General features: G+C 71.7%; 56 protein-coding genes and 1 pseudogene (1 of these 57 only partly in view). 21 read left to right on the forward strand and 36 right to left on the reverse strand.

Annotated features, from left to right (window positions below; translation table 11 throughout):
* The 4 genes from JIAGA_RS35080 to JIAGA_RS0122030 all read right to left on the reverse strand — a co-directional run.
* Positions 1–229, reverse strand: a 229-nt coding sequence (locus JIAGA_RS35080) for a hypothetical protein (protein ID WP_035812848.1), incomplete at its 3' end; no start/stop codon positions are given.
* Positions 230–771: 542 nt separating this feature from the next.
* Entirely contained in the window at positions 772–1359 is a 588-nt protein-coding gene (locus JIAGA_RS31680) for a hypothetical protein (protein ID WP_051426385.1), read from the reverse strand.
* A 28-nt stretch (positions 1360–1387) separates the two neighbouring features.
* Positions 1388–1732, reverse strand: a complete 345-nt coding sequence (locus JIAGA_RS31685) for a hypothetical protein (RefSeq protein ID WP_051426386.1) — start codon at positions 1730–1732, stop codon at positions 1388–1390.
* 63 nt (positions 1733–1795) lie between these two features.
* The gene (locus JIAGA_RS0122030; RefSeq protein WP_026877313.1) at positions 1796–2272 is read right to left on the reverse strand and encodes a winged helix-turn-helix transcriptional regulator; all 477 of its coding nucleotides are present in this window, start codon (positions 2270–2272) and stop codon (positions 1796–1798) included.
* 82 nt (positions 2273–2354) lie between these two features.
* On the opposite strand from JIAGA_RS0122030, the gene JIAGA_RS31690 reads away from it, so the two are divergent.
* The gene (locus tag JIAGA_RS31690) at positions 2355–3596 is read left to right on the forward strand and encodes an MFS transporter (protein ID WP_051426387.1); all 1242 of its coding nucleotides are present in this window, start codon (positions 2355–2357) and stop codon (positions 3594–3596) included.
* On the opposite strand, the gene JIAGA_RS31695 is transcribed toward JIAGA_RS31690, so the two are convergent.
* From JIAGA_RS31695 to JIAGA_RS0122075, 8 genes are read right to left on the reverse strand one after another with little or no spacing between them, the layout of a single operon-like run.
* Positions 3593–4873 (reverse strand): sulfatase family protein, encoded by a 1281-nt coding sequence (locus JIAGA_RS31695; RefSeq protein WP_084469954.1) that lies wholly within the window; start codon positions 4871–4873, stop codon positions 3593–3595. The two genes, JIAGA_RS31690 and JIAGA_RS31695, sit on opposite strands and share 4 nt — an antisense overlap.
* 52 nt (positions 4874–4925) lie before the next feature.
* Positions 4926–5723 carry a sulfite exporter TauE/SafE family protein gene (locus tag JIAGA_RS0122045; protein ID WP_026877314.1) on the reverse strand — a complete coding sequence of 266 codons (798 nt, stop codon included), beginning with the start codon at positions 5721–5723 and terminating at the stop codon, positions 4926–4928.
* Between the two features lie 55 nt (positions 5724–5778).
* Positions 5779–6486, reverse strand: a complete 708-nt coding sequence (locus JIAGA_RS0122050; RefSeq protein WP_051426389.1) for a GntR family transcriptional regulator — start codon at positions 6484–6486, stop codon at positions 5779–5781.
* A gap of 3 nt (positions 6487–6489) precedes the next feature.
* Positions 6490–6975, reverse strand: a complete 486-nt coding sequence (locus JIAGA_RS0122055) for a PTS sugar transporter subunit IIB (protein WP_026877316.1) — start codon at positions 6973–6975, stop codon at positions 6490–6492.
* 11 nt (positions 6976–6986) lie between these two features.
* Positions 6987–8153 (reverse strand): N-acetylglucosamine-6-phosphate deacetylase, encoded by a 1167-nt coding sequence (gene nagA, locus JIAGA_RS0122060; RefSeq protein ID WP_026877317.1) that lies wholly within the window; start codon positions 8151–8153, stop codon positions 6987–6989.
* A 6-nt stretch (positions 8154–8159) separates the two neighbouring features.
* Positions 8160–9005: a PTS system mannose/fructose/sorbose family transporter subunit IID gene (locus tag JIAGA_RS0122065; protein ID WP_026877318.1), complete on the reverse strand. Its 846-nt coding sequence runs from the start codon at positions 9003–9005 to the stop codon at positions 8160–8162.
* A 19-nt stretch (positions 9006–9024) separates the two neighbouring features.
* A complete protein-coding gene (locus JIAGA_RS31700; protein WP_051426390.1) occupies positions 9025–9789 on the reverse strand; it encodes a PTS mannose/fructose/sorbose/N-acetylgalactosamine transporter subunit IIC in 765 nt (254 codons plus the stop codon).
* On the reverse strand, positions 9786–10220 hold the full coding sequence (locus JIAGA_RS0122075) for a PTS sugar transporter subunit IIA (protein ID WP_084469957.1): 435 nt from the start codon (positions 10218–10220) through the stop codon (positions 9786–9788). Before JIAGA_RS0122075 ends, JIAGA_RS31700 begins: the two co-directional genes overlap by 4 nt.
* Positions 10221–10277: 57 nt before the next feature.
* Here JIAGA_RS0122075 and JIAGA_RS0122080 point away from each other — a divergent pair, with 57 nt between their 5' ends.
* Positions 10278–11948, forward strand: a complete 1671-nt coding sequence (locus tag JIAGA_RS0122080) for a phosphoenolpyruvate--protein phosphotransferase (RefSeq protein WP_026877320.1) — start codon at positions 10278–10280, stop codon at positions 11946–11948.
* Between the two features lie 400 nt (positions 11949–12348).
* On the opposite strand, the gene JIAGA_RS34780 is transcribed toward JIAGA_RS0122080, so the two are convergent.
* Positions 12349–12489 carry a hypothetical protein gene (locus tag JIAGA_RS34780; protein WP_157553420.1) on the reverse strand — a complete coding sequence of 47 codons (141 nt, stop codon included), beginning with the start codon at positions 12487–12489 and terminating at the stop codon, positions 12349–12351.
* Positions 12490–12701: 212 nt separating this feature from the next.
* Here JIAGA_RS34780 and JIAGA_RS0122095 point away from each other — a divergent pair, with 212 nt between their 5' ends.
* On the forward strand, positions 12702–13790 hold the full coding sequence (locus JIAGA_RS0122095; protein ID WP_035812850.1) for a PLP-dependent cysteine synthase family protein: 1089 nt from the start codon (positions 12702–12704) through the stop codon (positions 13788–13790).
* Here JIAGA_RS0122095 and JIAGA_RS0122100 read toward each other — a convergent pair.
* On the reverse strand, positions 13754–15115 hold the full coding sequence (locus JIAGA_RS0122100) for an FAD-dependent oxidoreductase (RefSeq protein WP_026877322.1): 1362 nt from the start codon (positions 15113–15115) through the stop codon (positions 13754–13756). The genes JIAGA_RS0122095 and JIAGA_RS0122100 overlap by 37 nt on opposite strands.
* A gap of 191 nt (positions 15116–15306) precedes the next feature.
* Between JIAGA_RS0122100 and JIAGA_RS0122105 the strand changes: the two genes are divergently transcribed.
* The 3 genes from JIAGA_RS0122105 (at position 15307) to JIAGA_RS0122115 (ending at position 17422) form a co-directional block, all read left to right on the forward strand.
* A complete protein-coding gene (locus JIAGA_RS0122105) occupies positions 15307–15564 on the forward strand; it encodes a GlsB/YeaQ/YmgE family stress response membrane protein (protein WP_026877323.1) in 258 nt (85 codons plus the stop codon).
* 134 nt (positions 15565–15698) lie between these two features.
* Positions 15699–16541 carry a hydroxypyruvate isomerase family protein gene (locus tag JIAGA_RS31705; RefSeq protein WP_051426391.1) on the forward strand — a complete coding sequence of 281 codons (843 nt, stop codon included), beginning with the start codon at positions 15699–15701 and terminating at the stop codon, positions 16539–16541.
* Complete coding sequence (locus tag JIAGA_RS0122115; RefSeq protein WP_026877324.1) at positions 16538–17422, forward strand: 2-hydroxy-3-oxopropionate reductase; 885 nt, start codon at positions 16538–16540, stop codon at positions 17420–17422. Before JIAGA_RS31705 ends, JIAGA_RS0122115 begins: the two co-directional genes overlap by 4 nt.
* Here the strand turns inward: JIAGA_RS0122115 and JIAGA_RS0122120 are convergent.
* From JIAGA_RS0122120 to JIAGA_RS0122145, 6 genes are all read right to left on the reverse strand, one after another.
* Complete coding sequence (locus JIAGA_RS0122120; RefSeq protein ID WP_084470418.1) at positions 17415–18332, reverse strand: UbiA prenyltransferase family protein; 918 nt, start codon at positions 18330–18332, stop codon at positions 17415–17417. The genes JIAGA_RS0122115 and JIAGA_RS0122120 overlap by 8 nt on opposite strands.
* A 90-nt stretch (positions 18333–18422) precedes the next feature.
* On the reverse strand, positions 18423–19913 hold the full coding sequence (locus JIAGA_RS0122125; RefSeq protein ID WP_026877326.1) for a glycoside hydrolase family 3 protein: 1491 nt from the start codon (positions 19911–19913) through the stop codon (positions 18423–18425).
* A gap of 1 nt (position 19914) precedes the next feature.
* Positions 19915–20826, reverse strand: a complete 912-nt coding sequence (locus JIAGA_RS0122130) for a carbohydrate ABC transporter permease (RefSeq protein ID WP_026877327.1) — start codon at positions 20824–20826, stop codon at positions 19915–19917.
* Entirely contained in the window at positions 20823–21797 is a 975-nt protein-coding gene (locus tag JIAGA_RS0122135) for a carbohydrate ABC transporter permease (RefSeq protein ID WP_026877328.1), read from the reverse strand. Before JIAGA_RS0122135 ends, JIAGA_RS0122130 begins: the two co-directional genes overlap by 4 nt.
* Positions 21769–23064, reverse strand: coding sequence for an extracellular solute-binding protein (locus JIAGA_RS0122140; protein ID WP_035812853.1), 1296 nt, complete (start codon positions 23062–23064; stop codon positions 21769–21771). Before JIAGA_RS0122140 ends, JIAGA_RS0122135 begins: the two co-directional genes overlap by 29 nt.
* 452 nt (positions 23065–23516) lie before the next feature.
* Positions 23517–24683 (reverse strand): ROK family transcriptional regulator, encoded by a 1167-nt coding sequence (locus tag JIAGA_RS0122145; protein WP_026877330.1) that lies wholly within the window; start codon positions 24681–24683, stop codon positions 23517–23519.
* 159 nt (positions 24684–24842) lie between these two features.
* Between JIAGA_RS0122145 and JIAGA_RS0122150 the strand changes: the two genes are divergently transcribed.
* The 5 genes from JIAGA_RS0122150 to JIAGA_RS0122170 are packed head-to-tail and all read left to right on the forward strand — an operon-like array spanning position 24843 to position 30855.
* Positions 24843–26063 (forward strand): hypothetical protein, encoded by a 1221-nt coding sequence (locus JIAGA_RS0122150; protein ID WP_035814935.1) that lies wholly within the window; start codon positions 24843–24845, stop codon positions 26061–26063.
* 1 nt (position 26064) lies between these two features.
* The gene (locus JIAGA_RS31710; RefSeq protein ID WP_051426392.1) at positions 26065–26628 is read left to right on the forward strand and encodes a hypothetical protein; all 564 of its coding nucleotides are present in this window, start codon (positions 26065–26067) and stop codon (positions 26626–26628) included.
* On the forward strand, positions 26625–27299 hold the full coding sequence (locus JIAGA_RS31715; protein WP_035812855.1) for a hypothetical protein: 675 nt from the start codon (positions 26625–26627) through the stop codon (positions 27297–27299). The genes JIAGA_RS31710 and JIAGA_RS31715 overlap by 4 nt, the downstream gene beginning before the upstream one ends.
* A complete protein-coding gene (locus JIAGA_RS31720) occupies positions 27296–30400 on the forward strand; it encodes a coiled-coil domain-containing protein (protein WP_051426393.1) in 3105 nt (1034 codons plus the stop codon). The genes JIAGA_RS31715 and JIAGA_RS31720 overlap by 4 nt, the downstream gene beginning before the upstream one ends.
* A gap of 23 nt (positions 30401–30423) precedes the next feature.
* Positions 30424–30855, forward strand: coding sequence for a CoA-binding protein (locus tag JIAGA_RS0122170; RefSeq protein ID WP_026877332.1), 432 nt, complete (start codon positions 30424–30426; stop codon positions 30853–30855).
* Between the two features lie 3 nt (positions 30856–30858).
* Here JIAGA_RS0122170 and JIAGA_RS31725 read toward each other — a convergent pair whose 3' ends face one another.
* The 5 genes and pseudogenes from JIAGA_RS31725 to JIAGA_RS0122195 all read right to left on the reverse strand — a co-directional run bounded on the left by JIAGA_RS31725 (position 30859) and on the right by JIAGA_RS0122195 (position 35056).
* Positions 30859–31812: a serine protein kinase RIO gene (locus JIAGA_RS31725; protein WP_211239790.1), complete on the reverse strand. Its 954-nt coding sequence runs from the start codon at positions 31810–31812 to the stop codon at positions 30859–30861.
* 297 nt (positions 31813–32109) lie between these two features.
* On the reverse strand, positions 32110–32748 hold the full coding sequence (locus tag JIAGA_RS35800; protein ID WP_245597221.1) for a hypothetical protein: 639 nt from the start codon (positions 32746–32748) through the stop codon (positions 32110–32112).
* A gap of 270 nt (positions 32749–33018) precedes the next feature.
* Positions 33019–33177, reverse strand: a pseudogene (locus JIAGA_RS36415) (type IV toxin-antitoxin system AbiEi family antitoxin domain-containing protein); the annotation flags it as partial.
* Positions 33178–33372: 195 nt separating this feature from the next.
* Entirely contained in the window at positions 33373–33906 is a 534-nt protein-coding gene (purE, locus tag JIAGA_RS0122190; RefSeq protein ID WP_051426394.1) for a 5-(carboxyamino)imidazole ribonucleotide mutase, read from the reverse strand.
* Positions 33899–35056, reverse strand: coding sequence for a 5-(carboxyamino)imidazole ribonucleotide synthase (locus tag JIAGA_RS0122195; RefSeq protein WP_245597222.1), 1158 nt, complete (start codon positions 35054–35056; stop codon positions 33899–33901). The genes purE and JIAGA_RS0122195 overlap by 8 nt, the downstream gene beginning before the upstream one ends.
* A gap of 110 nt (positions 35057–35166) precedes the next feature.
* On the opposite strand from JIAGA_RS0122195, the gene JIAGA_RS0122200 reads away from it, so the two are divergent.
* Positions 35167–35691: a GtrA family protein gene (locus JIAGA_RS0122200; protein WP_211239791.1), complete on the forward strand. Its 525-nt coding sequence runs from the start codon at positions 35167–35169 to the stop codon at positions 35689–35691.
* 12 nt (positions 35692–35703) lie between these two features.
* Here the strand turns inward: JIAGA_RS0122200 and JIAGA_RS0122205 are convergent, their stop codons facing one another.
* The 7 genes from JIAGA_RS0122205 to JIAGA_RS0122235 form a co-directional block, all read right to left on the reverse strand.
* Positions 35704–36603, reverse strand: coding sequence for a hydroxymethylglutaryl-CoA lyase (locus JIAGA_RS0122205; RefSeq protein ID WP_035812856.1), 900 nt, complete (start codon positions 36601–36603; stop codon positions 35704–35706).
* A 1-nt stretch (position 36604) separates the two neighbouring features.
* A complete protein-coding gene (locus JIAGA_RS0122210) occupies positions 36605–37390 on the reverse strand; it encodes an enoyl-CoA hydratase/isomerase family protein (protein WP_051426395.1) in 786 nt (261 codons plus the stop codon).
* 30 nt (positions 37391–37420) lie between these two features.
* Positions 37421–38143, reverse strand: a complete 723-nt coding sequence (locus JIAGA_RS0122215; protein WP_026877340.1) for a nucleotidyltransferase family protein — start codon at positions 38141–38143, stop codon at positions 37421–37423.
* A 63-nt stretch (positions 38144–38206) separates the two neighbouring features.
* Entirely contained in the window at positions 38207–39223 is a 1017-nt protein-coding gene (locus JIAGA_RS0122220) for an adenylate/guanylate cyclase domain-containing protein (protein WP_026877341.1), read from the reverse strand.
* On the reverse strand, positions 39220–39729 hold the full coding sequence (locus JIAGA_RS31735) for a PH domain-containing protein (protein ID WP_035812857.1): 510 nt from the start codon (positions 39727–39729) through the stop codon (positions 39220–39222). Before JIAGA_RS31735 ends, JIAGA_RS0122220 begins: the two co-directional genes overlap by 4 nt.
* Positions 39730–39775: 46 nt before the next feature.
* Positions 39776–40564, reverse strand: coding sequence for a biotin--[acetyl-CoA-carboxylase] ligase (locus tag JIAGA_RS31740; protein WP_051426396.1), 789 nt, complete (start codon positions 40562–40564; stop codon positions 39776–39778).
* A 141-nt stretch (positions 40565–40705) separates the two neighbouring features.
* Positions 40706–43378, reverse strand: coding sequence for a phosphoenolpyruvate carboxylase (locus tag JIAGA_RS0122235; RefSeq protein ID WP_026877342.1), 2673 nt, complete (start codon positions 43376–43378; stop codon positions 40706–40708).
* A 116-nt stretch (positions 43379–43494) separates the two neighbouring features.
* Here JIAGA_RS0122235 and JIAGA_RS0122240 point away from each other — a divergent pair, with 116 nt between their 5' ends.
* The 6 genes from JIAGA_RS0122240 to JIAGA_RS31745 all read left to right on the forward strand — a co-directional run bounded on the left by JIAGA_RS0122240 (position 43495) and on the right by JIAGA_RS31745 (position 49676).
* The gene (locus tag JIAGA_RS0122240) at positions 43495–45096 is read left to right on the forward strand and encodes an acyl-CoA carboxylase subunit beta (RefSeq protein WP_026877343.1); all 1602 of its coding nucleotides are present in this window, start codon (positions 43495–43497) and stop codon (positions 45094–45096) included.
* Between the two features lie 23 nt (positions 45097–45119).
* Positions 45120–45344, forward strand: a complete 225-nt coding sequence (locus tag JIAGA_RS0122245) for an acyl-CoA carboxylase subunit epsilon (protein ID WP_026877344.1) — start codon at positions 45120–45122, stop codon at positions 45342–45344.
* 56 nt (positions 45345–45400) lie between these two features.
* On the forward strand, positions 45401–47068 hold the full coding sequence (locus JIAGA_RS0122250; protein ID WP_211239792.1) for a DUF885 domain-containing protein: 1668 nt from the start codon (positions 45401–45403) through the stop codon (positions 47066–47068).
* Between the two features lie 128 nt (positions 47069–47196).
* Positions 47197–47274, forward strand: a complete 78-nt coding sequence (locus JIAGA_RS36420; protein ID WP_425402791.1) for a putative leader peptide — start codon at positions 47197–47199, stop codon at positions 47272–47274.
* A gap of 164 nt (positions 47275–47438) precedes the next feature.
* Complete coding sequence (locus tag JIAGA_RS0122255) at positions 47439–48842, forward strand: dicarboxylate/amino acid:cation symporter (protein ID WP_026877346.1); 1404 nt, start codon at positions 47439–47441, stop codon at positions 48840–48842.
* A gap of 150 nt (positions 48843–48992) precedes the next feature.
* On the forward strand, positions 48993–49676 hold the full coding sequence (locus JIAGA_RS31745) for a Maf family protein (RefSeq protein WP_051426397.1): 684 nt from the start codon (positions 48993–48995) through the stop codon (positions 49674–49676).
* A 30-nt stretch (positions 49677–49706) separates the two neighbouring features.
* Here the strand turns inward: JIAGA_RS31745 and JIAGA_RS0122265 are convergent, their stop codons facing one another.
* Both JIAGA_RS0122265 and JIAGA_RS0122270 read right to left on the reverse strand, forming a co-directional pair.
* Positions 49707–51236 carry an acyl-CoA carboxylase subunit beta gene (locus JIAGA_RS0122265; protein ID WP_026877347.1) on the reverse strand — a complete coding sequence of 510 codons (1530 nt, stop codon included), beginning with the start codon at positions 51234–51236 and terminating at the stop codon, positions 49707–49709.
* A 67-nt stretch (positions 51237–51303) separates the two neighbouring features.
* The gene (locus tag JIAGA_RS0122270) at positions 51304–52470 is read right to left on the reverse strand and encodes an acyl-CoA dehydrogenase family protein (RefSeq protein ID WP_026877348.1); all 1167 of its coding nucleotides are present in this window, start codon (positions 52468–52470) and stop codon (positions 51304–51306) included.
* A 132-nt stretch (positions 52471–52602) separates the two neighbouring features.
* Between JIAGA_RS0122270 and JIAGA_RS0122275 the strand changes: the two genes are divergently transcribed.
* The gene (locus JIAGA_RS0122275; protein WP_211239793.1) at positions 52603–53013 is read left to right on the forward strand and encodes a MerR family transcriptional regulator; all 411 of its coding nucleotides are present in this window, start codon (positions 52603–52605) and stop codon (positions 53011–53013) included.
* 3 nt (positions 53014–53016) lie between these two features.
* On the opposite strand, the gene JIAGA_RS0122280 is transcribed toward JIAGA_RS0122275, so the two are convergent.
* A complete protein-coding gene (locus tag JIAGA_RS0122280) occupies positions 53017–53538 on the reverse strand; it encodes a hypothetical protein (RefSeq protein WP_157553424.1) in 522 nt (173 codons plus the stop codon).
* 156 nt (positions 53539–53694) lie between these two features.
* Here JIAGA_RS0122280 and JIAGA_RS0122285 point away from each other — a divergent pair, with 156 nt between their 5' ends.
* Together JIAGA_RS0122285 and JIAGA_RS0122290 are read left to right on the forward strand one after the other, a co-directional pair.
* Entirely contained in the window at positions 53695–55485 is a 1791-nt protein-coding gene (locus tag JIAGA_RS0122285; protein ID WP_026877351.1) for an acetyl/propionyl/methylcrotonyl-CoA carboxylase subunit alpha, read from the forward strand.
* An 89-nt stretch (positions 55486–55574) separates the two neighbouring features.
* Entirely contained in the window at positions 55575–55970 is a 396-nt protein-coding gene (locus JIAGA_RS0122290) for a TIGR03618 family F420-dependent PPOX class oxidoreductase (RefSeq protein WP_026877352.1), read from the forward strand.
* Between the two features lie 104 nt (positions 55971–56074).
* Here JIAGA_RS0122290 and JIAGA_RS31750 read toward each other — a convergent pair whose 3' ends face one another.
* A protein-coding gene (locus JIAGA_RS31750; RefSeq protein ID WP_169738924.1) for a winged helix DNA-binding domain-containing protein crosses the window boundary here: on the reverse strand, positions 56075–56427 show its final stretch. Its footprint extends 793 nt past the window's final position; 353 of the gene's 1146 nt are visible here — the last part of the coding sequence; the start codon falls outside the window, past its right edge — the gene reads right to left on this strand; it ends in the stop codon at positions 56075–56077.

Consider the following 56427-nt stretch of genomic DNA (forward strand, 5'->3'; position numbering starts at 1 on the left):
CCGCCCGCTGCGCCTCGTCCGCGATCGCCCGCAGGCTCTCGGCCAGCTCACGCGCCTCCAGCGGCGTCAGGGTGAACTTGCAGAACATGTTCGAGTCGGTGGGCTTCACCTGCACGTCGATGATCGGACCTTCGGTATCCAGGTACGCCGCCATCTCCCCGACCTCGGGATGAACGAACGGCGCACGGGTGATCTCTTCACGCTTCTCAGGGGTCGGTACGGTAACCATCGGGTCTTCCTCCAGGCTCGATCTGGTGGTGGATCAAGTCCCCGCCCGGGTGTTCCAGCACCCGGCGGGGGCGTCTGTAGATGAGGCAGATCCCAGCCACAGGAGGGCCGCGAGCCGAGCGCTGGACGACCAAGATCGGGCCGTCTGTGGGCCGTGGGACGTCGGAAACGGCCATGATCCAACGAGAGCTGTAGAGAAGGTTCTTGCAGGTCAGCGACACTTTCGCCCAGGTCAGCGCCACCAGGCAAAACGCCGCTGAGAAACCACCCAGATCTACGAGGGCACCAACCAGATCCAGCGCATGGTCATGGCAAGACAGCTGCTCAAAGGGGTTGTGAGCTTCTAACCCGGGAGCGCCCGTCGGACCGGTTCTCTTGCGCCCCGGTCTGCGTCTCCGGCAACCCACCCCGCCCACCATGATCATCAACCTGTGGGGGCGCTATCACGCACCTGACCGTTGATGATCACTACCTCGGCGCAGCCCGTCCGGCGCGCGATTGCACCATCCGGACCACCTCGCCCGGGTTCCCATGCTGATCGTTTCATCGATGAAGCTCAGGAGCCGGACAGGCCGGCCGGATCTTGATGCCGCGGTGCCGCTCGTTGTCGATCGACGCCTCGAAGGACCTGTAGTAGAGACTCCCGGCCGCCTCGCCTGAGCCGACCAGCGGGTCGATCCCCCACGTCGCGACCTGTTCCTTGACGAAGTAGTCGCGCTCGTGCCCAGGCATGATCAGCTCCGGGTGCACGTCGAGCAGCAGCACGGTGTACGTCGACTTGGGCAGCACCTTTCCGTAGGCCCGCAGGACGCGCTTCTCGATCCGGGGCAGTCCAGCGTTGAGGCTCAGATTCGCGAACCGCAGATCCGCAGCGTCAGGCTCAGCGAGCTTGCGCAATAGGGCTGGGCACGTGCCGCACCAGAAACTCAGCTCGAAGACGTCACTCCCGTGAACAGTCAACCGTCGTGGAGGGAACGCCTGCCCCGGCGAGGGCTCTGGCGTCGGCACGGCCAGGGCCGCACGCGACTCCGGCACGCCGAGCTTCACGCCGCGGCGGAACTCGATCAACACGCGTCCAGTCTGCCCTCCAACGTCGACCGGGTCGCCGAGTTCGCCGTGCCGGTGTTCCACCCGCGATCACCGTCGGCCGGTGTCCGTCCTAAGCGAGGAAGCGCTCCACGCTCTCCACCACGGCCGCGTAGGCGTCCTCCGCGTCTTTGAACTCGGGGCAGAAGCTGGTGACGTCTCCAGCGAGCAGGTAGCCGACATCAGCCCAGCCTCCCGTCCAGATCACGATCTCGAACTCATCGTCGGGATCACGCCGCAATGTGAACCCCAGCGACTCGGGCACCTCGACCCGCAACCGGTCAGTCACGATGGGCTGGGGCCAGGACGCCCGGGCGTCCCGCCAGGTGAACGGGCCGACCTCGGCACGGCTGCTCCACCCGTCGACGACAGGCCGCAGCCGAGTCGCGAGGACGTCCAGGTCAACCAGGCGCTCCATGGCCACATCTTGCCCGCCGAGGCCCGGCCTGAAGAAGGAACGAACCGGTCCGGGACATTGGCTTCATACCTTCTCCAGTTGCGTCCGCGCTTTGCGCACGTGGGTGGTGCCGGCGTCGAGTGCGGCACCGTCGGTACCGGCGGGCACGACCTCCGGGACGGGGATGCCGTGCTGGTCGACGAGAGTCGAATGGACTTCGCCGGCGTCGAAGGCGTGGCGCTCTCCCCACTGGCGCAGCGTGACGATGACGGGGAACAGGTCGCGTCCTGCGTCGGTGAGCACGTACTCCTGGCGGCGGCCCGACGGAGCGGTGCGCTGGGCGAGGAGCCCGTGAGCGGTCAGCTTGCGGAGACGATCGGTGAGGATGTTCCGGGCGATGCCGGTGCGCCGCTGGAACTCGGTGAACGACCGCGCCCCGTCCATCGCGTCGCGGATGACGAGAATGCTCCACCTGTCGCCGACGACGTCGAGCGCGCGGGCGACCGGGCACTCGGCATCGGTCCAGCCTGAGTTCGGGGCGCGCAGGATGGTGCGCGACATGACACCTCCCGATGAGTTGCAGATTGAAACCATCATGCCGTAGCGTCCAAACAGTTGCAATGTGCTACTGATTGGACGGATCATGGGCGTGTGGCCGCGGGTCCTGCTAGCGGTGGTGTGCGGTGTCGCGGTGGCGAGCATCTACGTCGCTCAGCCGGTCCTGGAGCCGATGGGTCGCGAGCTCGGCGTCCCGGCGGAACTCACCGGCTGGTTCGTGGCGGTCGGGCAGATCGGCTACCTGGCGGGGTTGGTGCTGCTGGTGCCGCTGGGCGACATGCTCGACAGGCGACGACTCATCGCCGTACACCTGGCGCTCACCGCGGCAGGCCTGGTCCTGACGGCCTCGGCACCGACCGCTCGGGTGGCGTTCGCGGGTTTGGCCGTCGTCGGCGTGTTCGCGGTCGTTGTGCAGACGACGGTGGCCTACGCCGCCTCGGTCTCCGCAGCGGGCGAACGCGGCCGCAACATCGGGGTCGTGACCTCGGGTGTCGTCGTCGGCATCCTCGGCGGACGAATCCTGGCCGGCTGGTTCACCGGGATGTGGGGCTGGCGGAGCATCTACATTGCCCTCGCGGTGCTCGCCGCCGGACTTGCGGTCCTCGTGTTGGCCGTGTTGCGTGGGGACGAACGCGCCGAACGTCCGGCCGGATACCGTCACGTCGTCGCGTCGCTGGGCGGGCTCTTCCGGGACCGCCTGTTCCTCACCCGCGGGCTCATCGCGTTCTTCCTCTTCGCGTCGTTCGGAACCCTGTGGAGCGGACTGTCACTGCCGCTGACGGACCCACCGTGGCAGCTCAGCGAGACCCAGATCGGACTGTTCGGGATCGCAGGTCTCGCTGGTGCGTTCGGCGCGGCTCACGCCGGACGGTGGGCGGATGCGGGCCGGGCGGGCCCGGTCACAGGCATCGCACTCGCCCTGCTCGTCGCGTCGTGGGCGGCGGTCGCGCAGCTGTCGTGGTCTCTGTGGATTCTCGTCGCAGGAATCGTGGTTCTCGACTTCGCGGTCCAGGCCGCGCACGTGAGCAACCAGCACCTGCTCGCCGTGACGCATCCGGACCGGACCAGCAGCGTGATCGGAGGCTACATGGTGTTCTACTCCCTCGGGTCCGCGCTCGGCGCGGCCGCAACCACCGTGGTGTTCGCCACCAGCGGCTGGGCCGCCTCCAGCCTGCTCGGCGCCGCCTTCGCCGGATGCGCCCTAGCCGTCTGGGCGATCGACCGTCGGCCGCACACCGACGGCGACGTTCCGACCAGCCGGCATGGACGGGGCCGGCCTGCTGACGGGGCCACTGGACGTACCGGACACCGCCACGTCCTCGACTAGGTACGAACCGGTGGCGACGGCGGCTCGACCGGTCCGTCGAGCAACGGGTCGGCCAACCGCACCATGTCCTCGTCCAGCTGCCGCGCCAGCCGGTCGCGCACCGTCAGCCACCGCGGGTCGTCCGCGAGGTTCGTGGCCTCCCACGGGTCGTTGTCGAGGTCGTAGAGTTCCTCGGCCGGGCGGGGTGCCAGGTGGTCGTCGCCCATCCCCCGTCGCGTCAGGCTGTCCTCGAGATCCTTGCTCAGCACGAGCTTCGGCCCGGCGGCGAAGTTGCGGATGTACTTGAACCGCTCCGTCCGTACGGCGCGGATCGGGTCGTAGCCGTCGTGGAAGGTCTTCTGGAGATACAGCGACCGATCGGCCGGCCCGTTCGAGCCGGTCAGCGCCGGGCGCAGAGTCTGGCCCTCGAGCTGCGGGGGAACCTGCCCGCCGAACAGGTCCAGCAGGGTCGGCACGACGTCGAGGTGGCTGACCAGCGACCGCTCCCGCCTGGGCGCGACGTTCCACGCACGCGGCGGCCGCGCGATCATGGCGACCCGCACGCCGGGGTCGTAGAGCGTCCCCTTGGCTCGAGGGAACGCGGCTCCGTGGTCGGTCGTGAAGATCACGAGAGTGTTGTCCGGGTCGCCGTGCTCCTCGATGGCGTCGAGCACGGTGCCGACGGCCTCGTCGAGCTGCCGGATCGATCCGTACAGCCCGGCGACGTCGGCGCGGGTGTCGTCGTTGTCCGGCAGATACGGCGGAACGTCCACCTGCTCGGGCGGGAACGCCGCGTAGTCCTCCGGCGGCCAGGGGCGGTGCGCCTCCCACATGCCGATCGTGACGAGGTACGGCGTCGCGCTACGGCCGTTCTCGGCGAACCACGAGACGCTCTCCCGGGCGACCTGCATCGCCCTGGGCAGGAAGCCCAGACCGCGCACGTCGTCGAAGCCCAGCACACACGGGTCCGGGTCCTCGTGCTGCAGCCCGATCAGCGTCGTGCGGCACCCCAGGTCGCGGACGCGCTCCGGCAGCGTCCGCACCCCGGGCGCGTACCGCCAGCCGTGGTGGCTGAGCCCGATCAGGCCGTTGCGGTGGGGCGACATGCCGGTGAACAGGGCGGAGCGCGCCGGCGTGCACAACGGCGAGGTGGCGAACGCCCGGTCGAACACGACGCCTTCATCCGCCAGCCGCTGCAACTGCGGGGTCGGCGCCCCGGGCGCGTCGTAACAGCTCAGCCAGGTGCCGACATCGTGGCAGTGGATGAGCACGACATGGGGGACGGACATACGGATCATTCTTTCACCGTCAACGGAAGCGACGGACCATCGCCCGCGCCGCCGAGCCGCGTCAGCCGATCAGCTCGTGGCCCAGCGAGACGACGGCGACCAAAATGATGAGGCCGCGCAGCGCCCAGTCGGGCACGGTCTTGGCGAGCCGGCCGCCGCTGTAGCCGCCGATCGTCGCGCCGACTGCCATGACGGCCACCGCGAGCCATTCGACGTCGGCGTGGCCGAGGAAGTAGGCGATCGTGAACCCGGTCGCGGCGGTGACGTTCACGGTCAGGGTGAGCAGGTTCTTGATGCCGTTGGTGGTGCGCAGCGGCCGGCCGCTGAAGGAACCCAACGCGGCGAGGAGCAGGATGCCCTGCGCCGCGGCGAAGTAGCCGCCGTAGACCGAGCAGCCGAGGATGGACAAGCGCAGGCCCAGGCTGCCGAACGGGTTGTCGCGCTGAGGCTCCCCGGCACGGGCCCGCGCTTCGGACCGGGCGCGGGCGCGAGCGGCGAGCTTGGGCTGGATGAGCACCAAGGCGAGCGCGAACCCGATGAGGATCGGCACGATCACGTCGAGCGCGTCGGCGCTGGTGGTCAGCAGGAGGACGGAGCCGAGGACCCCACCGGCGACGGAGATGAGCGGCAGTGTGCGCAGGTGCTGCCGGTCGTCACGCAGCTCCTTCCGGTAGGCCAGGGTGCCGCCGAGGGCGGAGGTGACCATCGCGATGGTGTTCGTGGTCACGGCCGCCGCGGGGTCCAGTCCGAAAGCCAGCAGGACCGGAAGGGTCACCAGGGAACCGGAGCCCACGGCCCCGTTGATCGATCCGGCCGCCAGGGCGGCGAGCAGCAACAGGCAGAGCTCAACTGCGGACATGACACTCTTTCTCAGCCGGCAGACGCCCGGCTGTGCGGCTCCGGAGCAGGAGCGGCTACTGCCCGGTGAACTCCAGCAGGTCCCGGGAGTGGTCGATGTGGTTCAACATGAGGTCGCCGGCGAGATCGGCGTCACGGCCAGCCACGGCGTCGAGGATGGCCCGGTGTTCCACCCAGGAGGACGGGGCGCGGTTGCTGATGATGGTCGCCAGATACCAACCCGCGCGCCGCTCGAGGTCGGTGAGCAGCGCGATGGAGACGCGGTTCGCGCCGATCTCGGTGATGGCCGCGTGGAAGGCACGGTTCAGCTCGATCAGCCGTCTCGGGTCCTCGCCCTGCTGGGATGCCTCGTGTCCTTCGGCGTAGATGGCTTCCAGCCGCCGCACGCCGTCGTCGTCGATGTTCTGGGCGGCCAGCCGGCAACTGTCGGACTCCAGCAGCGCCCGGACGTGGAAGACCTCACGGGCTTCCCGGGCCGTCGGCTCGTGGACGAACGCGCCCCGTCCGGTCCGCAGGTCGACGAAGCCGGCGGTGGACAGCGACTGCAGCGCCTCCCGCACCGGCTGCCGGCTGACGCCAAGCAGCTCGGCCAGGGATTCCTCGGCCAGGTGCTCGCCGGGGGCGAGCCGGCCGAAGACGATCAGCTCCTCGATGGCGGCACGAACCTGCTCGCGCAGGCTCGCCCGCCGCATCAGCGGGACGGATCCACGCGACAGCGGCCCGGAGGAACCGGTGCGGGAGTCGAGGGAGTCAGGCGTGGTCATGGCTCAGCTCGGCATCCCGGCGACGAGCTTGCCCAGGTCGGTGCGGGCCGTTCCCGGTAGCCACTGGGCCTCGAGGCGCACGCCCTTCCCGGACAGCTCGCGCCAGATGGCGATCTCGTCGTCGGTGGCGTGGACTTCCTTCGTCAGCCGCTTGCGTCCCGGCCCGGTGTGGACGTTGCCGACGTTGACCTCGGTCATCTTCATGCCGGCGTCGTAGAGCGCCTTGAGCTCCGTGGGCCCCTTGACCAGGACGATCGTGGGAACGTCCGAGCTGGACTGCTTGACGATGCGGGCGGAGTCGGCGATGGTCAGGATGTCGGCACGCACGCCGGCCGGCACCGCGAGGAGCATCAGGTTCTTCTGCGTCGCGTCGGCCGCCGTGGCGTCGTCGGCCACGAGGATCTGCTGGATACCCAGCGCCTGGGTCCATCCCATGACGACCTGGCCGTGGATCAGCCGGTCGTCGACGCGGATCAGAGCGATGTCCATCTCGTTCCTCTCTATGGCCTTTCCCATTGTCCATGCATGATCGTGTGCGTGATCGTCGCGTCGTCGTCGACGACGATCAGGTCCGCCCGCCGGCCGACGGCGACGGCGCCCCGGTCGGTGAGTCCGAGGGACCGCGCCGGGTTGCGGGCCGCGGCGTTCAGTGCGATCGGTAGTGGCACCCCGGCCGCGAGCAGCACCCGCACCCCGTCGGCCAGCGTCGACGTGCTTCCGGCGATGCCACCGCTCAGCGTGAAGGCACGGCCGTCGGTCACCCGCACCGGCGTGCCGTCCCAGCGGCGGTGGTCGCCGTCGGGCAGGCCGGAGACGTCGGTGCCGTCGCTGACCAGCATCAAGCGGTCCTGGACCCCGGGCAGCGCGGCGAGCGCGGCGATCAGCTCCGGCGCGACGTGCAGGCCGTCGGCGACGATCTCCAGGTACACCGATGCGTCGGCGAGCAGCGCCGGCACCGGTCCCGGGTTCCGGTGGTGGACGGACGGCATCGCGTTGAACAGGTGAGTGGCGCGCCGGGCACCCCAGCCGATGGCCGCCCTGGCCTGGCCGAACGTCGCGGCCGTGTGACCGACGGCGACCCGTACGCCCGCCCCGGCGAGGGCACGGACGGCGTCCTCGGCGTGCGGCAGTTCGGGCGCGACGGTACAGATGCGCAGCGTCCCGCCGGCCGCCGCGAGCAACTCGGTGACCAGCGCCGGCTCGGGTTCGACGAGATTCTCCTGCCGGTGCACGCCACGGAAATCCGGGCTCAGGAACGGCCCCTCCAAGTGGATTCCCAGCAGGTCGGCACCGTCCGCCCCGGTGGGCCCGGTCAGCGCGGCCAGGCCACGGACCGCCCCGAGGACCTGATCGAACGGGACGGACGCGGTGGTGGCGACGAACGACGTCACGCCGGCCGAACGCAGCCGCCGCCCGATCGACCGGACCGCGTCGGCGTCGGCGCTCATGACGTTGAAGCCGAGGCCGCCGTGCACATGGGTGTCGACGAAGCCGGGCGCCACGACGCGTCCGCCCAGGTCGATGCGCTCCACCGCGGGCCCGACGCCGTCCACCGCTCCCACGCCGGCGATGAGACCGTCGCGGACGTGGACGGCATCCGGTTCCAGCCGGCCGTCGGGCAGCAGGACCCGCGCGCCGGTCAGCACGTACTCGTCGGTCTCGGACATGGCGGATCAGGCCAGGATGCCGAAGTAGCCGAGAACCAGGCCGACGATCAGCGTGCCGAGCAGCACCCAGACCGGCGACACCCGGCGGCGGATCAACAGATAGACACCCAGGGTCGCGATCAGCGGCAGCAACGCGGGAAGCACCAGGTCGAGTTGGTCCTGCAGCGCGATCGTCTGCTCACCGCTCGTGTACGACCACGGCGTGGTCACGTTGAGCATGGTGGCAACGAGAGCACCGGTGACGGCGAGCCCGACGATGGTCGCGCCCTGCTTGATCTGGTCGATCTGCGCGGGCGAGAGCTTCTCGAAGAACTGCATACCCGTCTTGTAGCCGCTGGCCGTGCCGCCCACCCGCATGAGCACCTGGATGGCCAGGAGTACCAGGAAGAAGATGACGGGCCCGGCGAGGTTGCCGTCGATCGCCAGCCCGGCGCAGACCGCCGCCAGGATGGGCCGGATCGTCCCGAAGATCAGCGAGTCGCCGATGCCGGCCAACGGCGCCATCAGGCCGACCTTGACGGAGTTGATGGCCTCGTCGTTCAGGTCGGTGGCACCCTTGGCGCGCTGCTCCTCCATGGAGGCGGTGACGCCGGCGATCGGGCCGACCACCCACGGGTTGGTGTTGAAGTAGACCAGGTGCCGCTGGTAGGCGGCGGCGCGGTCGACGGGATCCGGGTAGAGCCGGTCCAGCGTGGGACGCATCACCCACCAGAACCCGAGGTTCTGGAACCGCTCGTAGTTGAACCCGCCCTGCAGGAGCAGGCCGCGCACGGTCAGCCGCCGGATCTCCCGGCTCTGCTGCTCGTCCGACCGCTCCAGGACGTCGGTGGCCGTGCTGGCGTTCTCTGTCATGGTGTCTTCTCTCTCCCGCTCAGATCAGCGCCGACGACTGAGGACTGGCGGGCGCCTGCGGGGTGCGGTTGCGCATGATGACGATCACGAGCGCGGTGGCGATGACGGCGACGCCGATCACCGTGAAGTCGGTGAAGGCCGCCATGGCGAACCCGGCGAAGAACAGCGGGAAGAGCGCCTTGTTGTAGAGCACGGACAGCAGGATTCCGAAGCCGACCGCCGGCAGCAGCGCCGCGGAGGTGTTCAGAGCGTTCTGGACGTCGTCGCTCAGCGCGGACAGGACGTTCTCCAGCGCGTTGGCACCGAACTGCAGGACGAGGAAGGTCGGCACGAAGTAGGCGAGGAAGTGGATGGCGTTGCCGGTCCAGATGATGCCCGTGATGGTCCGTCCTCGTGCTCTGGCCGCGGCCGCGTCGGCCCGGTGCACCAGGAAGGAGCAGACGGTCTTGGCGAACAACTCGCAGAACGTGCCGAGCACCGCCGCGGGAACCGCCGCCACCAGCGCCGTCTCCACGCCTTGTCCGGCCGAGATCGACAGGGCCGTGCCGACGGCCGCGCCGATGGCCACGTTCGGCGGAGCGGTGCCGCCGAACGTGGCGGCCCCGATGAAGATCAGCTCCAGGGTGCCGCCGACGATCAGGCCGGTCTCCAGGTCGCCCGCGATCAGGCCGACGACGGGGCCGAGGATGATCGGCCGCTCCAACTGCGGGTCGCCGAGGATGCGTCGCGCCAGGTACGCCAGGGCGACCACCAGCGCGATGAGGAACGCTTGCCACAACGTCACGACAGTCCTCCTTCCGAGCGGGCGGTGGGGCTGACGAGGGAGCCGGCGTCACGGATCCCGTCCCGTCCCGCGGTGACAGCCCGGTCGGCGAGCTCGGACGCGGACGAGGTGCCCGCACTCAGCGCCAGGTCGATGAGCATGGGGAGATTGACTCCGGTGACGACGTCCGCCTTGCCGGCCGCGGCCTGATCGAGCGCCACCCGGGCGGGCGATCCGCCGAGGACGTCGGCCAGGACCAGCACCTGGCCGGGCTCGCCGGCGCCGTTCAACCGGTCGATCAACGAACTCACCTGCTCGGTCAGCTCATCGACCCCCGAACCCACCGGGAAGTCGACGGCGTGGACGTTCTGCGTCGAGCCGACGATCATCTCCGCCGTCTCGAGCAACGACGTAGCGAACGAACCGTGGCCCGTCACGACGATACTTGTCATCCATACTGCATACAGTATGGAGAAAGATCCCTGCAACTCGAGACGCGAGGAGCGCGCATGGCGGCCAACCCATCCACCACCCTGACCGGACGAGGCGCAGGGCACGGCCAGGCAGTCGGCCCGGTCGTCCAGCTCGCGCCCCCGGCCCGGCGCCCCGCGGACGAACCCGCCGGCGACCCGGACACCGCGGGCGAGGTCGCGCGAACGGCGCTGAACGCCGTCGCCAACGACCTCACGGCCCGGGCCGGCGACGCCGACGGCACGCTGGCGGAGGTGCTGACGGTGACGGCGCAGATGGCAGCGGACCCGCAGCTGACGGCCGACATCGCGCAACGTGCCAAGCATGGCGACGGCCCGGCGACGGCCATCTGGGACGCCTTCGACCCGTTCCTGGAGAAGCTGGCCGGGCTGGGCGGCTACCTGGCCGAGCGGGTGACCGACCTGCGCAGCGTCCGGGACCGCGCCGTCAACCGCGCGCTGGGACTACCCGAGCCCGGGCCGGCACGGCTGGTGGCGCCGTCGGTGGTGGTCGCCACGGATCTCTCCCCTGCCGACACCAGCGCGCTGGACCTCGGGAACGTCGCGGCGATCGTCACCGAGGAAGGCGGACCCACCAGCCACACCGCCATCATCGCCGGTCAGCTCGGCATCCCCTGCGTCGTCCGGGTCGCCGGCGCCACCGAGCTCCCGGCCGGCCGCCTGGTCGCCGTCGACTCCGTCAGAGGAACCGTCACGCTCGACCCCGACGACGAGCTCATCGCCGCTGTGACGCACGCGGAGACGGCCCGCGCGTCCGTCCAGGGGACTGCGCCGGCCACGCACACCGCCGACGGGCATCCGGTCTCCGTGCTGGCCAACGTCGGGACGCTCGCCGACGCCACCAGCGCGGCCGCCACGGGCGCCGTCGGCGTCGGCCTGCTGCGCACGGAGGTCCTCTACCTCGACCGCGCGACCGCACCGAGCATCGACGAGCAGGCGGCCGCCTACCGCGACGTGCTCGCCCAGTTCCCCGGCGGCAAGGTGGTGGTGCGCACGCTCGACTCCGGCGCCGACAAGCCGCTCCCCTTCGCCACGCAGCCGGACGAGGAGAACCCCGCCCTCGGCGTACGCGGCTACCGGCTGGCCCGGCCGCGCCCGGAACTGCTCGACGACCAGCTCGCCGCGCTCGCCCGCGCCCAGCAGGACAGCGACGCCGAACTGTGGGTGATGGCCCCGATGATCTCGACACCCGCCGAGGCCGCCGAGTTCGCCGCGCTCGCCCGCGGCCACGGACTCACCCGGGTCGGCGCAATGGTGGAGGTCCCGTCAGCCGCGCTGCGAGCCCGCGAGGTGCTCGCCGAGCTGGACTTCGTCTCCATCGGCACCAACGACCTCGCGCAGTACACCATGGCCGCCGACCGCCTCCGCGGCGAGCTCGCCGACCTGCTCGATCCGTGGCAGCCGGCCGTCCTCGACCTGGTGGCGGCGACCGCCCGCGCCGGAGCCGACGCCGGCAAACCCGTGGGCGTGTGCGGCGAGTCCGCCGGTGACCCGGTGATGGCCCTGGCCCTGATCGGCCTGGGCGTCACCAGCCTGTCCATGGCCCCCGCTGCCGCGGCCGAGGTCAGCCACGCGGTGACCGGCCACACGCTGGCAGAGTGCCGGGCTGTCGCCGCGGCCGCCCTGGCCGCCACCGATGCGGCCGGCACCCGGGAAGCGGCCCAGGCAGCCGTCGGCGGGCGCTCCTGACAGGCGTGGTTCATGATCACGGCGCGATTCGTGTCGCCAGAGCGACAACAATCGCGCCGTGATCATGAACCTTCGCTGTCTGATGTCGGCTTCAGGACGCCCTCAGGTACTCGTCCAGGGCATCGCGGATGACCTCCGACGGGCGTTTTCCCTCGCGGTCGGCGCGATCATGGAGCAACGCATGAAGGTCCGCCGGCACCCGCGCGCTCACCCGCGGCGAATGCTCGGAAGTCCCAGTCAATGACGGCCGGCCTGCCTTCACCTTCCGCACCGCGTCCTCCGCGGCTCGCTCGGCATAGTCGGCGGTGACCCTACGTCCTCTGCTGTCCCTGACGTCTTCGGAGTCCAAGTCGACGTCCGGACCTGGAGCGACGTTGTACTGACTCAGGACGCTCCCCTTTCATCGCCTATAGGCCGTCGGCATGACGTGGATGACCAGCCATTCGTCAGGAAGGTCAAGCGCGACGATCTCCAGCTCGACACCTCGGTCGTCGCTGCCGATCCAGACGACACGTGCGTCGTAGCCGTCGGACGCGTCCATCGCAACGGCTTGGCATCTGGCTGACCCACGTTCACATGTCTCCATTCTGTCCGACACAATATGTCCGGTCAAGGCCCCGACGCGGCACTCGAGCGATCACATCACCCGGCACCGACAGCCACGTCGTGGACGACGATCAACCCGGAACCCTCGACAGCTGAGGCGGCCGGCTCCGCCCGGCGCTGTCGGAGCCGGCGCTTACGCTGGGGCGCGTGCCGAAGACGACGAGTGAAGACCGCGCCTGGATCGCCGAGGCCGTCCGCCGGGTGGAGGCCGACGCCAATCGCAGCGCCGACACCCACCTGCACGTCGTCGACCTGCCCGGCGACCCTGGCGTCGAGCTGTACCTCAAGGACGAGTCGGTGCACCCGACCGGCAGCCTCAAGCACCGGCTGGCGCGCTCGCTGTTCCTGTATGCGCTGTGCAATGGCTGGGTGAACCAGGGCACCACCATCGTCGAGGCGTCCAGCGGCTCGACCGCTGTCAGCGAGGCCTACTTCGCGCGGCTGGTCGGGTTGCCGTTCGTCGCCGTCATGCCGGCGTCGACGAGCCGGGAGAAGGTCGCGTTGATCGAGTGGTATGGCGGGCGGTGTCACTTCGTCGAACGGCCGCCGGACATGTACGCCGAGGCGGCCCGGCTGGCTGCCGAGTGCGGTGGCCACTACATGGACCAGTTCACCTATGCCGAGCGGGCCACCGACTGGCGCGGCAACAACAACATCGCCGAGTCGATCTTCCAGCAGCTCACCGCCGAGCCGCACCCGATTCCGGCGTGGATCGTGGTGGGCGCCGGCACCGGCGGCACGTCCGCGACCATCGGCCGGTACGTGCGATACCGCCGCTACCCGACCAAGGTCTTCGTCGCCGACCCGGAGAACTCCGCGTTCCTCGACGGCTGGCAGTTGGACGTCTCGGACTACGCCACCGGGATGCCGTCGCGAATCGAGGGCATCGGCCGGCCGCGCATCGAGCCGTCGTTCGTCGGCGGCGTCATCGACGACATGGAGCGAGTGCCCGACGCGGCCTCGATCGCGACCATGCGCTGGCTGTCCGACCGGATGGGCCGAGCCGTCGGGCCGTCCACCGGCACCAGCACATGGGCCGCGCTGCGGCTGGTGGAACGGATGCGCCGCGCGGGTGAACGGGGCAGCATCGTCACGCTGCTGTGCGACTCCGGCGACCGCTACCTCAGCACGTGCTTCGACGACGACTGGGTCAGTCAGAAGGGTCTGGACCTCACGCCGTACACCGCGACGCTGAAACGCTACGACGCAACCGGGGTGCTCGACCTGGACGACTGAGGCCGGGCCTGCGGCGTCTCCGGCGACTCGCTCTCCAGCGGCACCGCCGCGGAACGGACCAGCCCGAGCTGCGCCGACTGCCGGCCGGCCACCGCGTCGAGCAACCAGTCGACCGCCGTACGGGCCCGGTTGCCCGGCAGCGTGAGCAGGTGGTAGCCACGCGTCACGGCCTTCGCCGGGATACCCGACAGCGGGATGCGCAGCGGGTTCGCCGCCGCGTCCGGACCGCCCAGGTCGACGACGAAGCCGAGATCGTGGTGCCGGTACGCGCGCATGGTGCCGAACCCGAGCGATGCGGCCACGTTCCGGCCGGCGAGCTTGCCCTGACGGCTCGCGTGCTGCGCGGTCATCGCCGTCACCTCACCGGGACGGGTGAGATCGGGAACGGCTGCGGCGTCACCGCAGGCGAACACGTCCGGACAGGTCGGAACTGCCAGCGTCGGATCCACCACCATGCGGCCCTTGTACGTCGCCAGGCCGGACCGTTCCACCAGCGGGTCCGGCCGTACCCCGACGCACCACACCACCGTCCGGGTCGGCACCACCTCGCCGTTCGTCAGCTGGACGCCGTCATGGGTGGCCTCGTCGACCGACGTCGACATGAGCACCTCGACGCCACGCTTCCGCAACACCTGGTCGGCGGTCCGGGACAGCCTCTGGTCGAGCTCCGGCAGCACCCGGTCCGCGACGTCCAGCAATAGCCAGCGGATCGGCTGCCCGCGCAGTTCGGCATGCCGGGCGGCCACGGACCGCGCGAACAGCGCGCCTTGGGCGGCCACCTCGGTCCCCGTGTAGCCGGCCCCGACGACGACGAACGTGCACCTCTCGTTCCGCTCGTCCGGGTCGTGTGCGGCCGCCGCCAGTTCGATCTGCCGGATGATGTGGTCACGCAGGTAGAGCGCCTCCGGGATACCGCGGAACCCGTGCGCGTGTTCGGCCACTCCGGGAACCGGCAGCAACTTGTTCACGCTGCCCACGGCCAGCACCAGCCGGTCGTAGTCGAGGTCGTGCTCGTGGCCCTCCGGGTCGACGTAGGTGACCCGGTGATCGTCCGGGCGCACCTGTGTCACCTCGCCGAGGGCCAGCCGCACGCCCGGCAATGCGGCCGGCAGCGGGATGGCGATCCGCCGCGGGTCGAGCACCCCGGCGGCCACCTCGGGCAGCAGCGGCAGGTAGAGGAAGTAGTTCGTCGGGTTCACCAGGACGATCTCGACGCCGCGCTCTCGCGGCAGGGAACGGCGTAATGCACGCGCGGCCTCGAACCCGGCGAACCCGCCTCCGACGATGACCACTCGTGCCGCTCGTCCATCCTGCACAGCATCCATCCCCTCCGGTGACAGCGTCCGCGCGACGCTGGGCCAGCTTCGTACCGGTGCCTTGTACCCATTCGTGCCGAAGGTGTTCCCCGCCGCGGCGAACTGGCGGCGTGCATCCGGGCCGGTGCCGGGCAGAACCCGCCGATCTGCGAGATGCTGGGACCGATGCTGGGTACTGGTGCATCTGACAAGGAGGAACCATGATCGGATTCATCGTCGCCGGCCTGATCATCGGCGCACTGGCCCGGCTCATCAAGCCGGGCAAACAGAACCTCGGCTGGATCGCCACACTGTTGCTCGGCCTGGCCGGCTCGGTGATCGGGGGTCTGGTGGCCAACCTGATCGGCACCGGTGACATCTTCGAGCTCAACGTCATCGGTTTCATCGTCGCGGTCGTCGCGGCCGTGCTGCTGGTGGGCACCGCCGAAGGGCTCGCCGCTCGCAGCAAGAAGAGCTGACCTCACCCGCGGGTACCGGGCGTCGCCGGATGGCGCCGTCCCGGTACCCGCCCGTTCATGACCGACCCCTCGGCGGCGATAATCGCAACCGGCGCTCGCCCGATACCGCGGCCAGCCGGAGCCCGAGGAGGTCCATGCCGACGCCACGCTTCGCCGTGAACTGTTCCACCCTGCTCGCCGACCGCCCGATCCCGGACCGGCTCGAGGCGGTCCGCGCGGCCGGCTTCGAGGCTGTCGAGTTCTGGTGGCCGTTCGCCACCGCGACGCCCACCAACACCGACGTCGACGCGTTCGTCACGGCCGTGCGCGCCTCCGGACTGACGCTGATCGGGCTGAACCTGTTCGCCGGCGACCTCCCGGGCGGCGACCGCGGCGTGGTCTCGTGGCCGGGCCGCGAAGCCGAGCTGCGCGCCAGTGTCGACGTCGCCGCCGGCATCGGCGCCGCGCTGGGCTGCCGGTCCTTCAACGCCCTCTACGGCAACCGGCTGGCCGGCCACGACCCCGCACACCAGGACGACGTGGCTGCCGGCAATCTCGCTTACGCCGCTACCCGGCTGGCCTCGATCGGCGCGACAGTTCTGATCGAACCGGTCAGCGGTGTGGACGCCTATCCGCTGCGCACCGCCGACGACGCCGTCGCCGTCATCGACCGGGTGACGGCGCGCACCGGCCGCGGCAACCTCGACCTACTCCTCGACGTGTACCACCTGGCCGTTAACGGCGACGACGTCGAGGCGGCCATCCGGCGGCACCGCGAGCGCATCGCCCACGTGCAGGTGGCTGACGCCCCCGGACGCGGCGCCCCGGGCACCGGCGATCTGCCGCTGCGGTCCTGGGTGGCGCAACTGCTCGACACCGGCTACGACGGCTGGTTCGCGCTGGAACATGTGAGCACCGATCCCGACCCGTTCGCCTGGCGCGACGCCTGGCTCGCGGCCTGGGGCACGGCTCGGCACGAGGAGGACAACCCGGCATGACCACCATCGCATTCATCGGCCTCGGCGTGATGGGCGGGCCGATGGCGGCCAACCTGGTGAACGCGGGCTTCACGGTCGTCGGCTACAACCGCAGCCCGGAGAAGGTGGAGCGGTTCGTCGCCGCTGGCGGTCGTGGCGCCGGCTCCGTAGTCGAAGCCGTGGCCGAGGCCGACATCGTCATCACCATGCTGCCGGACTCCCCGGACGTCCAGGAGGTGGTGCTCGGCGACGACGGCGTCCTGGCCGGTGCCGCACCCGGCACCGTCCTGGTCGACATGAGCACCATCCGGCCGGACGTCGCGCGCGAGCTGGCGGCGGCCGGCGCGGAGCGCGGGGTGCGAGTTCTCGACGCCCCGGTCAGCGGCGGTGAGCAGGGCGCCGTCGACGCCACCCTCTCCGTCATGGTCGGCGGCGACGAGGCCACGTTCGACGAGGTGCGGCCGGTCCTCGACGCGCTCGGGACCACCGTCGTGCACGTGGGCCCGGCGGGCTCCGGCCAGACGGTGAAGGCGGCCAACCAGCTGATCGTCGCCGGCACGCTCGAGCTGGTAGCCGAGGCGCTGGTGTTCCTCGACGCCCACGGTGTGGACCGGGAACGCGCGGTCACGGTGCTCGGCGGCGGGCTGGCCGGTAGCGCCGTCCTGGACCGCAAGGCGCCGGCCATGCTGGGCCGCGACTTCGCTCCGGGCTTCCGGGTCGACCTGCACCACAAGGACCTCGGTATCGTCACCGCCGCCGCCCGCGAGGCCGGCGTGGTCATTCCGGCCGGGGCACTGGTGGCGCAGCTGATGGCGTCGTTGCGGGCGCAGGGTCACGGATCGCTGGACCACACCGCGCTGCTCCTGTTGGTGGAGCAGCTCTCCGGCCGCGGGCCTAGCTGACGACGCCGGTGTAGGTGAGCACGAACGTCACACTCGGCACCAGGAACAGCACCGCGATCGTGACGATGCCGCGGAACGACTGCTCGGCGCGTACCAGCCGGTGGTAGGCCACGATCAGCAGCGGCACCAGGACCACTTCCATCGTCAGCATGCTGCGTGGGATGACCACGCCGGTGGCGGACATCACCAGCGACAGCACCGCGGCCGCGGTCCACAGCGCCAGCCCGAGCCGGTACGTGCGCGTCGGGCCCAGCCGCACCGCGACGGTGGTGTACCCGCTGATCCGGTCGGCCCGCAGGTCCGCGAGCGTCGTCGGCAGGTACAGCGCGGCACCGACCAGCGTCCCAAGCACCGCCATCGGCCACGGGAACTCGGCCAGCGGCCGGACCATGGACCACCCGGCCAGCTGCCCGACCGCCCCGATCGCGAGGGCGTTCACCGCGACGTCGGCGCCCGGGCGGGCCTTCAGCCGCAGTGGCGGTGCGCTGTACGCCCATCCGACGACGACGACGGCGAGAGTGCCGGCCGCGAACAGCGGGCCGAGCGTGAACGCCACCGCCACCGCCAGCCCACCGGAGCCGGCCGCGATCCACCGCGCGGCACGCACCGACACCCGTCCGCTGGTCAGCGGCGTCCCAGCCTTGCGCGGGTTGAGCAGGTCACCGCGCAGGTCGTTGGCGTCGTTCACGGCCAGCACGGACACCCACACCAGCGGGCCGATCACGACGGCGCCGACCGCCAGCGTCGGCAGCTGCTCCAACGTCGGCAGCATCCGCCGGGTGGCCAGCACGAAGCCCAGGTAGTACGGCACGAGCGAGACGAACCAGAACCACGGCCGGCCGATCGCCAGAACGTCGCCGACGACCTGACGGGGCACGGACCACAGGCGGACACTCGTATCGCGAGCCATGCCACCGATGCTCCCGGCCCCCGGCACCGGGCCGCCTCCCCCGCGCGAGGGAGCGGCGTCCCTGCGAGAGGGAGCGACTTCTGCGACGTGTCAGCGCGCGAGCTGCCCGGCCAACAGGTCGGCGGCGGCCTGCGCGGTCACCCGGGCCGCGCCGTGCGTGCGGACGTAGTGCTCGCCGAGGACGTCGGCGACCGGGTTGACGTCGTGGTCGACGACGATGAGGTCCGGCCGCAGCGCCCGGGCCGCCGTCACCACGCCCACCTGCCAGGGGCGGCGCCGCACCCCGCGGACGCCGACGATGACCCTGCGGTCCGGGTACTCGGCCAGTACGCCGGTGACGTCCGGGGCCCGCTCGGTCAGCCGGACGACAACGGTGCCGGGCACGCGCTCGGCGAGGAGGTCCGCGACGCCCCACGGGATCGGCCCGGCCGCGATGGACGGCTCGTCTTCGAGCTGGAGCACCAGTGGCGGACCGTCCAGCCGCAGGTCGCCGGTTGCGGACACGGCCCGCCGGGCGGCATCGGCCGCGGCACCACCGGACACCGGCCCCGGCCTGGCCGCGGCCAGCCAGCGGCGCAGGGCCGCCACCCGACCGGCCGCCTCGGCCAGCCGCTGTTCCGGTAGCCGGCCCGATTCCACGGCGCTCACCATGGCGTCGGCCATCGCCTCGAGGGTCTCCGGGCCGACGGTGTCACCGCCGACGCACAGGGCGTCGACGCCTGCCAGCAGCGCCAGAACGGCCCCCTCGGGGTGCCCGACGGTGCGGCTGATGGCGTGCATGTCCATGCCGTCGGTCATCACCAGGCCGTCGTAGCCCAGCTCCTCGCGCAGCAGGCCGGTGATGACGGGCCGCGACAGCGTCGCCGGGCGGTCGCCGTCGAGGGCGGGGAACCGGATGTGCGCCGTCATGACGATCTTCACGTCGGCCTTCACCGCGGCCCGGAACGGCGGCAGGTCACGCTGGTGCAGCACCTCGAGCGGGTCGTCGATGGACGGGACGGTGAGGTGGCTGTCCTCGCTGGTGCCGCCGTGTCCCGGGAAGTGCTTGGCCGTGGCCGCCACGCCCTGCGCCTGTTGACCGGCGACGAACGCCGCGACGTGCCGCGACACCAGATCGGTGTCGAAACCGAACGAGCGCACCCCGATGACGGGGTTCCTCGGGTTGGAGTCGACGTCCGCCACCGGCGCGAAGTTGAGGTGGACGCCACAGGCTCGCAGCCTGGCCCCCATCTCGGTCGCCACCCGCTCCGTCGCCTCCGGGTCGTCGAGTGCGCCGAGCGCGGCGTTGCCGGGCAGCGTCGAACCGCCCGCGACGTCGAGCCGGGTGACGTCGCCGCCCTCCTCGTCGATGCCGACCAGGAGATCCGGGCCGGCGTCGCGCAGCGCCGCGGTCAACTCCGCCACCCCGGCGTCCCCGCGGGCGGGGTCGACGTTGCGGCCGAACAGGACGACGCCGCCCAGGCCCTCTGCGGCCAGCCGGGTCAGCCACGCCGGCGGCGTGCCCTGCCCGACGAAGCCGGGGAACATGGTGGCGAGAGCGAGGCGGCGCAGCTCGGCGCGGCCCGCGGACAGGTCGGTCATCTCAGCCCTTCACCGCCCCGGACACCAGACCCGAAGTCATCCGGTGCTGGACGAACAAGAAGAAGATCATCACGGGTATCGCGATCACCACGGAACCGGCCATGATACCGGCCCAGTCACTGGTCCGGTTGGCCTCGGTGAACGTCTTGAGCCAGATCGGGAGGGTCATGTTCTCCGGCCTCGTCATGACGACGAGCGCCAGCGTGAACTCGTTCCAAGCCTGCAGGAACGCGTACACCCCGCTGGCCACCAGGCCCGGCGCCAACAGCGGGAACGTGATGCGGAAGAACGCCTGCACGCGGCTGCAGCCGTCGACCAGCGCCGCCTCCTCCAGCTCGCGCGGCACGCCGTTGACGAAGCCGCGCAACATCCAGATGGTGAACGGCACCACCGCCGCGACGTACAGCAGCGACAACCCCACCACGCTGTTGAGCAGCTGCCACCCCTCCAGCAGCTTGAACTGGGAGATGAACAACCCCTCGGCCGGGATCATCTGGATGATGAGCACCGCCAGGATGAAGCTGCGACGGCCGCGGAACCGGAACCGCGACAACGCCAGCGCCGCCAGGAACGCGAACACCAGCGCCGCGGCCACCGTGATCAGCGTGACGACGGCGCTCATCCGGAACGCGCTGAAGAAGTCGCTGTCGAAGACCCGCTCGTAGGCCGACAGCGTGCCGCCCAGCGGGAGGAACGACGGCTCGGGGCTGCGGATGCGGTTGTACGGCAGGAACGAGCTGTTCAGCATCCAATAGACCGGGAACGCCCAGACCAGCGCGACGGCAACGGCCAGGACACCGAACCACCGGCGCCGGGTCCGGGCCGGCCTGCGGCGAGACGGCGGCCTCGCCGGCGGTGCCGCGGGGCGCGGCCCGCCGGTTGTTGTCGTCGGCGGCGGGGTCAGCGTGCTCACAGCTCCTCCTCCCGGACCAGGACCCGGACGTAGTAGAGGCTCAGCGCCACCGTCAGCAGCAACATGAACCACGACGCGGCCGCGGCGAGGCCGAACTCCCCCTCGCCCAGCCCGAGCCGGTAGATGTACGTGCCGATGAGGTTGGTGTCCGCGGTGACCCCGCCGGCGTCCTGCAACACGAAGATCTGGGTGAACACCTTGAGGTCCCAGATGATCTGCAGCAGGCCGACGATCAACAGCACCGGCCGCACCAGCGGGACGGTGATGGCGCGGAAGCGCTGCCAGGGTGAGGCGCCGTCGATGCCCGCGGCCTCGTACAGCTCGCCCGGCACCTGTGTCAGCCCCGCGTAGACGGCGAACGCCACGAACGGCACGCTCATCCACACCACGATGACGGTGGCGACCGTGAAGAACGACAGCTGGTCGATCAGCCACGAATGCCCGGCGAACTGCTCCAACCCGGCCTGGACCAGCACCCAGTTGACCACCCCGTACTGCGCCTCGAACAGCCACTGCCACACGGTCAGCGACGCCAGGTGCGGCATCGCCCAGGCCAGCAGCAACCCGATCTGCAGCGTCAGCCGCGGCCCCGGTCCCGTCTGCGTCATCAGCACCGCGAGCGCCACACCCAACACCATCGTGATGGATGCGTTGGCCAGGCAGAACAGCACCGACCTGAACACGACCGTCCACAGGTACGAGTCCGTGATCAGCTCGACGTAGTTGTCCAGCCCCACCCACTCCGGCGGCTGCCCGAACTGCTGCGCCAGGCCGTACTCCTGGAACGACATGACGGCCTGACGTACCAGCGGATAGCCGAGCGCCGCCGCGAGCACCAGCACTGCCGGGACCAGCAAGAGGTACGGCAGCACGCCCGCTCGACGCCGTCGCGGCGCGACCTGGGCCGCCGGCGCCCCGCCGGCCGGCGGCCCAGCGGCCGGGCTAGTCGAGCTGGTCGGCGATGGCCGCATCGGCGTTCTCGGCGAGCTGCTGGATGTCTCCGCCGTTCGCGATCGCGACGAACAGGTCCTCCAGGATCCGGGAGCCCTCGACCGACGCCCAACCGGCCGCGGCGGGGGTGAGCTTGGCGTTCGAGACCGCTTCGACGGTGGCCGCGGCGAACTCGTCGGTGCCCAGGCCGGACGCGAGCGACGTCTTGGCCGGGGTGAGGCCGTTCTCGGCGTACTGGCTCTGGAACTCGTCGCTGAGCATCAGCTCGACCAGATCGCGCGCCAGTTCCTGGTTCGGCGAGGTCGCGGAGACGGCGATGTTGGAGCCGCCGAGCAGCACCGGCGCGGGTTCACCGTCACTGCCGGGCAGCGCGAAGACGCCGACGTTCGCCATCATGTCCGGGCAGCCGAGCTCCGGGTCCTCGATGCTGCCGCGCAGCCAGCCCGGGCGCAGTGCCATGCCGACCTCACCGGCACAGAACGGGACGTGCCCGTCGGCCTCGTTGCCGTCCTTCGGCGCACCGGACGCCTCGGTGAACAGCCGCTGCACCAGTTCCAGACCGGCCTGCGACTCCGGGGTCGACAGCGCGCCGACCCACTCGCCGTCCTCCTCGACGGCGAAGTCGCCGCCGGCATCCCAGACGAACGCCGCGCCGTCGCGCCAGTCCTGGCCGGGCAGCCAGAACCCGCTGAAGTTGGCGACGCCAGCGTTGTCCTGCTTCAGCTTCACCGCGGCGTCGACGAACTCCTGCATGGTGGTCGGGACCTCGATGCCGGAGGCGGCGAACAGGTCCTTGCGATAGAAGACGTAGGCCGAACCGGCGTAGAGCGGGACCGCGTAGGTACGGCCGTCCGCGGTGCCGGCGTCGACGAAGCCCTGGAGCAGGTCCTCGCCGCCGAGGTCCGGCAGCAGGTCGGTGATGTCGCTGAACGCGCCGACGGTGGTGAACGTGGGCGCCTGCGTGTTGCCGACCTCGACGACGTCCGGGGTCTCGGACTCGCTGCCCAGCGAGGTGGTGAGCCGGTCGACCAGGCCCTCCCACTGCTGCTCCTCGATGGTCAGCGTCGAACCGGGGTGCCGTTCCTCGAACTCGGCGACCAGCCAGTCGCGCATCGACTGCGGAGTGTCCGGGCCGTTGATCCACAACCGGAGGTCGGCCGGCTCCGGAGTGCCGCCGGTCTCGGCCCCCGCGGCGGGTTCGGTGCTGTCGTCGCCGTCACCGCCGCACGCGGAGAGTGCAAGTGCCGCGGCGGCGATGCCGGCGGTGAGTAGACGTGCTCTGTTCACGGCGGTTCCTCCTGTGCAAGCGCAAACTGGAAGGTGCCCTTTCAATAGGTGGTCCTACTGTAAGGTTTCCTATCAGTTCCGCCAGTCACAGTTCCGTAACGCCCTCGGAAATGATCACGTGGCCCATGGGCTCTCCCGCTCCACCACGAATGCTTGCCCCGTGGAGCGGGAACGGTCCTGGTGGTGGACGACGCCATACGCCCGCCACCACCACCCGCCCACACGTCGACGACACCTCATGCGCCGCGCGGACGCACCGCGCCCGTCGAGACTGATCCTGCGTCCGTCCCGCAAGTGACGTGCCCGCACGCGCACGACGACGGCCCGATCCGGGCTTGTGGTCACGGGCCATGCGCCCAGCCGTCTTACCGCTTCAATAGGCAAGCATCCCTGGGGGAGCGGGAAGACCCATGGGCCACGTGATCATTCCCGGACTAGGACCGGAGAGGGGCTCACTCGGTCGTGGCGAAGAGGTTCTCCCGGGCATGGGCGACGGCGGTCAGGACCGCGCCGCGGAGCACCGGGGCGTCCTTGACCGCGGTCGGGACCACCTGCGGGTTCACCGGGGCGATCCGGCGCACGTCGTCGCCGACCAGCTCGCACAGCCGCTCTCCGCCCGCGGCGCCGACCTCGCCGGCCACGACCACCAACGCCGGGTCGACCACGGCGCAGACGGACGCCACCCCGAGCGCCAGCCGGTGCGAGAACGCGTGCAGGAACTCCTCGGTCGCCGTTCCACCGGCCAGGGCGACCCGCACCGCCGCGGCGGCCCCGTCGGCGCGGATGCCGTGTTCGCGGGCCAGTTCGCCGACGGCGCCGGCACCGACGAGCGCCTGGAACGCGCCCTGCGCCGGGCGGTCGACGCTGGCCGGGGACGGCGCTCCGGGCATCGGCAGGTATCCGATCTCGCCGGCCGCCCCGGTGGCACCGCGGTGCAGGTGGCCGCTGAGGACGACCGCGAGCCCGACACCGCGGCCCACCCACAGCAGCACCATGTCGTCGACGTCACGGGCGGCGCCCTCGGCCCGTTCGGCGACGGCGGCGAGGTTGACGTCGTTCTCGAAGGCGACGTCGCAGCCGAGGTCCGCGGCGAGCCGGTCGCGCAGGCCCCGGTGCCAGCCGGGCAGGTCGAAGGAGAGGTCGATGTCGCCGTGGGTGGGGTCGACGACACCCGGCATGCCGATGACGACGCCGTCGACGTCGCCGACGTGAATGCCCGCTTCGGCCGCCGCGGCCCGCGCCACGTCGTGGATCAGCCGCTGCGGTGCAGGCCCGCCGTCCAGCGGCTGGGAGACCTGCCCGACGACGGTTCCGGTGACGTCGGCGACGGCGGCGACAGCCAGGTCCGGATTGAGCTCGACGCCGATCGAGTGCGAGCAGCCGGGACGCACGGCGTACACCTCGGCGCTGGGGCCGCGGCCGGCCGAGCGGGTGCCGACGACCTCGACCAGGCCGCGGTCCTGCAGCCGCGCCAGCAGCTGGGAAGCGGTCACCTTGGACAGCCCGGTCATGCGGCCGAGATCGACGCGAGTGAGTGGCCCGGCGGTGAGCAGCAGCTCCAGCGCGCTGCGGTCGTTGATGGCCCGAAGCAGGCTCGGGGTGCCAGGTCGTTGCGACACGTGGCCTCCGATTCGCCAGCTGGAAACAGTCTTATGAAAAGAATTCTTGGCGACACCGTACATCCCGCCCCGGTGACGGGCGAGTACCGCGCCACCGCCGCCGCTCCGGCCAGACGGCCGGTTGGAAGGGTCCCCACCAGTGATGGCATGCTGTCCGGCATGACCGCCGGACCCGAGCTGACCCTGGATCAGCTCGCCGGCGACGCCGCGGTGGAGCGCCTCTACCGGCAGGTTTTCGCGGTCTTGGCGCGCGAGTCCGGCGCCATGATCTCCGACGTCGAACTGCTCGACGTCGACGAGGCCATCCTCGACGCGTTCGCCGACGCCGGGCGTGAAGGGCTCACCGTCGACCAGGCGGTCGCTGCCTGCCGGCCCATCGACCCGGGCCTGGTGCACCGCCGGTTCGAGGTGCTGCGCGACTACGGCGCCATCAGCAAGGTGGTCGACCGCCCCAACGAGCGCTACCACCGGGCGGCCTTCGCGCCGTACGTCATGTTGCTGTTCCTGCGCCGGATGGCGGCGCAGGGCGGTCAGGCCGAACTGCACCAGCTGCTGACGCTCGAGCATGTGGGCGTCACGGCGTCCGACGCGAGCCCCGAGACCGGCCGTACCTCGATCAACCGGCTGACCAGGATCTTCCGCCACCTGGGCAATGAGTTGGCCATCCTCGCCGCCGGCAGCACCGCCGAGCAGCTCGGCGATCACGCACAGCTGCTCTGGGGCAACAAGAACCTCATCGGCCAGGCCGAGGACGTCCACGCCGTCGTGCTGGAGCGCTGGCCGGAACTCGACCGCGAGTGCGCCGCGCTGCGGGTGGCGCTGGCCGCCTATGGCGATGCGGTGGAGAAGGCCGCCGGCCGGCTGATCGAGCGGGCCGGCACCACCCGGGCGCTCGGTTTGCTGTCGGTGGAGTCGTGGTTGAGCTTCGCCCGGACGGCATCCGAGCACGACCTCGCCGGGGTGCTCGACAGCTTCGTCTTCGACGCGCCCGCGCCGTGGTTCTCACCGACGCTGCTGACCGAGGCGGTCGAGGCCGGCCGCAGCGCCGGAACCGTCCGGCAGCCGCCGCCCCGGCCGGAGTCCAGCGCACCGGCACCGGAACGCGACATCGTCCCGGCCGACGACGCCGCCCGCCTGCGCGACACCGCCGAGCGGCTGCTGAGTGGCGCCGACGCCGTCGACGTCGCGAGCGCGCTCGACGACACCGACGACTGGCTGGCCGCCCGGCGGCTGCTGGCCGAGCTGACCGCGATCCACCACCACCCCGACCTCGAGTACGAGCTGACCTGGTCCGACGGCCTGCGCATCGATGTCGACGGCAGCCCGTCGTGGGTGTCGGACGGGACGTTCCGCAGGACGAGCGCCGAGGACGCCGCCTGACATGACCGACGACGACACCGCCCTCTGGTGGGCGCGGCACCGCGCGGGCGGACCGCAGCGGGTCGCCCCCACCAGCGCCTACCCGGCCGGCATGACCCGGCTGGTCGAACCGGACGCCGAGGCCGTGTGGCTGCTGCCCGAGCTGCCCGCCGGCGCCCGGCCGGACGTCCTGGACGAGTTGGGCCTGCCGGGCGTCGCCGTCGACCAGCCAAATGACACCGCGCGGGTCCTCGCCGCCTGCCTGCGCTGCTGCTGGACCGAGCCCACCGGCCCGGTCTGGCCAGCCGCGCCGGCGCCCTTCGAGCAGGTCGTCGCGGTGTTCCGGGCAGCCACCGGCAGCCGCGACGAGCGCGCGCTACACGCGGCGGCCATGGGCGGGGTGCGGCGCCTCGCCGGCTCCGGGTGGGTCCTGTTCGACGAGGAGACGCGCACCGTCCGGCTCGGCCCGCGGGTGGCCGCGTGGAGTGCCGCCGAGCTGAGCACGCTGCGCGAACTGTGGCGCTCCCTGCCGCTGCCCAGCCCGCCCGGCGATGCAGCCGCCCGCCCGCCGGAGGACGTCGCGTGAGCAGCACCGTCTTCGATGCCGCCCTGGCCGAGCTGGGCGAACGCAACCGCGACGAGGTCCTCGCGGCGTTCGCCGCGCTCGAGCACGGCCGCGAGCCGGTCGCGGAGGCGCAATTGGTGGCGCTGCGCGATGCCACCGTCCGCCGCGACCTGCAACGGCTGCTGGCCCGGGTGGGCCGCACCCTGGTCCGGGTGGGCAGCACGCACTGGACCACCGGGTTCCGCGACGACATCACCGCCGCGCTGGCCGCTGAGGGCACGACCGCCCAGTCGTCGATGGACCGGGCGGTACTCGTGCTGGTTCTCATCCACTCGGTCGCGATCCCCCGTAGTCAGGGGCTCATCGGCGGCGACTCGTGGACGTCCGGTCACCCGACGTCCGTCGACGAGCTGACCCGCTACGCCCAGCTGCCGCGCGGCGAGATCCGCCCGGCGCTGCAACGGCTGCGTGCGGCCGGGCTGGTGCAGATCGCGCCGGCCCGCGGGCGAACCACCGCCGACGCCGGGCCCGCGTACCTGCCCGGTCCGGCGCTGCACCGGCTCACCAAGGCCGCCCGCGAGCGGCTGGAGCACGAGCTGATCCTGGCGGCCGCGCCGGACAGCCCGCTCGCCGCGGCCATCCGGGCCCGCCGTCCCGGCCGGCCCACCGCTGAAGGGAGTGACGACACGTGAGCCCAGTCTCGGGCGGCGCCTTCGACATAGTCGGCGAGCGGGTGCTCGTCGGCGTCCAGGTGGTCGACATCTCCCGGCTGTCTACGCACCCGGTGCCGATGATCGGCCAGGGCCTGGTCACCGTCGCCGGGCAGGGGCCGAAGGACTCCAACGGCGCCGGCAAGTCGTCGTTCATCGCGGCGTTGAGCCTGCTGCACGCCGACGAGCAGTGGAAGCTCACCAGCGGTGCGGCCGGCGCGGCTGAGCTGCTGTTCACGGCCGAACTGGCGGCTCAGGAAGGCCGCTGGTCCAACGTCGACCGCGGTTACGTCATCGGTGTCTTCGCGCCCCCGGGCACGGCCGACGTCACCATGCTGACCAGCAACACGCTGACCGTCTGGCTACGCATCAACCGCAAGGCGCCGTACATCGACGTGCGCTGGACCGACGGGCTGCACGTCCCGCACGGCGCCACCGAAGCGGAGCGGGCGGCCGGAGTCGACGCGATGTGGCAGGCGCTGCCGCGCAGCAACGGCCGCACCGACGTCCACGCCGGCCAGCTGTCGCGGGTCTTGTTCGGGCAGCACGCGCGCTGCGTGTCGTTCCTGTCGACGTCGGTACGCTCCAGTCAGACGGCGAACCTGCTGGCCCAGCCGCTGAACGACCTGCCGCCGCACCGCATCTTCGACGCCCTCGCCACACTCACGGGCCTCGACCGCGAGCTGGAGCACGAGCAGGTGCTGCGCACCGCCGAGCACCGGCACCGCAGCGACGTCCTCGACGCCGAGCGGGACCTCGCGACCTGGGAGAGCGAGATGGCGGTCGTCGAGGCCGGCATCGCTCGCCGGCTCGCGGCCCGGGATCTCCTCGACGACGCCCGCACGGCCTGGCGCGCCCGCTGCGCCCGGCATCTGCTGGACGGCGTCGAGCAGTCAGAGCACATCCGGCGCACGCTGGCCGAGCTCGACGAGCGCGAAGCGGAGCTGCGCGGCGAGATCGAGGCGGTCGAGGAGCGGTTGTCGGCGCTCACCGACGACGACGAGTCCGCCCGCCGCTTCGAGGCCGCACAGCGCCGCCGCAACGAGCTGATCGCCCGTGACCGCGAGTTGGAGGCGACCCACCTCGCGGCCACCCAGCAGGTCGAGCGGCTCAGCGAGACTCTCAGGTCGCTGACCGAGGAGGCGCAGGCCGCCGACGGCCGCACTCCGCCGGTCGCCGCCGAGGAACGGGAGCAGGCCCGCACAGTGCTCGAGGAGGCCCTCGGCGCCCAGGCGGTGGCCCGGGCCGCCGCCGGCGACGCCCGCCGCCGGCTTGCCGCGACGGAGTCCGGTGACGACGTCGCGGCCGAGCAGGTCGGGCTGCTGCGAACCGCCGGTGTCGAGGCGACCGCCCTGGTCGACGTCGTCGAGATCGACCCGGCGGAGCGCGACGTGTGGGAGCCGCGGCTGGCGCCCTACCGCGAGGCCGTGGTGGTCTCGCGGGACGACGGCGCCCGCGCGGCCGCCGCGCTGACCGGCCTGCCCGGCTCGCTGCTGGTGCTGGCCGACGCCGGCCGTGACCTGTCCGCGTTCCTCGCCGCGCTGGCCGACCGCGCGGGCGAGCCTGCCGCCGTCGTCGACGGGACAGCGACCACGGACGAGGCCGGGCCGGCCGCCGTCGTCGATGCGGCCGCCGGTGTGATCGCCGTCGGCGGGTTCGCCGACCCGATCACCGGGCAGCCGGCGCGGGTGGCCGCCGCGACCGCTGACCTCGAGGCCGCTTCCGCCGCCCTGGAGGAAGCCGGCGCCGCCGTCGACCAGGCCCGCGGCGCCGTCGCCCGGGCGGAGGCGCGGGCCCGCGCCGCCGACGCCGCCGAGCGGGCCGACGCCGTCCAGAAGGAGATCGGCGAGCTGCGCGAGGCCAACATCGAGCGGCAGGACCGCCGCGACGCGCTGGTCCCGGAACTCGCCGAGGCCGAGGCCGCATACGCCCGCGAGCTCGGCGTCCACAACTCCCGCGAGGAGCGCGTGAACAGCCTGCGCGACACCCGCAAGCGGCTGACGCAGACCCTCACCGAGCACGAATCGCGGCGCCTGGAGCTGATCTCCGAGCGCGACGGTCTCGGCCTGCTCGACCGCGAGAAGGCGTGGGGCGACTCCCCCGACGCCGCCCGCCGGCATCTGCTCGAACTCGACCAGGATGTCCAGGGCCGCACCACCGCGGAGTGGGACGAGGCAGCCTGCCGGCTGACCAACGAGGTGGCCATCAGGTGCTTCCCGCCCGGTACCCCGGCGGAGGAGATGACGGCCGAGCTTCGCGAGCTGCTGGTCACGCAGAACTGGGTCGGCGGCAGCCTCGAAGCACGAGCCGCCCTGGTCGCGCCGCTGCAGCGCGCCCTCGACACCCATCTCGAAGACACCGAGGAACACGACCAGCACCAGCTCACGCAGATCACCGAGCAGCGTGCCCGGCGCACCTCCGACCTCGCGGCCGCCCGGCTCGGGCACAGCGAGGCCGAGCAGACCGCCCGAGCCCACCGCACCTCACTCGCGTCGGGCATCAAGGCGATGCTGAAGAAGGTCGCGGCCGAGTTCGACCGCCTGGACCAGGAGTACGGCGGGTACGGCGCGGGGCTCGACTTCCCCGAACCGGAGCCGCCGTCGGAGCCGGACAAGCCGTGGCGCTGGACCGTCAGCCCCAAGTGGCGGCGCGCCGAGGGGCAGCGGATGTCCGCCTACACGCTGCGCAGCAACACCGCACAGATGGACGAGAAGGCCGTCAAACTGGTGTGCGCCGCCGCCCTGGCGCGGGGCGCGGACCGGCCGCTGCTGCTCATTCTCGACGAACTCGGGCGCAACCTCGGCAAGCAGCACCGCCGCGAAGCCGTCGCGCTGTTCGAGCGGATCGGCAACGACCACAACATCACCGTCGTCGGAGCACTGCAGGACGACATGGAGCGCTACGCCATCGAGGCGTCCGGGCTGTACATCAAGCTACGCCGGCGCTCGGACACCATGGCGTACAACGAAGAACCGGTTGTGGTCGGCAACGAAGCCAACAGCGACCGGGTCGAGCTGCTGCGCTCCTGGATGTCCTCCTACCGGCCCGGCACCCTCGACGTCGAGTCCGAAGGCGCCGCCTGATCGGCGCGGCATACGGTGGACACGTGACCACCCACCAGAACGACCCCGACACCGTCCGCCGGCTGCTCACCACGCCCGCCACCTGGGCCGTCGTCGGGCTGTCCGGCAACCGGGCCCGGCCTGCCTACGGCGTCTCGCAGTACGTCCGCGACGGCCTCGGCATGACCATCGTGCCGGTGAACCTGCGCGGCGAGGACGCGCTCGGCGTGACCGGCTACCGGCGGCTGGCCGACGTCCCCGCACCGGTCGCCGTCGTCGACTGCTTCGTGAACAGCCAACGCGTCGGCGAGGTCGTCGACGACGCCATCGCGGAGAAGGACCGGCTCGGCATCACCGCCGTGTGGCTGCAGCTCGGGGTCATCGACGAAGCGGCGGCCGCGCGCGCAGCGGCCGCCGGCCTCGAGGTCGTCATGGACACCTGCCCGGCCATCGAAGGACCGCGCCTCGGCGTCTGAGCCTCAACCGCTGAGCCGTGCCTCGGCGGCGAGCAGCTCGCCGAGGTCGTCGACGCGGCCCGGGTGCAGGCCGCGGGCGGTGAACCACGCCCCGACGTTGCGCACGTCGCGGTCCAGGAACGAGCGCCCATGCGGGTTGCCGATCACGTCCACGATCTGCGGCACGTCGATGATCACCAGCCGGCCGTCCTCGACCAGCAGGTTGTACGCGGACAGGTCGCCGTGCGCGTACCCGGCCAGCGCCATCAACGACAGGTTGTGCACGAGCTGCTCCCACAGGTGGTCCAGCTCGTCCGGATCCGGGCGCAGCTGGGCCAACCGCGGCGCCGCCACGCCGTCGTCGCCGCCGATGAACTCCATGAGCAGCTCGGTGCCGAGGATCTGCACCGGATACGGCACCGCCACACCCGCGGACCAGAGCGCCGACAACGCGGCGAACTCGGCATAGGCCCACTGACCGGCGATGGCGTCGCGACCGAACGCCGTCCGCTTCGCCATGGCACGGTTGATGCGCGACTCCTTGTCCCGCCGGCCCTCCAGGTAGCCGGCGTCCCGGTGGAACATGCGATGCTGCAGGTCCCGGTAGCGTTTGGCGGCCAGCAAGGTGGCCCGGTCGGTGTCGGGGACGGCGCGTTCCAGCAGGAACACATCCGCTTCCTTCCCGGTCTTGAGCACCCCGAGCTCGGTGTCGACGGCGGCGAGCTCGGTGATCACCCAGTCGGGGTACGGCTGCGGACCGCGTTCGCCGGCGGCGGACTCGTCCCAGGTGGACCAGCGGTCGCCGGCGGGCGGACCGTCCGTCGTGGGGTCGTTGTCGCCTGCGACGGTGAGCCCGTACCGGACGGCGTACTCGGCGAACGCGTCGTCGAGGCTGCGCTCGGCGATGTCAGCGCGCTCTTCACGGGTGTTGGCGCGCCCGCGCGGGCGCATCGGGGCGAAACTGTCGTTGTCGTGCACTGCGGTGATCTCCTGACGAGGGAGGTTCCCACCGGGGTGCGCGAGCGACTCAGCGTTTGCGCCAGCGCCGGGCGGCGGGAACGGCGAGGTGAGGGGCATCTGGCGCGCAGACGACGGCGCGCCGCCACTGGATGGCAGCCATCGGACACGCCTCCCTTCACATCGCCAGCGACTCCGCTGGCCTTCCGACACGGTGCTGCGGGTAACCCAACCGCAGCACCGGCTCCCCCGCAACCGCTTTTTATCCGGCCCCTGCTCCTCCATCCGCGCAGGATGTGCTCGGCGGGCGGACGAGTCTCAGCGGTCCCAGCCGGCAGGCAGGATCACCATGCTCGCTCCAGGCGACGGCCAGTCCGCCGGCACCGGCTCCACCGGCCCGGTGCCCGGGACATGCTTCCACCAGCGCACCGGTCGCTCGCGTGGTGGGTTGTCACGCAGCACGGCCGCGAACCGCTCGGCCAGGTCGGCGCGGCGCCGCCAGGCCAGCTCCCACCCGTAGCGGACGACGTCCAGGCCGGCGCGCCGCAGCCGCCACTCGCGCTCACCTTGGCGTGCCACGATCTGCGAAGCATCCGGCCGGTTGTCGTACTTCACCGCGCCGTCGGCCTCGAACACGACACCGTGGAACGGCCAGAGCCCGTCGACGCGGAACTCCGGGCCGTCCACCCCCACCCACGCGTTGCTGACCGGCATGGGCAGCCCGAACTGGATGCAGGTGAACCGGCCGAGGGTCTCGATCGGCGACTCCGCCAAAGGATCGGCGTGCTCGACCACCCACCGCGCTCGGTGCACTCGCGGCCACCGCGTCATGTGCTGGACCGCGTCTGCGAGGTCCTGCCGGAGCCGGACGGCGGCGTCAGCCATGGCGAGCGCTGCCGGAATCGGGCTGCCGCGGGCGACGTCGGCGACAGCCCAGGCCCGGCTGACAGCGTTCACTCCGTCCACACGTCGCGCATGACCGACCGGCAGCACGACGGCACGGACGTCACCATGAGACGTGCGGCGCGGGCCCCGCCCGGCACTGACCGACCGCACCGCAGTCTGTCGCTCCGGCGGATGGCCGAGTACAGGTAGTTGCCAGATGACAGCGGCTGACCAGCCGGACAGAAACGTGGCCTTGCCGCAGTAAGCGCTGAATGCCCGTGCCCTGAGCCGGAACGACTCCCACGGGCTCGCATCCGCCTGAGCTGCCGTCGATGCATAGCAGCCGGGCAGCAGCCTAGTCATCAGCCCCGCCTCACAGAGCCGCCGGAGCCGACGTGGGTGCACCCCTGCGGCGGCCGCGGCGCGGACGTCCACAACGCCGTGCCCACGAGCGAGCGTCTCCGCGATGTCCGCAGGGATTCGGCGTAGGGGTCCTGGCATGCGAACAGCGTGCGATTCCCGGCGACCGGATGCCAGGTCGATTCCGCTGAATGTGGACGACGTCCGACCCGACCGGCCCGGTGTGGACAACGCCGTCGTCGCGCGCCTCAGCGCACGTCACTCGCCGGGCGGTCGCACCCGGCCGCGAAACCCACCCGGTACGTCCCTGAGGCGAGTGACGTGACCTGAGAGGGATTAGGTGAGGCGGGCGCGCAGGGCTTCGCCCTTGGCCGTCGCTGCCGCCTCCAGCGATGCGCGGAAGGAGTCGAGCCGCGACCGTAGTTCGTCGTCGGAGGCGCCGAGGATGCGGGCGGCCAGGAGGCCGGCGTTGCGCGCTCCGCCCACGGACACCGTCGCCACCGGCACCCCGGCCGGCATCTGCACGATCGACAGCAGGGAGTCCATTCCGTCCAGGTACTTCAGCGGCACCGGGACGCCCACCACGGGCAGCGACGTCACCGACGCGAGCATGCCGGGCAGGTGGGCGGCGCCGCCGGCACCGGCGATCAGCACCCGCAGGCCTCGCGACGCCGCGGCCTCGCCGTACGACAGCATCGCCTGCGGCATCCGGTGCGCGGAGACGACGCCGACCTCGTGCGCCACGCCGAGCTCGTCCAGAGCCTCAGCCGCTCCCGACATCACCGGCCAGTCGGAGTCAGAGCCCATCACGATCCCGACCAGCGGTGGGCCGTCGCCCCGCGCGGTCACCAAGCCGGTGACGTCACTCATCGATCACTCCACGGATGTAGTCGGCCGCGTGCCAGGCCCGCGAGCGCAACTCTGCCAGGTCCGATCCATAGGCGGTGACGTGCCCGACCTTCCGCCCAGGCCGCACGCCCTTGCCGTACCAGTGCACCTTGAGCTCGGGATCGCGGGCCATCACGTGCCGGTACGTCGGATAGATGTCGGGCAGGTCGCCGCCGAGCACGTTCACCATGACGGTGTACGGGGCCCGGGCCGCAGGCGAGCCCAGCGGCAGGTCGAGCACGGCCCGCAGGTGGTTCTCGAACTGGCTGGTGACCGCGCCGTCGATGCTCCAGTGCCCGGAGTTGTGCGGCCGCATCGCCAGCTCGTTCACCAGCAGCCGGCCGTCGGTGGTCTCGAACAGCTCGACGGCGAGGATGCCGACGACGTCCAGTTCGGCCGCCACCGAGATGGCCAGCCGCTGCGCCTCCACGGCCAGGTCCTCGGACAGGCCCGGCGCGGGTGCCACCACCTCGACGCAGATGCCGTCGCGCTGCACCGACTCGACGACGGGATAGGCGACGGCCTGTCCGTGCGGGGACCGGGCGACGACGGCGGACAGCTCACGCCGGTAGTCGACCCGCTCCTCGGCCAGCACCGGGACGCCGGCCCGGAAGGGTTCCTCGACCACCTCGGCCGGCGTCGACGGCGTCACCAGCCAGACGCCCTTGCCGTCGTAGCCGCCGCGAGTGGTCTTCAGTACGACGTCGGTGCCCAGCGACGTGCTGTACTCCGCGACGTCGGCGGGCGCGGACACGATGCGGTGCCGCGGGCACGGAATGCCCAGCGAGGTCAGCCGGGACCGCATCGCACCCTTGTCCTGCGCGTGCAACAGCGCCGCCGACCCAGGCCGCACCAGCACGCCGTCAGCCTCCAGCGCCTGCAGATGCTCCGGTGGGACGTGCTCGTGGTCGAACGTCACCACGTCACACCCGGCAGCGAACGCCCTGAGGTCGGCGAGGGCCTTCTCGTCCGCGATGACCGGGTCGTTGACCACCTGCGCGGCGGATTCCTCCGGCGAGGCGGCCAGCACCGACAGCCGCACGCCCAGCGCCACCGCGGCCGGTTGGGTCATCCGTGCCAGCTGACCGCCACCGACCATGCCCACCACGGGCCACGTCGCTTCATCACCCACGGGCCACGAGCGTACAGCGCGGCCGTCGCAGGGCGCCGCCGGGGCGCCCTGAACTGCGCGAACAGGGTGTGATGCGGCGATTCGGGCGGTGTCCAGCTACCCTGGGGCGCGTGCTCGATACCGTGCCGCCGCCGCGCCGCGCCCCGCGAATGCTGGGTGCGGCGTCTCGTGTCTGGTATGGCCTGCATCATCTGATCCGCGAGGCCACCAAGTTCGCCACCGTCGGTGGCATCGGCTTCGTCGTCGACCTCGCCATCTTCAACGCCTTGCTGTTCGGCGGCGACGACGGCATCGGCCCGCTGCACGACTCCCCGCTGTGGGCGAAGACCATCGCGGTGGTCCTGGCCACCGGCGTCACCTACACCGGCAACCGGTTGTGGACGTTCCGGCACCGGGCCCGAACCGGTGTGGCCCGCGAGTACGCGCTGTTCTTCGTGCTCAACGGCATCGGCCTCGGCATCGCGCTGGCCTGCCTCGGGTTCTCCCGCTACGTGCTGGGGCTGTCGGGGCCGCTGGCCGACAACATCGCGGCCAACGTCGTCGGGCTGCTGCTGGGCACGCTGTTCCGGTTCTGGTCGTACCGCACCTGGGTGTTCCCGGCAGCCGCGCAGCCCGCGGCCCAGCAGATCACCTGACGCGGGACCGCGTCAGCGCATCGCCGGCCCGGCCCGCAGGAGCTGCGAGTCCAGTTTCCGGCCCACCAGCCGTTCGGCGAGCCCGGCGACCCCGAGCAGCGCCGTGAGGTCCACGCCGGTGTCGATGCCCATGTCCTCGAGCATGTACACCAGCTCCTCGGTGGCGATGTTCCCCGAGGCGCCTGGCGCGTACGGGCAGCCGCCAAGTCCGCCCACCGACGCGTCGAAGTCGTCGACGCCCAGCTGCAGCGCGGCGTACACGTTGGCCAGCCCGGTACCGCGGGTGTTGTGGAAATGCAGGCCGAGCGGCAGGTCCGGGTGCGCCGATCGGGTCGCCTCGACCAGCCGGGTGACCCGCGGCGGGGTGGCCATGCCGGTGGTGTCGCCGTAGGCCAGCGAGTCGACGCCGGCCGCCACGCCCCGCCCGACCGCCCACAGCACCCGCTCGACCGGCACGTCACCCTCGTACGGGCAGCCCCAGGCGGTGGAGACGATCAGCTGCAGCGTGCCGCCGCCGTCGTGGACCATGCCGGCCAACTCCGGCAAGTTATCCAGTGACTCCTCGGTGGAGCGGTTGATGTTCTTGCGGTTGTGCGTGTCGGAGGCGGAGACCACCACCTCGAGCTCGGTGAAGCCGGCCGCCAGCGCCCGCTGCGCACCCCGCAGGTTCGGCACCAGCGCCGAGTAGCGGACTCGGGGATCGCGGCGGACCCGCGACCACACGTCGTCGGCGTCGGCCATCTGCGGGATCGCCTTCGGATGCACGAACGACACCGCCTCGATGCGCCGCACCCCGGTCCGGGTCAGCGCGTCGATCAGCTCGACCTTGCCGGCCGTGGAGATCGGGTCCTCGTTCTGCAGGCCGTCCCGCGGCCCGACCTCACGCACGCTCACGCGCTGGGGAAACGTCACGCTACTCACCTGGCCAATCCGGACGCCGCTTCTCGTTGAACGCCGCCACTCCTTCCTTTCTATCCCCACTGAAGGCGGTGGCGCGCCACGCGGCGTCCTCGATGTCGAGGCCGGAGCGCAGCGGCGCGTCCAGCCCGTGGCGCATCGCCCGCTTGGCGTTGCGCACACCCACCGGTGAGTTCGCGGCGATGGCGGTGGCCAGGTCGAGCGCGGCGGCGCGGTCCTGCCCGGCCGGCACCAGCCGGTCGACCAGGCCGAGCCTGAACCCGTCGGCGGCGTCCACCCGGCGGGCGGTGAAGATCAGGTCGGCGGCCCGGTTCCAGCCCAGCCGGCGGGTCAGCAGCTGGGTTCCGCCGCCGCCGGGCACCAGGCCGACCGACACCTCCGGCAGTCCTAGGCTCGCGGTCTCGTCGGCGACGATCAGGTCGCAGCTCAGCGCCAGCTCCAGCCCGCCGCCGAGGGCGTGCCCGTGCACGGCGGCGACCGTCGGGACCGGCAGCTCGAGGATGCCGGTGAACGCCGCTCGGAAGATCAGCCGCTGCCGGCGCAACCCGTCGTCGTCGATGGTGTTGCGTTCCTTGAGGTCGGCCCCCACGCAGAAGGCCCGCTCCGCCGACGACGACAGCACGACGGCGCGCACCGCGGGGTCGGCCGCGATCTCAGCGGTGGCGGCGACGATGGCGCGCGCGTGACCGGTGGAGATGGCGTTGAGCGCCTCGGGACGGTCGAGGACCAGCTCTGTTACACCGGGCGCGTCATCGGGCCGGTTGATCGTCACACTGCTCATGCGGCTGACCCTATCGGCCGGCGGACGGCATCATTCAGCGTCGGGGCGGCGGAGCGACGCGAACTCCTTGGCGGCCTCGCCGATGTCCTTGGCGGTGTCGATGGCCCGCCAGTAGCCCTCGATGGGGAAGCCGGCCAGCCGGCGGTCCTTGGCCAGCGACGGGAACGTGGTGCGCTCGTGGTCGCCGACGTCGGGCAGCAGATCGAGGATGTGCGGCGCGAACACGTAGATGCCGCCGTTGATCGGGTACGGCGACGGCGGCGACTCGACGAAGTCGGTGACCCGGCCGTACCCGTCGAGCTCGACCACACCCCAGGGCAGCCGCGGCCGGGCCAGCCCGATGGTGGCGACCGCCTGCCGTTCGGCGTGGTAGGCGGCCATGGCGCGCAAATCGAAGCGGGTCCAGATGTCGCCGTTGAGCGCGTACCAGCCTTCGTCCGGGCGGGACAGGTGCTTGCCGGCGTACTTGAGGCCGCCGCCGCGGCCGAGGGGCTCGTCCTCGATGACCGACTGCAGCCGCACCGGCTGCTCCCGCGAGTCCAGGTGCTCGAGCAGCACCTCGCTGAGGTGTCCGGCGGAGACGACGACGTCGGTGACGCCGCTCTCGGCCAGCCACTCCAGTTGATGATCGATGATGCATCGCCCGGCGACCTCGATCATCACCTTGGGGATGGTGTCGGTGTACGGCTTGAGCCTGGAGCCCTGTCCCCCGGCGAGGATCACGGCCTGGCGCACCGGCAGGTCGCTCGTCATGCCGCGGACGCTACACGGCGCCGGCGCGGAGGTCCCCGTCGGCTCGCTTGTGCAGTGAGCACGTCACGCCGTCGGCTCCCTGCGCACCGTCACCGAGAACGCGTTGACGATGCCCAGGCCGCGCACCGTCGTCGGCGGCAGGGCGCGCAGTGCGAAGTCGCCCACGTCTGCCAGCTCGTCCGCGGTGGCGTCGTCGACGAGGACGGAGTTGCGCTCGGCCAGGGCGGTCAGCCGGGCCGCCAGGTTGGTGGGGGTACCGAACACGTCCCCCAGGCGGGCGACCACCGGGCCGGTCGCGATACCGACCCGGATGTCGGGCAGCGTGGCGTCCTCGCCGATCTCGGCCACCAGCCGGCAGCCGATGGTGGCGGCGGTCTTGGGGTCGTCGGCGGTGAACACGACCTCGTCGCCGAGCGTCTTGATGACCCGCCCGCCGGTGCCGAAGATGACGTCGTTGGTGGTGGCCTCGAACCGCTCGACCAGTTCGCCCAGCGCCTCGACGCTCAGCCCGCGCGAGAGCCGGGTGAACGACACCAGATCGGCGAAACCCACCGACGCCGGCGCCGCCAGCAGCGGCGCGTCACCGATGCGGCCGATGGCGACCAGCCGGTTCACCGACGCGCCCAGCTTGCGCCGCCAGGTGTAGATGAGCAGCCGCTCGAACTCCGGCAGCAGCTTCTGCGCCACCAGGTACGCCGATGTCAGCCGGCTGCCGGTACCGACACCGGCGGCCTCGTTCTCCTCGATGATCTCGGCCAGTGTCTCGACGTGCCACTCGGCGAGGCGGCCGGTCATGCGGCCCAGCGCCCGCACCATCTGCACGGCCGTGGCCTCGTCGACGACGCCGTCGCGGACGAGGTCGGTGATGCCGCGCAGAGCCTCCATGTCCCAGACGGTGAACGCCTGCTCGTCGCCGACGTCGGGGAAGCCGAGGGCACGCCAGTACCGCTGCGCGTCGGCGACCGTGAGCCCGGCACCCTCGGCGATCTGTTTCCACGTGTAGCGCCGGGACGCGCCCAGCAGGAGCCGCTCCAGCTCGTCGGCGGTGGGGCGCCGGGGCGGCTCCGGCGGCAGCGTCACGCGCGCTCGTCCTCCTCGTGCGCCTCGCGCACCAGTTCGTTCAGCCGCAGTTGCACCTGCTGGACCTTGGGCACGTCGTCCAGCCGGACCTGACCCTGCTCGCTGGCGGCGGAGACCACCAGCGTGCCGCACCGCAGGATGCGGTCGTTGAGGTGCATCTCGTACGCGACGTCGTTGATGACCCGCAGCGGGATGTCGCGGCCGGTGCGGGTGATGATGCCCTGCCGCGTGACCAGCCGCTCGTTCGTGATCGTGTACGTGGTGGTCAGCCAGGTCAGGAACGGCCAGATCACCCACGCTATGAGCACCACGACGCCGACGATCAGCAGCGCCCACCGGCCGATCGTGCCGATCGTCTCACCCTCGGGCAGCGCACCCAGGCCGAAGCCGACGCCGGCGGCCAGCACCAGCAGCACGACAACCGGGACGATGAGCGCCTTCACGTGCGTGTGCAGGTGGAAGATGACCTGTTCGTCGTCGCTGAGGTGCTTGTCGGAAAACCCCATGTGCTGAATCCTGGCACGGCGCGCCGCTGTGGGTGAACCGCCACCCTCAGCGAGGCCGCAGATGAACGATGTCGCCGGCGCCGACGACGACCGTCCCGGCCCCGGTCTCGATGACCAGGCGGCCGGAGTCGTCCACCGCCGCGGCCCGGCCGAGGACGCTGCCGCCGTCGGGCAGTTCCGCCCGCACCTGCCGGCCGAGTGTGTCGCAGCGGTCGCGGTAGGCACCGGCCAGCGACGGCGCCGGGTCGCCCCCAGCCGCGCGCCACTCGCGGTAGCGGGCCGCCAGCCGGTCACCGACGGCGTCGACGAGGGCGGCCCGACGGGCGCCGGTGCCGGCACGGTCGGTACCAGCCCAGGCCAGCGACGCCGCACCGGGCGGCAGCTGTTCCGGCGACTGCGAGACGTTGAGCCCGATGCCGACGACGGCGGCCGGCCCCTGCTCCGTCTCCACCCGCTCGGTCAGGATCCCGGCGAGCTTGCCGACGACGCCCCCGCCCGGCGCGTCCGGGCCTGCCGTCAGCAGCACGTCGTTCGGCCACTTGAGCACCGCCGTCGCGCCGGCGGCCCGCTCGACCGCTTCGGTGACCGCGACCCCGGTCAGCAGCGGCAGCCACGGCCACCGGGCGCTGGGCACGTCGTCCGGCCGGAGCAGGAACGACATCGCCAGCGACGTGCCCGGCGGCGCCTCCCAGCGCCGGTCGAGGCGGCCCCGGCCGGCGCTCTGGTGGTCGGCGACGACGAGCAGACCTTCGGCCGCGCCCTCCCGGGCTGCCGCCGCGACATCGGCGTTCGTCGACCCTGTCGTCGCGACCCACCGCACGTTCCACGCCGTCACAGCGCCAGCCTCCCCGCCCGGAAATGATCACGTCCACCATGGGTGCACCCGCTCCACGAGGCATGCATGCATGGTGACGCGTGGGCAACCATGGTGGACGTGATCATTTCCGGGGCAGCCAGGGCAGCTGGGCCGGATCGATCAGCCGGTGTTCTGCAGGCCGGCGGCCACGCCGTTGACGCTGATCTGCAGCAGCCGGCGGTTGGCGGCCTCGGCTTTGGAACCGGACTCGACCTCGTCGCGCCGCAGCGCCCGCAGCGCCCGGACCTGCAGGTACGACAGCGCGTCCACGTACGGGTTGCGCAGCGCGACCGCGCGGCCGAGCACGTGCCGGTCCTCCAGCAGCCGGCTGTGGCCGGTGACGTCGAGCACCCAACGGGTGGTGAGCGCGTGCTCGTCGAGGATGCGCTCGGTCAGGTCCGGCCGGTCACCCAGCGCCAGATACCGCGCGGCGATGCGCCGGTCGGACTTCGCCAGCGACATCTCCGCGTTCTCCATCATGACGGTGAACAGGGGCCACTCGGCGTATGCGCGGCGCAGCAGGTCGAGGTCGCCGACGGCGGCCAGGCCGGAGCCGAGGCCGTACCAGCCGGGCAGGGTGACCCGGGTCTGCGACCAGGAGAACACCCACGGGATGGCGCGCAGGTCGTCCAGCGACGACACCGTCAGCCCGCGGCGGGCCGGCCGCGAGCCGATGGGTAGCGAGCCGACCTCCTCCAGCGGGGTGACCCGGGCGAACCACTCCGGGAAGCCCTCGGCGCGCACCAGCGCGTGGTAGGCCTCGCGAGCGGCGGTGTCGAGGACGGACTCCAGCGACGCGAACTCCACGGCGGCCGCCCGGGCGCGCTCCTCGACCGCCGGCGTGGACGCCAGCAGCACCGCCGAGGCGACCTGCTCGATGTGCCGGCGGGCGATGGCGGGATCGCCGTACCGCGCGAAGATGACCTCGCCCTGCTCGGTGAGCTTGAACCGGCCGTCGACGGAGCCCGGCGCCTGCGCGAGGACGGCCCGGTTGGCCGGGCCGCCGCCGCGGCCCAGCGCCCCGCCGCGGCCGTGGAACATGGTGAGCGTCAGCTCGTGCGAACGCGCCCACGCGGTCAGCCGGTCCTGGGCGTCGTACAGCGCCAGTGTCGCCGACACCGGGCCGACGTCCTTGGCGGAGTCGGAGTAGCCGAGCATGATCTCCATGCGCCGGCCGGTGGCGTCGAGCCGGGCCTGGGTCTCCGGCAGCCGCAGCGCACCCTCGAGGATGTCGACGCAGGCGGCGAGGTCGGCCCCGGTCTCGAACAGCGGCACCACGTCCAACTCCAGCGGCCGCCCGTCCAGCGCGTGCCGGGCCAGCTCGTGTACCGCCGCGAGATCGTCGGCGGACTGGGTGAAGGAGACGACGTAGCGACGGCAGGCGTCGGGCCCGAAGCGGGCCTGGATCTGCGCCATGACCCGGATGGTCGCGAGGACCTCTTCGGTGCGCTCGGACAGCTCACCGCCGGCGGCGATCTCCTCCAGCGCGGCACGGTGGACGGCACTGTGCTGCCGGACCTCCAGCTCGGCCAGGTGGAAGCCGAACGACTCCACCTGCCAGATCAGGCCCTGCAGCTCGCCGTACGCCTGGCGGGAGGCGCCGGCCTCGGCCAGGCTGCCCTGGACGGCGCGCAGGTCGGCCAGCAACTCGGCGGCCGAGGAGTACGACACGTCGGCGTCGCGGCGGCGGGTCGCGCCGACCCGGGCGGCCGCGTACAGGACCGCGATGCGGTGCGGCTCGTTGGGCGAACGGGACGCCAGCTCGCTGTACAGCTCCGGCTGCGCGGCCTCGGCGTCGGTGAGCATGCGGCGCACCTCGGCCGAGGCCGGTGTGCTGGCGGCGTCGAGGGTGAGCCCGCGGCCGACCGCGGCACAGGCCGACTCCAGCGCCTCCAGCACGTGGTCGGACTGGATGGCCATGGCCTGCCGGGTGATGACACTGGTGACGTTGGGGTTGCCGTCGCGGTCGCCGCCGATCCACGAACCGAGCCGGACGAACGCCGGGACCTGCGGCGCGGCCACCGGGCCGGTGCCGGCCGCCGCGTCGCCGCCGGACAGCGCCATCTCCGCGCGCCGGTACACCTGCGGCACGACGTGGAACAGGACGTCGTCGAAGGCGGACATGGCGGTGCGGACCTCGTCGAGCGGGCCGGGACGGTCGACCCGCAACGGCTCGGTCCGCCACAGCACGTCGATCTGCTCCAGCAGCATCCGGTGCGTCTCGGCGTCCTCGGAGGCTCCCAGCCGAGGATCGTCGCGCCGCTCCAGCAGCCCGGCGATGCGCCGGATCGCGGTGACGACGGCGCGCCGGCGCGCCTCGGTGGGGTGCGCGGTGAGCACCGGCCGGAACTCCAAACCGTCGAGCAGGTGCTTGGCCTTGTCCTGCCCGGCCAGGCGGGCGACGTCCTCGACCGCCTTCGCGACCGTGCCGGCCAGCGGGTGGTCGGCACGGTCGCCGGCGCGCAGCGAGCGCACCCGGTGGTACTCCTCGGCGGCGTTGACCAGGTGGAAGTAGACCGTGAACGCGCGGGCGACCTCGTCGGCACGTTCCAGCGTCCAGGACGCGACGAGTTGCTCGGCCTGGCTGGCGGCGTCGTCGGCGACGGTCTGGTCCTCGTGGTGCGAGGCGATGGTGAGCTCGCGCAGCTGTTCTACGTCGGCGAGCAGACCATCGCCGCCGTACTCACGCAGCACCTGGCCGAGCGCGTCGCCCAGCTGGCGGACGTCGGCACGCAGCCGCTCGGGCATCTCGAAACGGGCGGCTTCGCGGGAACCGGTGGCAGTGGCAGCCATGCGGCCAGGGTAATGACGTCACGGCCGGCTGGGCGTCCTGCCCCACAGTGCGAGACGGCGCCTTCCGGCCGTGCTCTAACCTGCTAGGGCGTTTTCCACCCATCGGAGGCACCCACATGACCGCGCACGACGTCCCCGACATCCACACCACCGCGGGCAAACTCGCCGACCTGCGGCAGCGGATCGACGACGCAGTGCACGCCGGCTCCGAGCGGGCCGTGGAGAAGCAGCACGCCCGCGGCAAGAAGACCGCCCGCGAGCGCATCGCGATGCTGCTCGACGAGGGCTCGTTCGTCGAGTTCGACGAGCTGGCCCGGCACCGCTCCACCGCGTTCGGCATGGAGAAGAACCGCCCGTACGGCGACGGCGTCGTGACCGGTTTCGGCACCATCGACGGACGCCAGGTGGCGGTGTTCGCGCAGGACTTCACCGTCTTCGGCGGCAGTCTCGGCCAGGTGTTCGGCGAGAAGATCGTCAAGGTCATGGACTTCGCGCTGAAGACCGGCTGCCCGATCATCGGCATCAACGACTCCGGTGGCGCGCGCATCCAGGAGGGGGTGGTCTCGCTCGGCCTCTACGGTGAGATCTTCCGGCGCAACGTGCACGCCTCGGGCGTCATCCCGCAGATCTCGCTGATCATGGGGCCGTGCGCGGGCGGCGCGGTGTACTCGCCGGCCATCACCGACTTCACCGTCATGGTCGACCAGACCTCGCACATGTTCATCACCGGCCCGGACGTCATCAAGACCGTCACCGGCGAGGACGTGGGCTTCGAGGACCTCGGCGGCGCCCGCTCGCACAACACGAAGAGCGGCAACGCCCACTTCATGGCCGCCGACGAGGCCGACGCCATCGACTACGTCAAGGCGCTGCTGTCCTACCTGCCGCAGAACAACCTCGACCCGGCGCCGTCGTTCCCCGGCTCCGACGCGGCGCTGGAGGTCACGGACGCCGACCTCGTCCTGGACACCCTGGTGCCGGACAGCGCCAACCAGCCGTACGACATGCACTCCGTGATCGAGGCCGTCATGGACGTCACGGCCGACGGCTCCGCTGACTTCCTGGAGGTGCAGCCGTTGTTCGCCGGCAACATCGTCGTCGGCTTCGGCCGCATCGAGGGCCAGTCGGTCGGTGTCGTCGCCAATCAGCCCATGCAGTTCGCCGGGACGCTGGACATCGACGCGTCGGAGAAGGCGGCCCGGTTCGTGCGCACCTGTGACGCCTTCAACATCCCGGTGCTCACGTTCGTCGACGTGCCCGGCTTCCTGCCGGGCACCGACCAGGAGTGGAACGGCATCATCCGCCGCGGCGCGAAGCTCATCTACGCCTACGCCGAGGCCACCGTCCCGCTGGTGACCGTCATCACCCGCAAGGCCTACGGCGGCGCCTACGACGTCATGGGCTCCAAGCATCTCGGCGCCGACGTCAACCTCGCCTGGCCGACCGCGCAGATCGCCGTCATGGGCGCCCAGGGCGCGGTGAACATCCTGCACCGCCGCGAACTGGCCGAGGCCGCCGACCCGGAGACGCGCCGCGCGGAACTGATCACCGACTACGAGGACACCCTGGCCAACCCGTACCTCGCCGCCGAGCGCGGCTACGTCGACGCCGTGATCCCTCCGTCGCGCACCCGGGTGGCCATCATCCAGGCCCTGCGGGCGCTGCGCACGAAGCGCGAGACCCTCCCGCCCAAGAAGCACGGCAACATCCCGCTGTGACCGGCGACGATAGGGTGAGCGCCGTGGACGATCCGACGACGCAGCCGAGGCCCGTCCTGCGGGTGGTGCGGGGCAACCCCACCGACGAGGAACTGGCGGCGCTGCTGGTGGTCCTGGCGGCGCGGACGGCGGCCGCCCCGGCCCAGCCGGCGCCGGGCCGGTCGGCGTGGGCGTCGTACTGGAGCCGGAACCGGGCGCCGTTGACGGCGGGCTCGGGGGCATGGCGGGCCAGCGCGCTGCCGCGCTGACGGCACCGGCAAAACCGACCTGCCCGGAACCCGCGCGGCCGTCTAGGGTCGCTCCCGTGACCATTCCGCAGCCGCCGCGCACCGTCGACGAGATCGCCGACGCTTACGTCGACGTGTACGCCGCCCTCGACCCGTTCACCGCCACGTATGTGGGCCTGACGGGTTACGACGACGCCAGCACGGACCTGTCGCCGGACGGGTTCGCCGAGCGCCGCCAGCTGACCCAGCAGATCCTCGCCGCCCTCGACACCGCCACGGCGGCCGACGAGCGCGAGCGGGTGGCGGGCGAGGCCATGCGGGAACGGCTCGGCCTGGACCTGGAGATGGACGACGCCGGCCTGAACCGGAGTCTCAACGTCATCGACAGCCCTATGCACTGGGTCCGCGAGACGTTCGACCTCATGCCCACCGAGACCGACGATCAGTGGGCAAGCATCAACGCTCGGCTGCGGCAGGTCCCCACCGCGCTCGAGCAGTACCGCCAGACCATGCTCGCCGACACCGCCGCCGGCCGGCCGCCGGCGCTGCGGCAGGTGCTGGCGGTGGCCGAGCAGGCCCGCCGCATCGCCGACACGTTCTTCGCCGGGCTCGTCGCCACCGCCCCGGAGGGCATGCGCGGTGAGCTGGACCCGGCAGCGGCCGACGCGTCGCTGGCGTACGAGCGGTTCGGCCGCTTCCTCACCGACATGGTCGCGCCCAAGGCCCGCGAGGACGACGCCGTCGGCAAGGACGCCTACTCCATCGCTTCGCGGCACTTCCTCGGCGCCGAGATCGACCTGGACGAGACGTACGAGTGGGGCGTCGCGGAACTGGCCCGGGTCGAGGCCGAGATGGCCGAGGTCGCCCGGCAGATCGTGCCCGGCGGCACCGTGGACGACGCCGTCGCCGCGCTGGACGCCGAACCGGACCGGAAGATCGTCGGGACCGCCGGGCTGCAGGCATGGATGCAGGACCTGTCCGACCGCACCGTCGAGGCGATGAACGGCGTCCACTTCGACATCCCGGAGCCGATTCGCCGGCTGGAGTGCCGCATCGCACCCACCAAGGACGGCGGCATCTACTACACCGGCCCGAGCGACGACCTGTCCCGGCCCGGGCGCATGTGGTGGTCGGTCCCGGAGGGTGTGGAGGAGTTCTCCACCTGGCGAGAGACCACGACGGTGTTCCACGAGGGCGTCCCCGGCCACCACCTGCAGGTGGCGCAGGTCGTCTACCGGCGCGAGGTGCTCAACCGGTGGCAGCGGCTGATGTGCTGGGTGTCGGGCCACGGCGAGGGCTGGGCGCTGTACGCGGAGCGGCTGATGGCCGACCTGGGTTTCCTCGACGACCCCGGCGACCGGCTCGGCATGCTCGACAGCCAGGCGTTCCGGTCCGCGCGCGTGGTGGTCGACATCGGCTTCCACCTGGGCAAGGACGTGCCGGAGTCGCTCGCGCGCGCCGACGGCCTCACGCCCGGACGGTGGACGCCCGAGTCCGCGTACGCGTTCCTGCGCGCGCACTGCCGGATGCCCGACGAGTTCCTCCGCTTCGAGCTGGACCGCTACCTCGGCTGGCCGGGGCAGGCGCCGTCGTACAAGGTCGGCGAGCGGATCTGGCTGGCCGCCCGTGAGGACGCCCGCCGCCGTCAGGGCGACGCGTTCGACCTGCGCGAGTTCCACCGGGCCGCGCTCGACCTCGGGTCGGTCGGCCTGGACCCGCTGAAGAACGCCCTGGCCCGTCTCTGAACCGGCCGGTTCCGGCCCGCCGGCGAGCAGATCCCCCGGCGGGCTGCCGGTCGCCGGGAATCTGCCCGTCGATGAATTTCCCAACCGGGGAATACCGGACCGCCGCCCTCGGTTAGGGTGTTTCGGTCATGACGAACATCTGGGGACTCACCGAGCGCCTGCACGTCGATCTTCGACGGCAGGCCAGCGCTGTCTGTCCGGGCTGAGCCCCGAGCGAGCGCCCGCCCGCGTCCTGGCACGCCGCACCCGGTGCCGCGTCACCCCACATCGCGTCCCTGACGCCGCCTGACCGCGTCCGTGCGATGTCCCGGCCCGCGCTCGCCGCTCCACCCGCCTCATCTCCCCTGATCCCGTCCCGAAAGGCGTCAGCATGTCCCAGTCCACGTCCGCCGACGCGCCCGCGTCCCGGCGACTGCGACTTCCGTCCTTCTCCGTCCAGGTGCTGATCGGCTTGGTGCTCGGTGTCGTCCTCGGCCTGGTAGCCCGCAATCTGGGCCCGGCCGCCGACGGCAACCCGAACTGGCTGACCAGCACGCTCGACACCATCGGCGGGCTGTTCGTCGATCTGCTGCGCACCGCGGTGATCCCGCTGATCTTCACCGCGATCGTCGCCAGCATCGCGAACCTGCGCAACGTCACGAACGCCGCCCGGCTCGCCGGCCAGACACTGCTGTGGTTCGCCATCACCGCACTGATCGCCGTGAGCATCGGCATCACGCTCGGCCTGATCCTGCAGCCCGGTCAGCACACGTCGGTCACGGACGCGGCGGCAGCTGAGCCGGGCCGCACCGGTGACTGGTGGGCGTTCCTGACCGGCCTGGTGCCAACGAACTTCCTCGGGCTGTCCGCGTCCACGTCGCTGGACCCCGAGAGCGGCGCGGCCGCCACCAGCCTGTCGTTCAATGTGTTGCAGTTCCTCGTGGTCTCCGCCGCCATCGGCATCGCGGCGCTGAAGGTCGGCGAGAAGGCCGAGCCGTTCCTGGCCTTCAACCGGGCCGCGCTGGCGATCATCCAGAAGGTGCTCTGGTGGATCATCCGGCTGGCCCCGATCGGCACCATCGGCCTGCTCGGCTACGCCGTCGCCGACTACGGCTGGGACGCCATCGGCTCGCTCGGCCGTTTCACCCTGGCCATCTACATCGGCTTGGCGCTGGTGCTGTTCGTCGTCTACCCGATCGTGCTGCGCGCGCACGGACTGAACCCGCTGAAGTTCTTCACCGGAGCCTGGCCGGCCATCCAGCTGGCCTTCGTGTCGCGTTCGTCGGTCGGGACGCTGCCGGTGACCGAGCAGGTCACCGAGCGCAACCTGGGCGTCTCGCGGTCCTACGCCTCGTTCGCGGTGCCGTTCGGCGCCACCACCAAGATGGACGGGTGCGCCGCCATCTACCCGGCCATCGCGGCCATCTTCGTGGCGCAGTTCTTCGGCCTGGACCTCAGCATCACCGACTACCTGCTGATCGTGCTGGTGTCCGTGGTGGGCTCGGCCGCCACCGCCGGCACGACCGGCGCGACGGTCATGCTCACGCTGACGCTGTCGACGCTGGGCCTGCCGTTGGCCGGCGTGGGCCTGCTGCTGGCCGTCGACCCGATCCTCGACATGGGCCGCACCGCGGTCAACGTCGCCGGGCAGGCGCTGGTACCGACCATCGTCGCCCAGCGGGAAGGGCTGCTCGACCTGGAGGTCTACAACTCCAACCGGCGCGGTGACGTGTTCACCGGCGAGCGCGCCGAGGACGACGAGCCCGCCCGTCCCGGCGAGCTGGCCACGGCATGAACCGGGCTGCCGTCGCAAATCGCATGACAGAGACAGGGTCACCGACCTCGGGTTAACCTCTCGGTGACCGAGATCACCCGATGATCGTCGGCGGTCGAATGTCCGCAGGGCATCGACCGCCGATGATCATTTTCGGTAACGTGAGGTGCTGTGCTACGCCTGCTGCTCGCTTCCCAGTCCCCAGCCCGGCTCGCGACGCTGCGTTCCGCCGGCATCGAGCCGGTGGTGCAGGTCTCCGGCGTCGACGAGGACGCGGTGCTCGAGGAGGCACGTCGCCGCGGCCCGGTGCCTCCACGCGACGCCCCGCTGCTGCTCGCGCGGGCCAAAGCCGAACACGTCGCCGGCCGGACGTTCACCGACATGATCGTGCTGGGCTGCGACTCCATCCTCGAGCTGGACGGCGAGGTTCACGGCAAGCCGGCCGACCCCGACGACGCGGTGCGCCGGTGGCGGCGCATGCGCGGGCGGTCCGGCGTGCTCTACACCGGGCACTGGCTCATCGACCTGCGCGAGCCCGACGACGGCGGTACGGGCCGGGCACTGGGTGAGACCGCCGGCACCACGGTGCACTTCGCCGACCTGTCCGATGCCGAGATCGACGCCTATGTCGACACCGGCGAGCCGCTGCGGGTGGCGGGCGCGTTCACCATCGACGGTCTCGGCGGCCCGTTCGTCACCGGCATCGAAGGCGACCATCACGCCGTCGTCGGCCTCTCGCTGCCACTGCTACGCACGCTGCTGGCGCAGCTCGGCGTCGGCATCACCGATCTGTGGCGCACCGACCGCGACCACGAGCCGGTGCGCCGCCGGGCCCGCCGCGCCGGACTGCACTAGCCGGGCCGCCCGGGCGGCGCCGGCCCGACGTCAGACCGGCGGCACACCGTGCCGGCGGCTCGAGAACGACCGGTCCTTCCCGGCCGCCGCCGCCAGCCGCGCCACCAACTGCTCACGCAGCTGCTCGGGCTCGACGATCGCATCGATCACCAGGTCCGAGGCCAGCCGGAGGATGTCGATGTCGGCCTCGTACTCCGAGCGCAGCCCCGCCACAAAGGCCGCCCGCTCCGCCTCGTCCTCGATGGCGGCGATCTTGTTGAAGTACACCGCGTTCACCGCGGCCTCGGGCCCCATCACCGCGATCTTCGCCGTCGGCAGCGCCAAACAGGCGTCTGGACCGAACCCGGGCCCGCACATCGCGTAGAGCCCCGCACCGTAGGCCTTGCGGACGATGACCGACACCGTCGGCACCGTCGCCTCCGCCACCGCGGTGATCATCTTGGCTCCGTGCCGGATGATGCCCTGCCGCTCGACCTGCGAGCCGATCATGAAGCCCGGGACGTCCGCGAGGTACACCAGGGGCACGTTGAAGGCGTCGCACAGCCAGATGAACCGCGCCGCCTTGTCAGCGGAGTCGACGAACAGCACGCCGCCCTTGACGGCGGGCTGGTTGGCGACCACGCCGACCACCTGGCCCTCCAGGAGCCCGAACCCGGTCACCAGCTCCGCCGCGAACTGCGGCTTCACCTCGAAGAACGTGCCGTCGTCCAGGAGCGCGTCGATGACCTCGTGGATGTCGTAGCCGAGCGCTTCCTCAGCCGGGACGAGGTCGCGGCTGAACTCGCGCGCCGGCTCTCCGGCCGGGTACGACGGCGGCGCCGCCCGCCACGACCCCGGCAGGTAGGAGAAGAACGCCTTGGCCTGCTCGATCGCGTCGGCGTCGTCGGCAGCCAGGTTGTCGCCACAGCCGGACACCGTCGCGTGCATCCGCGCGCCGCCCATCTCCTCGAGCGTGACCGTCTCGCCGACGACCATCTCGGCCATCCGCGGCGAGCCCAGGTACATGGACGCGTTGCCGTCGACCATGATCACGATGTCGCAGAACGACGGGATGTACGCACCGCCCGCCGCGCTCGGGCCGAACAGGCAGCAGATCTGCGGGACCTTGCCGGACAGCGCCACCTGGTTGTGGAAGATGCGCCCGGCGCCCCGGCGGCCCGGGAACAGCTGGACCTGGTCGGTGATGCGGGCGCCGGCGGAATCGATGAACCAGAAGACCGGAAGCTCGTCGCGCAGCGCGGCCTCGGTGACCCGCACGATCTTCTCCACGGTGCGCGCGCCCCACGAACCGGCCTTGACGGTGGGATCGTTCGCGACGACGAGCGCGGGCCGCCCGTCCACCAGCCCGCGGCCGGTGACGACGCCGTCGGCGGGGAGGTTGCCCGCCAGGGCGTTGGCGAGCTGCCCGTCCTCGACGAAGGTGCCGGGGTCGAAGAGCAGGTCGAGCCGCTCGCGGACGTAGAGCTTGCCCTGCGCCGCCAGCTTGGCCGCCGCGGCCTCCGGCGGAGCCTCGGTGGCCTTCCGGGCCGTCTCGACCTCGGCGTAGTGGTCGTGCCCCACGCTCAGCCCCTTCCCTCACCCATGATCATGTCCCTGACGGGCACTCGGCGACCGCGCGAGAACATGATCATGCCGAAACCGGTAGCCCCATGCCACGCGCGATGACCAGCCGCTGGATCTCGCTGGTGCCCTCGCCGATCTCCAGGATCTTGGCGTCGCGGTAGAACCGGGCCACGGGGTACTCCTCCATGAAGCCATAGCCGCCGTGCACCTGGGTGGCGATCCGGGTGGCGCTGACCGCCGCCTCCGTCGCGTAGAGCTTGGCCGTCGCCGCGGCCTGCTTGACCTGCGCCGCCGGGGCGCCGGCGTCACGAAGCGCCGCCGCCCGGTACGTCAGCAGCCGCGCCGCCTCCGCCATCACGTGCAGGTCAGCTACCTGGAACGCCACGCCCTGCTTGCTGCCGATCGGCGTCCCGAACGACGTCCGCTCGTTCGCGTAGCCGGCACTGGCGTCGATCATCGCCTGGATGCAGCCGACCGCGAGTGCGGCGATGGCGATGCGGCCGTCGTCGAGCGTGGCCAGGAACTGTGCGAACCCGTTGCCGCGCTCGCCGAGCAGGTGGTCGGCCGGCACCCGGGCGCCGTCGAACGTCAGCGGGTGGGTGTCGGAGGCGTGCCAGCCGAGCTTGTCGTAGGCGGGCTCGACGACGAAGCCCGGCGTCCCGGCCGGCACGATGATGGCCGACACTTCCGCCGTGCCGTCCGGCTGGTCGCCGGTGCGCGCGGTGATGGTGACGCAGCTCGTCAGCTCGCTGCCGGAGTTGGTGATGAACTGTTTGGCACCGTCGATCACCCATTCGCCGCCGTCGAGGCGCGCCCGGGTGACCGTCGCGCCCGCGTCGGACCCGGCGCCCGGCTCCGTCAGGCCGAACCCGGCGAGGGCCCGGCCGGCGACGAGGTCGGGCAGCCAGCGCCGCTTCTGCTCGTCGGTGCCGTAGGCGACGATCGGTGTGATCCCGAGGCCGACGGCGGCCTCCAAGGTGATGCCCAGCGACTGGTCGACCCGGCCGATCTCCTCGATGGCCACGCACAGGCTGGTGAGCCCGCCGCCTGCCCCGCCGTACTCCTCGGGTGCGGTGAGCCCGAACAGCCCCAGCTCGCCCATGGCGCGGACAGTCGAGACGGGGAACTCGTGGTTGCGGTCCCACCCGGCGGCGTGCGGCGCGATCCGCTCGCGGGCGAACTCACGGACAACGTCACGGAACTCCTGGTGCTCCGCGGAGAGCTCGAACATCGTCGTTCCCGCTTCCCTGGATGGTGCTGCCTACTTGACGTTTACGTTAACGTGAGTTGCGGGCCTACACCAGGGTTCTGTTGGCTTCACCAGGCATGCATGGGTGGTGGGGCGAACACACGCATGCCGAACGTGATCGTTTGGGAGGGGGCGGACGTGGGCGACGAGCGGACGTGGACCATCGCGGAGCTGGCCGAGGAGTACGGCGTCACGCTGCGCACCATCCGGTTCTACGAGGAGCAGGGGCTGCTCACTCCGCAGCGCAACGGCACCCGCCGGGTCTTCCACGACGGTGACCGCGTGCGGCTGGGCCTGGTGCTGCGCGGCAAGCGGCTCGGCTTCGCCCTCGACGAGATCAAGAAGATCATCGGGATGTACGACGCCGAGCCCGGCGAGGTCGGGCAGTTGCGCTACCTGCTGGAACAGATCGCCCGCCGGCGCGCCGAACTGGAGGAGCGCCGGCGCGACATCGACGCCGCCCTGGCCGAGCTCGCCGACCTGGACCGCCGCTGCCGCGCCGACCTGGACCGGCTGGCCGGCTGACTCCTACCTCGAAGGTCCCGCAGGGGTACCCCGTCGCGACCATGCCCTGATCACTCGCACGGCCGGCCACACCCAGATCGCGGCCAGCGCCGTCAGGACTCCCGCGACGGTCCAGAGCACCCGGCCGTCCAGGCCCTCGTAGCCGTCGAGATCGGACTCGGCCATGACCCGCTCGGGATCGGCAGGGTCGAAGCGGACAGGGAACTCGCCCTCGTACGGCGCGGGCGCCGGCGACCACCGCCCCGGCGGCAGGCTCCAACCGCTCGGGCTGACGGCCCTCAGCTCGAGCACACGCGGCCCGGACGGCAACTCGACCTCGGCCCGGACCCGCAGGGTCTCGCTCCGACCCGCGGCGGGACGCATCTCGGCATCGGAGGCGAGCGTCTCCCTGCCGTGTGCCCGCAGGTCGTGCACCAGGCGCGCCTCGCCGTGCTGAGTCGCCGCGAACCCGATCGCCAGGCCCGCGAGCAGTACCAGCACGACCAGCACGAACATGACGGTCCGCTCGCCCCACGTCATGGTCATCCGGCGAAGGATCGCACGGATCGGGCGTGGCTCGCCATCCGGTGACCCGATCGGCATCATCGTCCGACATGGGCGATCCCTACCGGCCTACGGTGACCGGTCGCGGGAGACCCTGGGTTAGCCTGTAGCCGCGCAGTCGAGCCCCCGAGGAGTGTCGTGAGCAGCAGGGTCACCAAGGTGCTCGTCGCTAATCGCGGCGAGATCGCAGTTCGCGTCATCCGCGCGTGCGCCGACGCTGGCATCGGGAGCGTCGCGGTGTATGCCGACGGCGACCGCGACGCACCGCACGTCCGGCTCGCCGACGAGGCCTACGCGCTCGGCGGCGAGTCCGCCACGGAGACCTACCTCGTCATCGCCAAGCTGCTCGACGTCGCGGCCCGCTCCGGCGCGGACGCCGTGCACCCCGGCTACGGGTTCCTGGCCGAGAACGCCGAGTTCGCCAGTGCCGTCGTCGATGCCGGGCTGACGTGGATCGGCCCGCCCCCGGCCGCCATCGAGGCGCTGGGCGACAAGGTCAGTGCCCGGCACATCGCCGCCCGCGCCGGTGCGCCGCTCGTCGCCGGCACACCCGACCCGGTGACCAGCGCCGACGAGGTCGTGGAGTTCGCGAAGGAACACGGCCTGCCGATCGCCATCAAGGCGGCGTTCGGCGGCGGCGGCCGCGGCCTGAAGGTCGCCCGGACGCTGGAGGAGATCCCCGACCTGTACGAGTCCGCCGTCCGCGAGGCGGTCGCCTCGTTCGGCCGCGGCGAGTGCTTTGTCGAGCGTTACCTCGACCGTCCCCGGCACGTCGAGACCCAATGCCTCGCCGACCAGCACGGCAACGTCGTGGTCGTGTCGACGCGGGACTGCTCGTTGCAGCGCCGGCACCAGAAGCTGGTCGAGGAGGCGCCGGCGCCGTTCCTCACCGAGGAGCAGAACGCCGAGCTGTACCGCGCGTCGAAGGCGATCCTGCGCGAGGCCGGCTACGTCGGCGCCGGCACCTGCGAGTTCCTCGTCGGCAACGACGGCACCATCTCCTTCCTCGAGGTCAACACCCGGCTGCAGGTCGAGCACCCGGTGACCGAAGAGGTCACCGGCCTGGACCTGGTGCGCGAGATGTTCCGCGTCGCCGAGGGTGCCGAGCTCGGCTACGACGACCCGCCCGTGCGCGGGCACTCGCTGGAGTTCCGCATCAACGGCGAGGACCCGGGCCGCAACTTCCTGCCCACCCCCGGCACGGTCACCACCTTCCGCCCGCCGGCCGGTCCGGGCGTGCGCGTCGACGCGGGTGTCGAGGCAGGCAGCGTCGTCGGTCAGAACTTCGACTCCCTGCTGGCCAAGCTGATCGTCACCGGAGCGAGCCGGGAGCAGGCGGTGCAGCGAGCCCGCCGGGCGCTGGCCGAGTTCGAGGTCGACGGCCTGGCCACGGCCATCCCGTTCCACCGCGCGGTGCTGGACGACCCCGCGTTCGTGCCGGCCGAACCGGACACGCCCTTCACCGTGCACACCCGCTGGATCGAGACCGAGTGGGACAACCGCGTCGCGCCGTACGCCGGTTCGGGTGTCGACGACGCCGAGGCCGCGACGGTGCGCGAGCGGGTCACCGTCGAGGTCGGCGGCAAGCGGCTGGAGGTCGTGTTGCCCGGAGGCCTCGGTCTCGGCGCCAATCCCGGTGCCGCGGCCGCGAGCGGTCCGCAGCGTCGGCCCGCCCGCCGTGGCGGCGGCCGGTCAGGTGCCGCGTCCGCCGGCGGCGACGCGCTGGCCTCCCCGATGCAGGGCACCATCATCAAGGTCGTCGCCGAGGACGGGCAGGCGGTGGCCGAGGGCGACGTCGTCGTCGTGATGGAGGCCATGAAGATGGAGCAGCCCATCACCGCGCACAAGGCCGGGACGGTCTCCGGACTGTCCGCCGAAGTGGGCGCCACCATCGCCAACGGAGCGGTGATCTGCACCATCGTCAGCTGACACTCCTCCACCCCGTGATCATGGGGGAAGAGTCGCCGGTGCGGGCGCGTTGGCGGGTATGACACGTCAACGACCCGAGAGGATCTTTCATGCCCACACTGTCGGACACCGCCCGTGAGCTGTTCTCCCGCCCGATCCCCGGCTGGGCGACGGTACTCGACGCGGACGGACGGCCGCACAACTCCATCGTCTGGGTGGACGTCGACGGCGACGATGTCGTCTTCAACACCGCCGCGGGCCGGGTGAAGGAGCGGTACCTCCGCGAGAACGACGTCGTCTCGCTCAGCGTGCTGGACCCCGACAACGCCTGGCGGTGGGCCAGCGTCACCGGGCGCGCCACCCTGTCGACCGCCGACGGCGACGAGGTGATCGACCGGCTGGCGAAGAAGTACCTGGACGCCGACAGCTACCCCTTCCGCAAGGAGGGCGAGCAGCGCGTCACCGTGCGGGTGGCCGTGGACCAGGTGCTGGAAGAGACGTCCTGAGCCGGAGCCGCTGACCTGAATGCACGACGGCCGCGGACAGCCCCGCGGCCGTCGTGTTCAGGCCACTGTGTATTCAGGCCGCCGGGCGTTCAGGCCGCCGGCGTTCAGTCCGCCGTGGCCCAGCTGACCTGGACGTCGGCACCGAACAGTTCGCCGTAGCGCGCGGCCGCGGACGTGACGGCGGCCTTGGTGGCTGCGGAGACCTTCTCGAACGGCTCGACGGTGACGGTGAGCGTCGAGTTCTTCAGCTCGTGACCCCACACCCCGCGCACGACGCCGTCGACCACCAGCACAGGTGAGATCCAGCCGGCGGCACGCGACACCCGGTCGAGGTAGCCCTCGGGCACGGTGTGGACGCGGTTGCCGACCGGCGCGATGACGTACGGGTCGAAACCCGGCAGCAGCCACACCCCGCCGGCATCCTGCGGATCGGTCTGGAGCATGGCATCCAGGCCGG

It is taken from the genome of Jiangella gansuensis DSM 44835 (assembly GCF_000515395.1).
GTDB classification, from domain to species: Bacteria; Actinomycetota; Actinomycetes; order Jiangellales; family Jiangellaceae; genus Jiangella; species Jiangella gansuensis.

Coding starts and splice junctions, on each gene's coding strand:
- JIAGA_RS0122270 (WP_026877348.1), bottom strand. CDS start 52,470: ATGTTCGAGCTCTCCGCGGAGCACCAGGAGTTCCGTGACGTTGTCCGT.
- JIAGA_RS0122135 (WP_026877328.1), bottom strand. CDS start 21,797: ATGCGGCCATCGCCGACCAGCTCGACTAGCCCGGCCGCTGGGCCGCCG.
- JIAGA_RS36420 (WP_425402791.1), top strand. CDS start 47,197: ATGACGAACATCTGGGGACTCACCGAGCGCCTGCACGTCGATCTTCGA.
- JIAGA_RS0122105 (WP_026877323.1), top strand. CDS start 15,307: ATGATCGGATTCATCGTCGCCGGCCTGATCATCGGCGCACTGGCCCGG.
- JIAGA_RS34780 (WP_157553420.1), bottom strand. CDS start 12,489: ATGGACGCGTCCGACGGCTACGACGCACGTGTCGTCTGGATCGGCAGC.
- JIAGA_RS31735 (WP_035812857.1), bottom strand. CDS start 39,729: ATGGGGTTTTCCGACAAGCACCTCAGCGACGACGAACAGGTCATCTTC.
- JIAGA_RS0122235 (WP_026877342.1), bottom strand. CDS start 43,378: ATGGCTGCCACTGCCACCGGTTCCCGCGAAGCCGCCCGTTTCGAGATG.
- JIAGA_RS0122280 (WP_157553424.1), bottom strand. CDS start 53,538: ATGACCATGACGTGGGGCGAGCGGACCGTCATGTTCGTGCTGGTCGTG.
- JIAGA_RS0122075 (WP_084469957.1), bottom strand. CDS start 10,220: ATGACAAGTATCGTCGTGACGGGCCACGGTTCGTTCGCTACGTCGTTG.
- JIAGA_RS0122210 (WP_051426395.1), bottom strand. CDS start 37,390: ATGAGCAGTGTGACGATCAACCGGCCCGATGACGCGCCCGGTGTAACA.
- JIAGA_RS0122045 (WP_026877314.1), bottom strand. CDS start 5,723: ATGTCCGCAGTTGAGCTCTGCCTGTTGCTGCTCGCCGCCCTGGCGGCC.
- JIAGA_RS0122215 (WP_026877340.1), bottom strand. CDS start 38,143: ATGACGAGCGACCTGCCGGTGCGCCAGGCCGTGATCCTCGCCGGGGGA.
- JIAGA_RS0122080 (WP_026877320.1), top strand. CDS start 10,278: ATGGCGGCCAACCCATCCACCACCCTGACCGGACGAGGCGCAGGGCAC.
- JIAGA_RS0122065 (WP_026877318.1), bottom strand. CDS start 9,005: ATGACAGAGAACGCCAGCACGGCCACCGACGTCCTGGAGCGGTCGGAC.
- JIAGA_RS31690 (WP_051426387.1), top strand. CDS start 2,355: ATGGGCGTGTGGCCGCGGGTCCTGCTAGCGGTGGTGTGCGGTGTCGCG.
- JIAGA_RS0122030 (WP_026877313.1), bottom strand. CDS start 2,272: ATGTCGCGCACCATCCTGCGCGCCCCGAACTCAGGCTGGACCGATGCC.
- JIAGA_RS0122290 (WP_026877352.1), top strand. CDS start 55,575: ATGCCCACACTGTCGGACACCGCCCGTGAGCTGTTCTCCCGCCCGATC.
- nagA (WP_026877317.1), bottom strand. CDS start 8,153: ATGTCCGAGACCGACGAGTACGTGCTGACCGGCGCGCGGGTCCTGCTG.
- JIAGA_RS0122100 (WP_026877322.1), bottom strand. CDS start 15,115: ATGGATGCTGTGCAGGATGGACGAGCGGCACGAGTGGTCATCGTCGGA.
- JIAGA_RS0122125 (WP_026877326.1), bottom strand. CDS start 19,913: ATGACCGACCTGTCCGCGGGCCGCGCCGAGCTGCGCCGCCTCGCTCTC.
- JIAGA_RS31695 (WP_084469954.1), bottom strand. CDS start 4,873: ATGATCCGTATGTCCGTCCCCCATGTCGTGCTCATCCACTGCCACGAT.
- JIAGA_RS31710 (WP_051426392.1), top strand. CDS start 26,065: ATGACCGACGACGACACCGCCCTCTGGTGGGCGCGGCACCGCGCGGGC.
- JIAGA_RS0122240 (WP_026877343.1), top strand. CDS start 43,495: ATGACCGCGCACGACGTCCCCGACATCCACACCACCGCGGGCAAACTC.
- JIAGA_RS31705 (WP_051426391.1), top strand. CDS start 15,699: ATGCCGACGCCACGCTTCGCCGTGAACTGTTCCACCCTGCTCGCCGAC.
- JIAGA_RS0122055 (WP_026877316.1), bottom strand. CDS start 6,975: ATGGACATCGCTCTGATCCGCGTCGACGACCGGCTGATCCACGGCCAG.
- JIAGA_RS0122150 (WP_035814935.1), top strand. CDS start 24,843: ATGACCGCCGGACCCGAGCTGACCCTGGATCAGCTCGCCGGCGACGCC.
- JIAGA_RS0122050 (WP_051426389.1), bottom strand. CDS start 6,486: ATGACCACGCCTGACTCCCTCGACTCCCGCACCGGTTCCTCCGGGCCG.
- JIAGA_RS31685 (WP_051426386.1), bottom strand. CDS start 1,732: ATGGAGCGCCTGGTTGACCTGGACGTCCTCGCGACTCGGCTGCGGCCT.
- JIAGA_RS0122115 (WP_026877324.1), top strand. CDS start 16,538: ATGACCACCATCGCATTCATCGGCCTCGGCGTGATGGGCGGGCCGATG.
- purE (WP_051426394.1), bottom strand. CDS start 33,906: ATGAGTGACGTCACCGGCTTGGTGACCGCGCGGGGCGACGGCCCACCG.
- JIAGA_RS0122120 (WP_084470418.1), bottom strand. CDS start 18,332: ATGGCTCGCGATACGAGTGTCCGCCTGTGGTCCGTGCCCCGTCAGGTC.
- JIAGA_RS0122255 (WP_026877346.1), top strand. CDS start 47,439: ATGTCCCAGTCCACGTCCGCCGACGCGCCCGCGTCCCGGCGACTGCGA.